General features: G+C 73.8%; 45 protein-coding genes (2 of these 45 cut by a window edge). 24 read left to right on the top strand and 21 right to left on the bottom strand.

Going from position 1 to position 55,998, the window contains the following annotated elements:
- Together aceE and ACFZCF_RS01825 are read left to right on the top strand one after the other, a co-directional pair.
- Positions 1 to 1,269, top strand: partial view of a pyruvate dehydrogenase (acetyl-transferring), homodimeric type gene (aceE, locus tag ACFZCF_RS01820; protein WP_391283931.1) — the final stretch only. Its footprint begins 1,434 nt before the window's first position; only the last 1,269 of its 2,703 coding nucleotides appear in the window; its start codon lies beyond the left edge, outside the window; the stop codon is at positions 1,267 to 1,269.
- A gap of 37 nt (positions 1,270 to 1,306) precedes the next feature.
- Positions 1,307 to 2,272: a WYL domain-containing protein gene (locus ACFZCF_RS01825; RefSeq protein WP_391283933.1), complete on the top strand. Its 966-nt coding sequence runs from the start codon at positions 1,307 to 1,309 to the stop codon at positions 2,270 to 2,272.
- Here ACFZCF_RS01825 and ACFZCF_RS01830 read toward each other — a convergent pair.
- Complete coding sequence (locus ACFZCF_RS01830; protein WP_391283935.1) at positions 2,263 to 3,192, bottom strand: SDR family oxidoreductase; 930 nt, start codon at positions 3,190 to 3,192, stop codon at positions 2,263 to 2,265. The two genes, ACFZCF_RS01825 and ACFZCF_RS01830, sit on opposite strands and share 10 nt — an antisense overlap.
- A gap of 98 nt (positions 3,193 to 3,290) precedes the next feature.
- Here ACFZCF_RS01830 and ACFZCF_RS01835 point away from each other — a divergent pair, with 98 nt between their 5' ends.
- The gene (locus ACFZCF_RS01835; protein WP_388441736.1) at positions 3,291 to 3,815 is read left to right on the top strand and encodes a DUF4240 domain-containing protein; all 525 of its coding nucleotides are present in this window, start codon (positions 3,291 to 3,293) and stop codon (positions 3,813 to 3,815) included.
- A 33-nt stretch (positions 3,816 to 3,848) separates the two neighbouring features.
- On the opposite strand, the gene ACFZCF_RS01840 is transcribed toward ACFZCF_RS01835, so the two are convergent.
- Positions 3,849 to 4,643, bottom strand: a complete 795-nt coding sequence (locus ACFZCF_RS01840) for an SDR family NAD(P)-dependent oxidoreductase (RefSeq protein ID WP_388439953.1) — start codon at positions 4,641 to 4,643, stop codon at positions 3,849 to 3,851.
- An 81-nt stretch (positions 4,644 to 4,724) separates the two neighbouring features.
- Between ACFZCF_RS01840 and ACFZCF_RS01845 the strand changes: the two genes are divergently transcribed.
- On the top strand, positions 4,725 to 5,408 hold the full coding sequence (locus ACFZCF_RS01845) for a TetR/AcrR family transcriptional regulator (protein WP_388439956.1): 684 nt from the start codon (positions 4,725 to 4,727) through the stop codon (positions 5,406 to 5,408).
- On the opposite strand, the gene ACFZCF_RS01850 is transcribed toward ACFZCF_RS01845, so the two are convergent.
- Positions 5,405 to 5,905, bottom strand: a complete 501-nt coding sequence (locus tag ACFZCF_RS01850; protein WP_391283937.1) for a GNAT family N-acetyltransferase — start codon at positions 5,903 to 5,905, stop codon at positions 5,405 to 5,407. The genes ACFZCF_RS01845 and ACFZCF_RS01850 overlap by 4 nt on opposite strands.
- A 39-nt stretch (positions 5,906 to 5,944) precedes the next feature.
- On the opposite strand from ACFZCF_RS01850, the gene ACFZCF_RS01855 reads away from it, so the two are divergent.
- Positions 5,945 to 6,868, top strand: a complete 924-nt coding sequence (locus ACFZCF_RS01855) for a TIGR01777 family oxidoreductase (protein WP_391283939.1) — start codon at positions 5,945 to 5,947, stop codon at positions 6,866 to 6,868.
- A gap of 231 nt (positions 6,869 to 7,099) precedes the next feature.
- On the top strand, positions 7,100 to 8,404 hold the full coding sequence (locus tag ACFZCF_RS01860) for an NAD(P)/FAD-dependent oxidoreductase (protein ID WP_388441739.1): 1,305 nt from the start codon (positions 7,100 to 7,102) through the stop codon (positions 8,402 to 8,404).
- Positions 8,405 to 8,435: 31 nt separating this feature from the next.
- On the opposite strand, the gene ACFZCF_RS01865 is transcribed toward ACFZCF_RS01860, so the two are convergent.
- Positions 8,436 to 9,932, bottom strand: a complete 1,497-nt coding sequence (locus ACFZCF_RS01865) for a regulator (RefSeq protein ID WP_391283941.1) — start codon at positions 9,930 to 9,932, stop codon at positions 8,436 to 8,438.
- A gap of 319 nt (positions 9,933 to 10,251) precedes the next feature.
- On the opposite strand from ACFZCF_RS01865, the gene lipB reads away from it, so the two are divergent.
- The 4 genes from lipB to ACFZCF_RS01885 all read left to right on the top strand — a co-directional run bounded on the left by lipB (position 10,252) and on the right by ACFZCF_RS01885 (position 13,423).
- Complete coding sequence (lipB, locus tag ACFZCF_RS01870) at positions 10,252 to 11,061, top strand: lipoyl(octanoyl) transferase LipB (RefSeq protein ID WP_388439966.1); 810 nt, start codon at positions 10,252 to 10,254, stop codon at positions 11,059 to 11,061.
- Positions 11,062 to 11,163: 102 nt separating this feature from the next.
- Positions 11,164 to 12,117: a lipoyl synthase gene (gene lipA / locus ACFZCF_RS01875; RefSeq protein ID WP_388439969.1), complete on the top strand. Its 954-nt coding sequence runs from the start codon at positions 11,164 to 11,166 to the stop codon at positions 12,115 to 12,117.
- Positions 12,118 to 12,486: 369 nt separating this feature from the next.
- Positions 12,487 to 12,702: a hypothetical protein gene (locus ACFZCF_RS01880; protein WP_382812766.1), complete on the top strand. Its 216-nt coding sequence runs from the start codon at positions 12,487 to 12,489 to the stop codon at positions 12,700 to 12,702.
- 10 nt (positions 12,703 to 12,712) lie between these two features.
- Positions 12,713 to 13,423: a DUF4191 domain-containing protein gene (locus ACFZCF_RS01885; RefSeq protein WP_388439972.1), complete on the top strand. Its 711-nt coding sequence runs from the start codon at positions 12,713 to 12,715 to the stop codon at positions 13,421 to 13,423.
- Between the two features lie 122 nt (positions 13,424 to 13,545).
- On the opposite strand, the gene ACFZCF_RS01890 is transcribed toward ACFZCF_RS01885, so the two are convergent.
- A complete protein-coding gene (locus tag ACFZCF_RS01890) occupies positions 13,546 to 14,013 on the bottom strand; it encodes an RDD family protein (protein WP_391283945.1) in 468 nt (155 codons plus the stop codon).
- Positions 14,014 to 14,234: 221 nt separating this feature from the next.
- Between ACFZCF_RS01890 and glnA the strand changes: the two genes are divergently transcribed.
- The gene (gene glnA / locus ACFZCF_RS01895; protein WP_359522404.1) at positions 14,235 to 15,656 is read left to right on the top strand and encodes a type I glutamate--ammonia ligase; all 1,422 of its coding nucleotides are present in this window, start codon (positions 14,235 to 14,237) and stop codon (positions 15,654 to 15,656) included.
- 100 nt (positions 15,657 to 15,756) lie between these two features.
- Here the strand turns inward: glnA and ACFZCF_RS01900 are convergent, their stop codons facing one another.
- Positions 15,757 to 16,035 carry a hypothetical protein gene (locus ACFZCF_RS01900; protein WP_391283947.1) on the bottom strand — a complete coding sequence of 93 codons (279 nt, stop codon included), beginning with the start codon at positions 16,033 to 16,035 and terminating at the stop codon, positions 15,757 to 15,759.
- A 122-nt stretch (positions 16,036 to 16,157) separates the two neighbouring features.
- On the opposite strand from ACFZCF_RS01900, the gene ACFZCF_RS01905 reads away from it, so the two are divergent.
- Positions 16,158 to 16,520 carry an arsenate reductase family protein gene (locus ACFZCF_RS01905; protein WP_388439981.1) on the top strand — a complete coding sequence of 121 codons (363 nt, stop codon included), beginning with the start codon at positions 16,158 to 16,160 and terminating at the stop codon, positions 16,518 to 16,520.
- A gap of 151 nt (positions 16,521 to 16,671) precedes the next feature.
- Here the strand turns inward: ACFZCF_RS01905 and ACFZCF_RS01910 are convergent, their stop codons facing one another.
- On the bottom strand, positions 16,672 to 17,592 hold the full coding sequence (locus tag ACFZCF_RS01910; protein WP_391283949.1) for a Gfo/Idh/MocA family oxidoreductase: 921 nt from the start codon (positions 17,590 to 17,592) through the stop codon (positions 16,672 to 16,674).
- A 423-nt stretch (positions 17,593 to 18,015) separates the two neighbouring features.
- On the opposite strand from ACFZCF_RS01910, the gene ACFZCF_RS01915 reads away from it, so the two are divergent.
- The 4 genes from ACFZCF_RS01915 to ACFZCF_RS01930 all read left to right on the top strand — a co-directional run bounded on the left by ACFZCF_RS01915 (position 18,016) and on the right by ACFZCF_RS01930 (position 22,694).
- A complete protein-coding gene (locus ACFZCF_RS01915; RefSeq protein ID WP_391283951.1) occupies positions 18,016 to 19,431 on the top strand; it encodes a hypothetical protein in 1,416 nt (471 codons plus the stop codon).
- Positions 19,428 to 20,600 (top strand): hypothetical protein, encoded by a 1,173-nt coding sequence (locus tag ACFZCF_RS01920; protein WP_391283953.1) that lies wholly within the window; start codon positions 19,428 to 19,430, stop codon positions 20,598 to 20,600. Before ACFZCF_RS01915 ends, ACFZCF_RS01920 begins: the two co-directional genes overlap by 4 nt.
- A 191-nt stretch (positions 20,601 to 20,791) precedes the next feature.
- A complete protein-coding gene (gene glnII / locus ACFZCF_RS01925) occupies positions 20,792 to 21,823 on the top strand; it encodes a glutamine synthetase (RefSeq protein ID WP_391283955.1) in 1,032 nt (343 codons plus the stop codon).
- Between the two features lie 349 nt (positions 21,824 to 22,172).
- The gene (locus tag ACFZCF_RS01930) at positions 22,173 to 22,694 is read left to right on the top strand and encodes a winged helix-turn-helix domain-containing protein (protein WP_388439996.1); all 522 of its coding nucleotides are present in this window, start codon (positions 22,173 to 22,175) and stop codon (positions 22,692 to 22,694) included.
- 7 nt (positions 22,695 to 22,701) lie between these two features.
- Here the strand turns inward: ACFZCF_RS01930 and ACFZCF_RS01935 are convergent, their stop codons facing one another.
- Both ACFZCF_RS01935 and ACFZCF_RS01940 read right to left on the bottom strand, forming a co-directional pair.
- Positions 22,702 to 24,129, bottom strand: coding sequence for a PepSY domain-containing protein (locus tag ACFZCF_RS01935; protein WP_391283958.1), 1,428 nt, complete (start codon positions 24,127 to 24,129; stop codon positions 22,702 to 22,704).
- A gap of 74 nt (positions 24,130 to 24,203) precedes the next feature.
- Entirely contained in the window at positions 24,204 to 24,938 is a 735-nt protein-coding gene (locus ACFZCF_RS01940; RefSeq protein ID WP_391283960.1) for a hypothetical protein, read from the bottom strand.
- Between the two features lie 146 nt (positions 24,939 to 25,084).
- Here ACFZCF_RS01940 and ACFZCF_RS01945 point away from each other — a divergent pair, with 146 nt between their 5' ends.
- The 4 genes from ACFZCF_RS01945 (at position 25,085) to ACFZCF_RS01960 (ending at position 30,077) form a co-directional block, all read left to right on the top strand.
- Positions 25,085 to 25,885: a tyrosine-protein phosphatase gene (locus ACFZCF_RS01945; RefSeq protein ID WP_391283962.1), complete on the top strand. Its 801-nt coding sequence runs from the start codon at positions 25,085 to 25,087 to the stop codon at positions 25,883 to 25,885.
- Between the two features lie 73 nt (positions 25,886 to 25,958).
- The gene (locus ACFZCF_RS01950; protein ID WP_391283964.1) at positions 25,959 to 28,058 is read left to right on the top strand and encodes a hypothetical protein; all 2,100 of its coding nucleotides are present in this window, start codon (positions 25,959 to 25,961) and stop codon (positions 28,056 to 28,058) included.
- Positions 28,059 to 28,128: 70 nt separating this feature from the next.
- A complete protein-coding gene (locus ACFZCF_RS01955; protein ID WP_388440011.1) occupies positions 28,129 to 29,013 on the top strand; it encodes a metal-dependent hydrolase in 885 nt (294 codons plus the stop codon).
- The gene (locus ACFZCF_RS01960; protein ID WP_391283967.1) at positions 29,013 to 30,077 is read left to right on the top strand and encodes a 2Fe-2S iron-sulfur cluster-binding protein; all 1,065 of its coding nucleotides are present in this window, start codon (positions 29,013 to 29,015) and stop codon (positions 30,075 to 30,077) included. The genes ACFZCF_RS01955 and ACFZCF_RS01960 overlap by 1 nt, the downstream gene beginning before the upstream one ends.
- Before the next feature lie 4 nt (positions 30,078 to 30,081).
- Here ACFZCF_RS01960 and ACFZCF_RS01965 read toward each other — a convergent pair whose 3' ends face one another.
- Complete coding sequence (locus ACFZCF_RS01965; protein WP_388440017.1) at positions 30,082 to 30,447, bottom strand: hypothetical protein; 366 nt, start codon at positions 30,445 to 30,447, stop codon at positions 30,082 to 30,084.
- Between the two features lie 37 nt (positions 30,448 to 30,484).
- Here ACFZCF_RS01965 and ACFZCF_RS01970 point away from each other — a divergent pair, with 37 nt between their 5' ends.
- Entirely contained in the window at positions 30,485 to 31,210 is a 726-nt protein-coding gene (locus ACFZCF_RS01970) for a TetR/AcrR family transcriptional regulator (RefSeq protein ID WP_388440019.1), read from the top strand.
- Here the strand turns inward: ACFZCF_RS01970 and ACFZCF_RS01975 are convergent.
- The 8 genes from ACFZCF_RS01975 to ACFZCF_RS02010 form a co-directional block, all read right to left on the bottom strand.
- A complete protein-coding gene (locus ACFZCF_RS01975; RefSeq protein WP_391283969.1) occupies positions 31,195 to 31,527 on the bottom strand; it encodes a 5-carboxymethyl-2-hydroxymuconate Delta-isomerase in 333 nt (110 codons plus the stop codon). The two genes, ACFZCF_RS01970 and ACFZCF_RS01975, sit on opposite strands and share 16 nt — an antisense overlap.
- Before the next feature lie 95 nt (positions 31,528 to 31,622).
- On the bottom strand, positions 31,623 to 36,920 hold the full coding sequence (gene pulA, locus ACFZCF_RS01980) for a pullulanase-type alpha-1,6-glucosidase (RefSeq protein ID WP_391283971.1): 5,298 nt from the start codon (positions 36,918 to 36,920) through the stop codon (positions 31,623 to 31,625).
- Between the two features lie 68 nt (positions 36,921 to 36,988).
- The gene (locus tag ACFZCF_RS01985) at positions 36,989 to 38,695 is read right to left on the bottom strand and encodes a carbohydrate-binding module family 20 domain-containing protein (protein ID WP_391283973.1); all 1,707 of its coding nucleotides are present in this window, start codon (positions 38,693 to 38,695) and stop codon (positions 36,989 to 36,991) included.
- Between the two features lie 152 nt (positions 38,696 to 38,847).
- Positions 38,848 to 39,912, bottom strand: a complete 1,065-nt coding sequence (locus ACFZCF_RS01990; protein WP_388440030.1) for a LacI family DNA-binding transcriptional regulator — start codon at positions 39,910 to 39,912, stop codon at positions 38,848 to 38,850.
- Positions 39,900 to 41,558, bottom strand: coding sequence for a glycoside hydrolase family 13 protein (locus tag ACFZCF_RS01995; protein ID WP_388440033.1), 1,659 nt, complete (start codon positions 41,556 to 41,558; stop codon positions 39,900 to 39,902). The genes ACFZCF_RS01990 and ACFZCF_RS01995 overlap by 13 nt, the downstream gene beginning before the upstream one ends.
- A gap of 50 nt (positions 41,559 to 41,608) precedes the next feature.
- Positions 41,609 to 42,493 (bottom strand): sugar ABC transporter permease, encoded by an 885-nt coding sequence (locus ACFZCF_RS02000; protein WP_388440036.1) that lies wholly within the window; start codon positions 42,491 to 42,493, stop codon positions 41,609 to 41,611.
- Positions 42,490 to 43,503 (bottom strand): carbohydrate ABC transporter permease, encoded by a 1,014-nt coding sequence (locus tag ACFZCF_RS02005; RefSeq protein WP_388440039.1) that lies wholly within the window; start codon positions 43,501 to 43,503, stop codon positions 42,490 to 42,492. Before ACFZCF_RS02005 ends, ACFZCF_RS02000 begins: the two co-directional genes overlap by 4 nt.
- Before the next feature lie 21 nt (positions 43,504 to 43,524).
- On the bottom strand, positions 43,525 to 44,802 hold the full coding sequence (locus ACFZCF_RS02010) for an extracellular solute-binding protein (protein WP_388440041.1): 1,278 nt from the start codon (positions 44,800 to 44,802) through the stop codon (positions 43,525 to 43,527).
- A gap of 415 nt (positions 44,803 to 45,217) precedes the next feature.
- Here ACFZCF_RS02010 and ACFZCF_RS02015 point away from each other — a divergent pair, with 415 nt between their 5' ends.
- Positions 45,218 to 46,240 (top strand): LacI family DNA-binding transcriptional regulator, encoded by a 1,023-nt coding sequence (locus ACFZCF_RS02015; RefSeq protein ID WP_388440044.1) that lies wholly within the window; start codon positions 45,218 to 45,220, stop codon positions 46,238 to 46,240.
- 244 nt (positions 46,241 to 46,484) lie between these two features.
- Positions 46,485 to 47,408, top strand: coding sequence for a phosphatase PAP2 family protein (locus ACFZCF_RS02020; protein WP_388440048.1), 924 nt, complete (start codon positions 46,485 to 46,487; stop codon positions 47,406 to 47,408).
- Between the two features lie 101 nt (positions 47,409 to 47,509).
- On the opposite strand, the gene ACFZCF_RS02025 is transcribed toward ACFZCF_RS02020, so the two are convergent.
- The 3 genes from ACFZCF_RS02025 to ACFZCF_RS02035 form a co-directional block, all read right to left on the bottom strand.
- Positions 47,510 to 48,706, bottom strand: a complete 1,197-nt coding sequence (locus ACFZCF_RS02025; RefSeq protein ID WP_391283978.1) for an FAD-dependent oxidoreductase — start codon at positions 48,704 to 48,706, stop codon at positions 47,510 to 47,512.
- Between the two features lie 126 nt (positions 48,707 to 48,832).
- Positions 48,833 to 49,777: an RNA polymerase sigma factor SigJ gene (sigJ, locus tag ACFZCF_RS02030; RefSeq protein ID WP_388440054.1), complete on the bottom strand. Its 945-nt coding sequence runs from the start codon at positions 49,775 to 49,777 to the stop codon at positions 48,833 to 48,835.
- 50 nt (positions 49,778 to 49,827) lie between these two features.
- Positions 49,828 to 52,815, bottom strand: coding sequence for a bifunctional [glutamine synthetase] adenylyltransferase/[glutamine synthetase]-adenylyl-L-tyrosine phosphorylase (locus ACFZCF_RS02035; RefSeq protein ID WP_391283980.1), 2,988 nt, complete (start codon positions 52,813 to 52,815; stop codon positions 49,828 to 49,830).
- Positions 52,816 to 54,032: 1,217 nt separating this feature from the next.
- On the opposite strand from ACFZCF_RS02035, the gene ACFZCF_RS02040 reads away from it, so the two are divergent.
- Positions 54,033 to 55,998, top strand: partial view of a PIG-L family deacetylase gene (locus ACFZCF_RS02040; RefSeq protein WP_391283982.1) — the 5' portion only. 11 nt of this gene lie beyond the right edge of the window; only the first 1,966 of its 1,977 coding nucleotides appear in the window; its start codon is at positions 54,033 to 54,035; its stop codon lies off the right edge, out of view.

Raw genomic sequence — 55,998 nt, forward strand, 5'->3', positions numbered from 1 at the left:
GTCCACCCGGTCGCGCCGCTCCCGGCCCCGTCCGAGAAGGCCTTCGCCTCCTTCGACAAGGGCTCCGGCTCGCAGTCGGTCGCCACCACGATGGCCTTCGTCCGCCTGGTGAAGGACCTGGTCCGCGACAAGGAGACCGGCAAGCGCTGGGTCCCGATCGTCCCGGACGAGGCCCGCACCTTCGGCATGGAGTCCCTCTTCCCCTCGCTCGGCATCTACTCGCCGAAGGGGCAGACGTACGAGCCGGTCGACCGCGACCAGCTGATGTACTACAAGGAGGCCGTCAACGGCCAGATCCTGAACGAGGGCATCACCGAGGCCGGCTCGATGGCCGACTTCATCGCCGCGTCGACCGCGTACTCCACGCACGGCGAGACGATGATCCCGTTCTACATCTTCTACTCGATGTTCGGCTGGCAGCGGACCGCCGACCAGATGTGGCAGCTCGGCGACCAGCTCGGCCGCGGCTTCCTCGTCGGCGCGACCGCCGGCCGTACGACGCTGACCGGTGAGGGCCTCCAGCACGCCGACGGCCACTCCCCCGTCATCGCGGCCACCAACCCGGCCGCCCTGACCTACGACCCGGCGTTCGCCTACGAGGTCGCGGCCATCGTCAAGGAGGGTCTGCGCCGGATGTACGGCGAGGCCGCGCCGGGCGAGGACCAGGACGTCTTCTACTACCTGACGGTCTACAACGAGCCGATGCCGCAGCCGGCCAAGCCGGGTCACGCGGGCGTCGACGAGGGCATCGTCAAGGGCCTGTACCGCTTCAACACGGCGGAGTCGGCCGGTCTGACGCTGCCCGCCAACGCCCCCCGGATCCAGCTGCTCGGTTCGGGCACCGCGATCCACTGGGCCCTGGAGGCGCAGAAGCTGCTCGCCGAGGAGTGGGGCGTGGGCGCCGACGTGTGGTCCGCCACCTCCTGGACCGAGCTGCGCCGCGACGCCCTGGAGGCGGACGCCGCCCTCCTGCGCGGTGAGGAGCGCGTGCCGTACGTGCGCCAGGCCCTCGCGGGCGTCGAGTCGCCGGTCCTGGCGGTCTCCGACTACATGCGCCAGGTCCCGGACCAGATCGCGCAGTGGGTCGAGCAGGACTACTCGTCGCTGGGCGCCGACGGCTTCGGCCTCTCGGACACCCGCGCCGCGGCCCGCCGCCACTTCGGTGTCGACGCCCAGTCGATCGTGGCCGCGTCGCTGGCCCAGCTCGCCCGCCGCGGCGAGGTCCCGGCCTCCGCCGTGAAGGAGGCGCGCGAGCGCTACGGCCTGTAGGACCCGTGTGTCGGTGGCGGCGCGCATGATGTGAGTCATGCGCGCCGCCCGACTCATCAAGATGGTCCTGCTCCTCCAGAACCGCCCGTCCATGACGGCGGCCGAGCTCGCCGCCGAGCTGGAGGTGTCGGAGCGGACCGTCACCCGTGATGCCCTCGCCCTCTCCGAGGCGGGGGTTCCGGTGTTTTCGGAGCGGGGCAGGACGGGCGGGTACCGGCTGGTCGGCGGGTACCGGACGCGGCTGACCGGGCTGGCGAAGGACGAGGCGGAGGCGCTGTTCCTCTCCGGCCTTCCGGGGGCGCTGCGGGACATGGGGCTCCAGGACGCGGCCTCGGCGGCCCGGCTGAAGGTGTCGGCGGCGCTGCTGCCCTCGGTGGCGGACGCGCCGGTCTCGGCGGCCCGCCGCTTCCACCTGGACGCGCCGGCCTGGTACCGGGAGTCGGCGACGCCGGAGCTGCTGCCCGAGGTGGCGCGGGCGGTCTGGGACGACCGGTGGCTGTCCGCGCGCTACCGGCGGCGGGACGGCGAGGAGGTGGAGCGGCGGCTGGCGCCGTACGGGCTCGTGCTGAAGGCGGGGGTCTGGTACGTGTGCGCCCGGGCGGGGAGCGGATACCGCACCTACCGGGTGGACCGGTTCACGGCGGTGGCGGTGGACGGGGAGCGCTTCGCGCGCGACCCGGACTTCGACCTGGCCGTCTTCTGGGCGGAGCGCGCGGCCGAGTTCGCGCGCTCGCTGCTGCGGGCCGAGGTGGTGGTGCGGCTGACGGCGGAGGGGGCGCGCCGGCTGCCGCACGTGACGGACCGGGCGGCGGCCGAGGAGGCGCTGGCGGGGGCCGTGCCGGGCGGGGACGGCCGGGTGACGGCGACGCTCCGGGTGGAGAGCGAGGAGGTCGCCTTCGGACAGCTCTTCGGGCTCGGCCCGGAGGTGGAGCTGGTGGCCCCCGACTCGTTGCGCGCGCGGTTCGCCGAGGCGGCGCGGGCGGCGGCGGAGCGCTACCGGTAGTCCTCGACCCGGGTGTCCAGGTCGGTCTCCTTGGCGAGGATGAAGCCCCAGGAGTCGGGGCGGGAGCCGTCCGCGTCGGTGAAGCCGTACGTGCGGGCGAGCAGGCCGCTGTCGAGCGACCGGCCGTTCCAGCGGGCGCGGTCGGGGTCGGCGGCGAGGGCGGCGACGCCCCGGGCGACGTAGACGGGGGACTCGGAGACGGCGAAGTCAGGAAGCTGCTCGGTGGCGTCCCGCCAGGTCTCCTCGGTGACGCCGAAGTGGGAGAGCATCTGCTCGGAGCGGAGCCAGCCGGGGCTGACGGAGACGGCGGTGCCGCCGCTGTCGGCGAGTTCCTTCGCGAGGCCGAAGGCCATCCGGATGGGCGCGTTCTTGGCGAGGTCGTAGAAGAGGTTCTCGCGGTAGTGGGTGCCGTTGTAGTCGGCGGTGCCGTCGGTGACCTCGACGACGAGGCCGCCGGGGTGGCGGATGAGCAGCGGCAGGGCGGCGTGCGAGGTGACGAGGTGGGTGCGGACGCCGAGTTCGAGCATCCGCAGGCCGTCGGCGAGGTCGATGTCCCAGGTCTGCTTGCCGAAGGTGTCGACGAGGAGGTGTTCGCCGCCCCAGACGTCGTTGACGAGGACGTCGAGCCGGCCGTGCTCGCGGTCGATCCGGTCGACGAGGGCGCGGACCTGGGCGGGGTCGAGGTGGTCGGTGGGGACGGCGACGCCCTCGCCGCCGGCGGCGGTCACCAGTTCGGCGGTCTCCTCGATGGTCTCGGTGGCGCGGCCGACCTCGCTGAGCTTCTCGCGGGTGGTGCGGCCGGTGACGTAGACGGTGGCTCCGGCGGCGCCGAGCTGGACGGCGATGGCCCGTCCGGCGCCCCGGGTGGCCCCGGCGACGAGGCAGATCCGTCCGTGCAGCGGCGTGGTTTCGGTGGTCATGGTTCCAGGCTGGCAGGAATACCCGACATCTTCTGTCCGGATGGAATCCTGGCTTTCCGGGTGCGTCGCCGACGGGGAACCAGGATGCTGGTGCCGTGATGGACGAGACCGAGTTCTGGGAGATCGTCGACGCCACCCGGGCGGACGCCGAGGGGGACGCCGAGGAGCAGGCGGATCTGCTCGTGGAGCGGCTGACCCGGCTGGATCCGGAGACGGTGCTCGACTACGCGCGCCACTTCGAGGCCCGGTTCAACCGCGCGTACCACTGGGACGTGTGGGGTGCGGCGGCGGTGCTGCTGGACGGTGCCGGGGCGGGCGAGGAGGGTTTCGACGCCTTCCGCTGCTGGCTGATCGGGCAGGGCAGGGAGGTGTACGAGGGCGGGGTGGCCGATCCGGACGAGCTGGCGGAGCTGCTCGACTCCTTCGACCCGGAGCTGGACGGGGACGGCGAGGAGCTCGGTTTCGCGGCGGACGAGGCGTACGAGACGCTGACCGGGACGGAGACGCCGGACCTGGGGATCGCGATGCCGGAGGGCGAGCCGGAGGGCGTGCCGCTGGACCTGGCGGACGAAGAGGCCCTGGCGGCCCGGCTGCCCCGGCTGTGGGAGCGGTTCAGGCCCTGACCGCGCGGCGGGGCCCGAACCGGGGGGCGGCGCTCAGAAGTGGGTGCCGCCGTCGACGCGGACCTCGGTGCCGGTGATGAAGCGGCCGTCGTCGGAGGCGAGCATGGCGACGACGCCCGCGACGGTCTCGGGGCCGGCGAAGCCCTGGCCGAGGGCGGGGGCGAGCTTCGCGAAGAGCGACATGTCGGCGTCGGCGGGGAGGCCGGGGCCCAGGGACTGCCTGCTGGCGCCGGAGCCGTCGGTCATGCCGGAGGAGATGGAGCCGGGCTGGACGGCGGTGAAGCGGATGCCCTGCTTGGCGTACTCGGCGGCGAGCGCGTGGGTCATGGACTGGATGCCGCCCTTGCTGGCCGCGTAGGCCGCCATGTAGGGGTGGGCGAACATCGCGGACGTGGAGGAGAAGTTGACGACGGCGGGGCCGTCGCCCTCCAGGAGCGCGGGTACGGCCTCGCGGATCATGAGGAAGGTGCCGGTCAGGTTGATCCGGAGCACCTGCTCGAAGGAGTCGAGGGTGGTCTCGTGGGTGTGCGAGGAGCGGAGCACGCCGGCCGCGTTGACCAGTACGTCGAGGCCGCCGAGGGCGGTGACGGCGGCGGCGACGCCGGCGCGCACGGACTCCTCGTCGGCGACGTCCACGACGACCGTGGTGAGGCGGTCGGCGGCGTCGCCGGCCTTGGCGACGGTGTCCTTCAGGCCGTCCTCGCTGATGTCGGCGGCGACGACGCGGCCGCCCTCGGCGAGCATGCGCAGGACGGTGGCCTGGCCGATGCCGGAGCCGCCGCCGGTGACGAGTGCGCGGCGTCCTTCGTAACGGGTGAGCTGGTTCATGGCGGCGGCCTCTCGATGTCAACTTCGGTGTTCGTCGTCCACCGTACGCCCGAGTGGCACGATTTGCCATCTCTGCATTTCATGCACCAAGAGGGACGGGGGGCGTACCCTCGTACGGTGAACCGACCCGAGCCGACGGCCGCGCCGCCCTCCCTGACCGAGCGCCGCAAGGCGGCCACCCAGCTGGACATCGCCCGCGCGGCGGCCGAGCTGTTCAGCGAGGTCGGGCCCGACGGCACCACCGCGGAATCCATCGCCCAGCGGGCCGGCGTCGCGCTGCGCACCTTCTACCGCTACTTCCGCTCCAAGCAGGACGCCGTCGCTCCGCTCCTCGCGGGCGGCGCCGACCGCTGGCGGGAGTCGCTCGCCGCCACCGCCCCCGGCACGCCCCTGGCGGCCGCCCTGGAGGGCTCGATCACCGCCTCCCTCACCCCGGCCGACGAGGCCGCGGCCGAGGGCCTGCGCTGGACCCGGGGGCTGCTGCGCGCCTCCGCCGAGGACCCGGCGCTGCGCGCGGTCTGGTACCGGGTCAACCAGGAGTCGGAGGAACGGCTCCGCGAGGTCCTGGCCGCCCTCGCCGGCCCGGAGGCCGACCCGCTGGAGGTGCGGCTCGCCGCGGCGGCGGCCACCGACGCCATCCGGATCGCCCTGGAGAGCTGGTCCGAGTCCGACGCCCCCGCCGACGGCCCCGGCTCCCCCGCCGCCCTGGCCCTGCGCTGCCTGCGCGAGCTGATGGGCGGGGTGGCGCTCTGGAGCCGGCGCTAAGGGAGCGAGCGGCCCATGTGGACGTCGTCGGCGGGCTCGCCGTCGAAGACGAACTCGCCGGGGAGGACGCCCTCGACGGCGAAGCCCTCGGCCTCGTAGAGGGCGCGGGCCGGCCCGTTGTGGCCGAGGACCCGCAGCGTGATCCGGGTGGCGCCGTCGGCGGCCGCCTTCGCGAGGGCCGCCCGCAGCAGCGCCCGGCCCACCCCCCGGCCCCGGGCGGTGTCGGCGACGGCGAGGCCCTGGATCTGGCGGACGTGGGCGTTGGAGGGGAACGGGGTGGGGCGTCCCACCCGCACGTACCCGAGCAGGACGCCGTCGAGCTCGGCGACCAGATAGTCCTCCGGCAGGTGGCGCTCGTCGAAGAACGGCGGGTACGGCTCCGCGGGCGCGGGCGTCACCGCGTGCAGCGGCGACCAGGTCGCCCGGTCCAGCAGAGCCAGCGGCTCGGCGTCGCCCGGCAGGGCGGGGCGGATCACGAGGCTCTCCGGCGCGGTCATGGCGGCCACTCTGCCACGCCCCTCCCCCCACCGGGCAGGATGGGGGCCATGCAGCCTTCCGTCCCCCGCAAGCGCGTCGCCGTCACCGGAGCCTCCGGGCTCATCGGCGCCGCCCTCGTCCGCTCCCTGCGCGCCGACGGGCACGAGGTCCTGCGGCTCGTCCGCCGCCCCGCCAGGACCGCCGACGAGGTCGAGTGGGACCCGAAGCGGCTGTACGTGGACGGGGCCGGGCTCGTCGGCGTCGACGCGGTCGTGCACCTCGCGGGCGCCGGCGTCGGCGAACGCCGGTGGAACGAGGCGTACAAGAAGGAGATCCGGGACAGCCGGGTGCTCGGCACCACCGCGATCGCCCGGACCCTCGCCGGACTCGCCGAGCCGCCCGAGGCGCTGGTCTGCGGCACCGCCCTCGGCTGGTACGGCGACACCGGAAGCAGCGCGGTGGACGAGAGCGCCCCGGCCGGCACCGGCTTCCTGCCCTCGGTGTGCGTGGAGTGGGAGGCCGCCGCGGCGCCCGCCGAGGACGCCGGGATCCGGGTGACGTACGCCCGCACCGGACTGGTGGTGGCCCGTCAGGGCGGCGCCTGGGGGCGGCTCTTCCCGGTCTTCCGGGCCGGGCTCGGCGGACGGATGGGCGACGGCCGGCAGTACTGGTCCTTCATCTCGCTCCACGACGAGGTCGCCGCCCTGCGGCACCTGATGGACACGCCGACGCTCTCCGGGCCGGTGAACCTCACCGCGCCGGAGCCCGTCACCAACCGCGAGGTGACCGCCGCGATGGGCCGCGTCCTGCGCCGCCCGACGCCCTTCCCGGTCCCCGCCGCCGCCCTGAAACTGGTCCTCGGGGACTTCGCCGCCGACGTCCTCGGCAGCCAGCGGGTGCTGCCCCGGCGCCTGCTCTCCTCCGGCTTCTCCTTCGCCTTCCCCACCATCGACGCGTCGATCCGGGCCGCCGCGCCCCGCTGAGCCGCGCCCGAGCGCTCCCTGCGCTCCCCCGTGCTCCGGCAAGCCCGCCGCGCGCGGGCCCGGTGCCGTGGGAGCGCTGCCTACCCTCGGTGGCCACCAGTCGACATGGATCGCGAACTCGGGCATTCCGGGGGCCGGTTGGGGGCATAGGCCACCAACAGGCGGCGCAGACCTGGGGAGGGGCACGTGCTCAGTACCGCACGCAGCGCACAGCAGGCACGACAGGAGGACATCGCCGGCGTCGAGGACGTCGACGTCGTGGTGGTGGGCGCGGGGGTCGCCGGACTCTCGGCGGCCCGACGGCTCACCGGGGCGGGGCTCTCGGTCGCCGTCCTGGAGGCCGAGCCGCACATCGGCGGCCGCCACGCCACCGGGGAGACCGACGGCTTCCGCCTCGACCGGGTGGGCCGGCTGCTCACCCTCGCCCCGGAGGAGCTGCGGGCCCTGTCCGGGCTCGGCGGCGTCGTGCCGCGGCCCTTCGCGCCCGGGGTGCTGCTCCACACCGACGGGCGGTACGCGCGCTGGGGCGCCCCGCACCCGAGGGCCCGCAGGGGCGCGTTCACCGTGGCGCGCGCCCTCGCGAGCGCCCCCCGGCATCCGGCGGCCTCCCTGGACCAGGCGCGGCTCGGCGCCTCGCTGGTGCGACTCGCGGCGACGCCGACGCAGCGGCTGCTCGCCCGGCCCGAACGGACCGCGCGGGAGGCGCTGGCCGGCCGGCTGCCGGCCAGGACCGTGCAGACGGTGCTGCGGCCGCTGCTCGCGGCGCTCCTCGCCGATCCCGACCTGGCGGTGTCGAGCCGGCGGGCGGACCTGGCCCTGCGGGCCTTCGCGCGGGGCCGGGTGTCGGTGCCGGAGGGCGGCTCGGCCGCGGTCCCGGAGCGGCTGGCGGCGCTGCTGCCGGCGGGCACGGTGCGTACCGGGGTCCGGGTCTCCGCGGTGTCGGTGGCCCGGGTCGACACGGCGGAGCACGGGACGGTCGGCTGCCGGGCGGTGGTCCTGGCGACGGGGGCGCGGAGCGCGGCGGGACTCCTGCCGGGCCTGCGGGTCCCGGCGTACCACCCGGTGACGGTGGTGCACCACACGGCCCCGGTGGCGCCGACGGCGGATCCGACGCTGCTCCTGGAGTCGGACCCGGGCGGTCCGGTGGCGCACACGGCGGTGATGAGCGCGGTGGACCCGACGCGGGCTCCGGTGGGCCGGCCGCTGATCACCTCGACGGTGCTCGGGACGCCCCCGGACGACGCCGAGCGGCGGGTCCGCAAGCACCTGGCGGCGCTGTACGGGACGTCCACGGACGACTGGGAGCTGCTGGCCCTGCACCACACCCGGGACGCGGTCCTGGCGACTCCCCCGGGGCACGACCCGTGCCGCTCGGTGCGGCTGCTCGCGGGCCTCTACGTCTGCGGCGACCACCGGGCCGCGGGCACCCTTCGGTCCACGCTGGCCTCCGGCGAGCGCGCCGCGGACGCCGTCCTCGCCGACCTGGGCCTCCGCCCCGCGCTCCCGGAGGAGGCGGAGGAGGAGACGGCGGCCTGACCCGCCGGGCGCGGGTCCGGGGACCGGCGGGTCAGCCGAGGGTGGAGACCCGGTCGCGGTAGGTGCGGACGGGTGGGGCGTCGCGGTAGGGCTCCAGGCGGCGCTCGAAGTCGCGGACGTACTCGATCGCGCGGGCCGAGCGCATGTCGGCGGCCTGCTGGGCGGCCTCGGCACCGAGCGCGCAGGCCTGGTCCAGCTCGCCGAGGGCGAGCCGGGCGGTGGCGAGGACGACCCGGCAGAAGAGCCGGCTGCGGGCGTAGCCGGGGGCGCGGAGCTGGAGGGCGCGCTCGGCGTGCTGGGCGGCGGGGCGGTACTGCTGGAGGTCGCGGTGGCAGTGGCCGAGCTCGTCGGCGAGCTGGCCCTCGTCGAAGGAGCGCGCCCAGTGGGGCACCTCGTCGCCGGGCCGGGCGGACTCCAGGGCCCGCTCGGCCCGCACGAGGGAGGCACTGCACGCCCGGGCCTCGGAGAGGACGGCGTGACCCCGGGCCTCGATGGCGTGCAGCATCGCCTGGACGACCGGGGGCGCGGCGGAGCCGACGCCCTGCTGGGCGACCCGGGCGAGCTGGACGGCCTCGCGGCCGTGGCCGAGGTAGACGGCCTGGCAGCTCATGGTGAGCAGGACGTAGGAGCCGTAGGACCGGTCGCCGGCGGCCTGCGCGAGGCGGAGCGCCTGGACGAAGTAGCGCTGGGCGAGGCCGTGGGCGGCGATGTCGTACGAGGTCCAGCCGGCGAGCCGGGTGAGGTCGGCGGCGGCGGCGAAGAGGCGCCGGCCGGTGGTCTCGCCGTAGCTGCCGCGGAGCATGGGTTCGGCCTCGTGCTCCAGGTAGCGGACGAGGGCCTGGCGGGCGTGGCCGCCGCCGTAGGCGTGGTCGAGGGTGCGGAAGAGGTCGCCGACGGAGCGGAGGGCGGCGATGTCGCCGGCGCTGACGCGCTGGCCGGGGCCGCGTTCCGTGCCGCGCTGGCGGGGGACGTGGTGGCGGCCCTGCTGGGGCACCCGCGGGTCCTGGGTCCCGAGGGGGCGGGCCGGCCCGCCGGGGGCGGCCGGGCGGACCGGCGGCGGGGGCGCCTGCTCGTGGCGGGCGACGCGGTCGTCGGCGCGGCCGATGAGCCAGTCGCGGCTGGGCACGACGAGCCCGGCCGGGGTGAAGGCGATCTTGCGGAGTTCGGCGTGACTGCCGGAGTCCTTGCGCCACAGGCCGCTGACGATGTCGACGGCCTCCTCGGGGGTGGCGGCGAACTCCAGGCCGGCGTAGACCGGCGCGCAGGCGTCGAGGCCGAGGTCCTGGGCGGTGAGGCGGCGGCCGAGGCGGCGGGTGAAGACCTCGGCGATGAGGGCGGGGGTGGTGCCGCGCGGCTGCTGCCCGCGCAGCCAGCGGGTCACGGAGGTCTTGTCGTACCGCAGATCGAGCCCGTGCTCCAGGCCGAGCTGGTCCACCCTTCGGGCGAGCCCGGCGTTGGAGAACCCGGCCTCGGCGATGAGCGCGGCGAGCTGTCGGTTCGGGACGCGCTGCGGTGGTCGTTCCGTCATCGGCTGTGCGGTCTCCTGCCTTCGGGCGCAGGTGGCAGCCCGTTTTCGACCCTCATGGAACGGCGTGAATGTAGCGGTCATCCCGGCCCGTACCGCCAGCTTCGCCCCACATTCATCCGATCGTGTGAGGAACCGGAACCGACGTTGCCACTTCGTGCTGACGACGGTCCGGGGCTCCGCCCCCCTCCACCTGCCCGTCGGGATCGCGGCGCGCCGCCGTACAGTGGCATGGGCGCGAAAGACGCAGGGTGCCGGGCCGGCTCCCACCCCGGGACGATCCCCGGAACCCGGCCGCGGGCACCCAGGAGGAGGCATGGCCGTGAGTGAGCTGCAATTCGTCCGCCTGGGCTTCGGCACGGAAGCCGTCGAGTACCGGACGGCCTGGGACAAGCAGCGCGAGGTGCACGCAGCGCGGTTCGCCGACGAGATCGGCGACACCTGTCTGCTCCTGGAACACCCGCCGGTCTACACCGCGGGCCGGCGCACGCAGGACGGCGAGCGCCCGCTCGACGGGACCCCCGTCGTCGACGTCGACCGCGGCGGCAAGATCACCTGGCACGGGCCCGGCCAGCTCGTCGGCTACCCGATCCTCAAGCTGCCCCGCCCGGTGGACGTCGTCGCGCACGTACGCCGCCTGGAGGAGGCGCTGATCAGGACCGCCGCCGAGTTCGGCGTGGCGACCACCCGCATCGAGGGGCGCAGCGGGGTCTGGGTCCTCGGCGACCCGGTGGAGCAGCGGCCCTCCCTCGGCGGACTCTCGCTGGACTTCGACCCGCGCCTTACGGACGAGGAGTTCGACCCGCGGCTGCACGGCCCCGAGTACGCCCCCTCCAACGCCGGCCAGCGCCGCGAGGACCGCAAGCTGGCCGCCATCGGCATCCGCGTCGCCAAGGGCGTCACGATGCACGGCTTCGCCCTCAACGTGAACCCGGACAACGCCTGGTTCGACCGGATCATCCCGTGCGGCATCCGCGACGCGGGCGTCGCCTCGCTCGCCAACGAGCTGGGCCGCGACATCACCGTCGAGGAGGTCCTCCCCGTGGTGGAGAAGCACCTCCGGGACGTGCTGGAGAACGCGGAGCTCAAGCCGCGCGAGATCGAGCGGCCGGTGGAGACGGCGTCCGCCTGAGGAATGCGCAGCTCTGGCCACGGGTTGGCCAGACGTAGCAAGGCACGGAAGCAACGGGCGTACCCTGGTGTGCGCCGAAGAATCGAAGCTACAGGAGCCGATGTGTCCGCAGTCGCCCCCGACGGACGCAAGATGCTGCGCCTGGAGGTCCGGAACGCCCAGACCCCCATCGAGCGCAAGCCCGAGTGGATCAAGACCCGCGCGAAGATGGGTCCGGAGTACACGAAGATGCAGAGCCTCGTGAAGAGCGAGGGCCTGCACACGGTCTGCCAGGAGGCGGGCTGTCCCAACATCTTCGAGTGCTGGGAGGACCGCGAGGCGACCTTCCTCATCGGCGGTGACCAGTGCACCCGGCGCTGCGACTTCTGCCAGATCGACACCGGCAAGCCGGAGGCCCTCGACCGCGACGAGCCCCGCCGCGTGGGCGAGTCGGTCGTCACGATGGACCTGAACTACGCCACCATCACCGGCGTCGCCCGCGACGACCTGGAGGACGGCGGCGCCTGGCTGTACGCCGAGACCGTGCGCCAGATCCACCAGCAGACCGCCGAGCGCGCCGCGGGCCGCACCAAGGTCGAGCTGCTCGCCCCCGACTTCAACGCGGTGCCGGAGCTCCTCAAGGAGGTCTTCGACTCCCGCCCCGAGGTCTTCGCGCACAACGTCGAGACCGTCCCGCGGATCTTCAAGCGGATCCGCCCCGGCTTCCGCTACGAGCGCTCCCTGGACGTCATCACCCAGGCCCGCGACTACGGCCTGGTCACGAAGTCCAACCTGATCCTCGGCATGGGCGAGACCCGCGAGGAGGTCAGCGAGGCGCTGCGCCAGCTGCACGACGCGGGCTGCGAGCTCATCACGATCACGCAGTACCTGCGCCCCTCCGTCCGGCACCACCCCGTGGAGCGCTGGGTGAAGCCGCACGAGTTCGTGGAGCTCAAGGAGGAGGCCGACGCGATCGGCTTCTCCGGCGTGATGTCGGGCCCGCTGGTGCGGTCCTCGTACCGGGCGGGCCGCCTCTACCAGCAGGCCATGGAGCAGCGCAGCCGAGCCGGAGTGTAGGTCGCGGGTCCGTCCGAGGAACGAGGGCGGGCACGCGGCCGGAACGGTGGCGAGGCGGAGCGCGACCATGTACCGAGCAGCGCAGCCGAGCCGGAGTGTAGGTGCCGGTATCGGTCTCCGGTGTGAGTCCCCGCACACGGTGTCGCCTGCCGGTGCGAGCGTCGGGGAGAGCGGCCCGTGGGGCCCCGCAGTTCAGCGGGGCCCCACGGGCCGTTCCGCCGTCCGGGGGTCGCTCATCGGCGTTTCATCAGGGTTTGACCGCCGGGTCATGCCCTGGTAACACCGTTCTGTGAGCATGGTTCCACGCACCGCCACCATCGCTCGCTCCCCCCCCACCTCGTCTCACCCGCTCCCGAGAGAGGACCGCACATGCCGGCCGCGTCGACGCATGTCCGCGTCAGTGCCCTCCCGTCCGTCACCGGCGCCCTCCGGGCCGTCGAGGCCCTGGTCCTCGGCGCCGGCCAGCGCACCGCCCGGCGCAACGCCTGGACCTCCGTCCTGGAGGACCGCCGCCGCGCCAAGGACCGCATGGAGGCCCAGCACGTGCTGGAGGCCGCGTCGGGCCGGACGTCCCGGGCCACGTAGACTTCAAGGCATGGCGAGGAAGGCAAACACGGGCGGCGCTGACGCCGCGAACCCCGGGCGACTGAAGCAGATCGCCCTCACGTACAAGATGACCCGGAAGGCCGACCCCAAGGTCGGGCTCGTCGTGGCCGGCGTGGGCATCGTCGTACTCGGTGTCCTCCTCGGTATCGGCTTCCTGATCGGGCACCCGGTCTACCTGGGCATTCTGGGCTTCGTCCTGGCGCTCCTGGCGATGGCGATCGTCTTCGGCCGGCGTGCCGAGCGGGCGGCCTTCGGGCAGATGGAGGGCCAGCCGGGCGCGGCCGCGGCGGTGCTGCAGAACATCGGGCGCGGCTGGACGGTCACCCCGGCGGTCGCGATGAACCGCAACCAGGACGTGGTGCACCGGGCCGTCGCCCGCCAGGGCATCGTCCTGGTCGGCGAGGGCAACCCGAACCGGCTGAAGCCGCTCCTCGTGGCCGAGAAGAAGAAGATGGCCCGGATCCTGGTCGACGTGCCGGTGACGGACATCATCGTCGGCAACGACGAGGAGCAGGGCCAGGTCCCGCTCAAGAAGGTCCGCACCAAGATGCTGAAGCTGCCCCGGCTGCTCAGCGGCCCCCAGGTGACGGCGGCCAACGACCGGCTGCGGGCGATGGGCGACCTCATGAGCAACATGCCCCTGCCGAAGGGCCCGATGCCCAAGGGCATGAAGATGCCGCGCGGCGGAAAGATGCGCTGACGCGCTCCAAGAAGCGGAAAAGGCGGTGCCCCGGACCTCCCAGAGGTCCGGGGCACCGCCTTTCGTCCGTGTTCCGGCGGCCCGTGTCGCGCGGCGGGCCCCGTGTTCCGGCGTCCGCCGGGTCAGACCCGCACCTGGACGGCGCCGGAGAAGCGGTCGTGGAGGCCGCGGCCGTCCCGGTCCCAGACCAGGGCGGGGATCGCCAGGCAGGTGAGGGCCGCGCGGAGCACGGCGCGGGGCAGCGAGAGCCGGCCGCCCGCCACCGAGACGACCCGCAGCCGGAACAGGAGTTTGCCGGGGGTGGCGCCGACGGTACCGACGGTGAGGGCGTTCATCGCGAAGAGGATGAGCAGGGCCCAGTTACTCGTCGCCTGCCCGTAGCCGTCGGTGAGGAGACCGTATGCGATCAGCAGGCACAGGCCCCAGTCGACCGCGAGCGCACCGAGCCGGGCGCCCGGGCGGGCGATGGAGCCGGGCCCCTCTTCGGGGAGTCCCAGCTGCTGCCCCCGGTAGCCGAAGTCCACGCCTGCTTGCTCCGCCGCGGCACGGGGGCCGGAGAGCCACGATCCGAGTGCTTGCCTGTTGTCCACCCGACCACGGTACTGCGCCCGTTTTCGATCACTTCGGTCCGGGTGCGGAGGGGACGCGACACGGAGGGGCGCCACCCGCCCCGGTTAACTTCGACGAAACAAATGGGTCATGCTTGAGAAATCCCGACTGCCTAGGGTCGGGTCCGAGCGTGCGCCACCGCACTGGTGCATCACCGAGCTGCAACCCCGCCCCTCCCCGGGCCGGGAGTAGGAGGAGTTGGATGTCCAAGCACGGGTTCCAGAACGCCGAGGAAGTCGCGAAGTTCATCAGGGACGAAGACGTCAAGATGGTCGACGTCCGTTTCTGCGACCTTCCCGGCGTGATGCAGCACTTCTCGATCCCGGCGACGGCCTTCGACCCGTCCGAGGAGCTGGCCTTCGACGGCTCGTCGATCCGCGGCTTCCAGGCCATCCACGAGTCCGACATGTCGCTGCGCGCCGACCTGTCGACGGCCCGCCTGGACCCGTTCCGCCGCGACAAGACGCTCAACATCAACTTCTTCATCCACGACCCGATCACGGGCGAGCAGTACAGCCGTGACCCGCGGAACATCGCGAAGAAGGCCGAGGCGTACCTCGCCTCCACCGGCATCGCCGACACCGCGTACTTCGGCCCCGAGGCCGAGTTCTACGTCTTCGACTCGGTCCGCTTCGAGACCTCCGCGAACCAGGGCTTCTACCACATCGACTCCGAGGCCGGCGCCTGGAACACCGGTGCGGAGGAGAACAACCGCGGCTACAAGGTCCGCTACAAGGGCGGCTACTTCCCGGCCCCGCCGGTCGACCACTTCGCCGACCTGCGCGCCGAGATGTCCCTGGAGCTGGAGAAGGTCGGCCTCCAGGTCGAGCGCCAGCACCACGAGGTGGGCACCGCCGGCCAGGCCGAGATCAACTACAAGTTCAACACGCTGCTCGCCGCGGCCGACGACCTGATGCTGTTCAAGTACATCATCAAGAACGTCGCCTGGCGGAACGGCAAGTCCGCGACCTTCATGCCGAAGCCGATCTTCGGTGACAACGGCTCGGGCATGCACGTCCACCAGTCCCTGTGGTCCAACGGCGACCCGCTGTTCTACGACGAGGCCGGCTACGCGGGCCTGTCGGACACCGCCCGCTACTACATCGGCGGCATCCTCAAGCACGCCCCGTCGCTGCTCGCCTTCACCAACCCGACGGTGAACTCCTACCACCGCCTGGTCCCGGGCTTCGAGGCGCCGGTCAACCTGGTCTACTCGCAGCGCAACCGCTCCGCCGCCATGCGCATCCCGATCACGGGCTCGAACCCGAAGGCCAAGCGCGTCGAGTTCCGCGCGCCGGACCCGTCCTCGAACCCGTACCTCGCCTTCTCCGCCCTCCTCCTCGCGGGCCTCGACGGCGTCAAGAACAAGATCGAGCCCATGGAGCCGATCGACAAGGACCTGTACGAGCTCGCCCCCGAGGAGCACGCGGGCGTCCCGCAGGTCCCGACCAACCTGGAGGCCGTGCTGAAGGCCCTGGAGGAGGACAACGAGTACCTCCAGGCCGGCGGCGTCTTCACCTCCGACCTGATCGAGACCTGGATCGACTACAAGCGCACCCACGAGATCGCGCCGATCCAGCTCCGCCCGCACCCGCACGAGTTCGAGCTCTACTACGACCTCTAAACCGCGAGGCACCCCGCATACCGCGAAGGCCGCCGCCCCCGTATCCCGGGGCGGCGGCCTTCGCCGCGTCTGGCGGCCGGGGCGCAGTGGGAATCAGGGGTCAGTGGGCCTTGTCGCGGATGAGGGTGCGGACCATGCGGCAGGTGAGGTTGGAGGGCGGGTGGATGCCTATGCGCTCGGCCATGGTGCGGATCGCCGCGTTCGTCGCCTTCCTCGGGACGTAGACGCCGGAGTCGAGGAGCGCGATCGCGAGGCGCATGGCCTTCAGGCGGCGGTTGTGCGTGACGTACCACTCGCGGGGGCGGCCGGCCGGAAGGGCCTTCTTCTCGACGGGCGTGAAGGGTTCGATGGACGGCCTGCGGATCACGGCGACTGCCATGGGCTACCTCCTGGCGAACGGTGGCGGGGGCCCTCCCCGGGGCCCTTGCTTCGACTCCCATTCTAGTGCGGGGCACTGACAATCGGGCCTGGTCGGACGGGGTTTGGGGGTAACTTGGGGGGATGGAGATCTGGATCAATCCCGCCTGTTCCAAGTGCCGCGGAGCCCTCACCCTGCTCGACGCGGAGGGGGCCGAGTACACCGTCCGCAGGTACCTGGAGGACGTGCCCTCCGCCGACGAGATCCGGGACGTGCTCGGGCGGCTCGGGCTCGAACCGTGGGACATCACGCGGACCGGCGAGGCCGTCGCCAAGGAGCTCGGCGTGAAGGAGTGGGGGCGCGAGCCGGGTGACCGGGAGCGGTGGATCGAGGCGCTCTCCGCCCACCCGAAGCTCATCCAGCGCCCGATCATCACGGCCGACGACGGCACCGCCGTCGTCGGCCGCACCGAGGAGGCCGTCCGGGACGCCCTCGGACGGAGCTGACCGCCGGGACGGCCGCCGTCGGAGGGCCGAAAAGTCGGCGGGCCCGCCGACTGTGGTTCGTCGCTAGAGGGCCCGCCGTCAGTGGTTCGTCGTCGGAGGGCCCGTCGTCGGAGGGCTGTCGCCGGAAGGGCCCGCCGTCATTGGGCCGTCCTCAGAGGGTCGTCGCCCGGGTCTCCGCCTCCGTGAGGAGTTCCGTGAGGCGGAGACCGAAGTGGGCGTCGCACGGGTGGGGGGTGCCCGTGCGGGCCGCCGTGAGGAGGGCGGTGATCGCCTCGGTGTAGGCGGGCCCGGCGCCGTTCCAGGACGGGAGGGTGACGCTGCCCGCCGTACCGTGGAGCGTGAGGGACGCGCCCGCCGCCGCCGGCGGCGCGCTCAGGGTGAGCGTGGCCGTGCTGCTCGCGCCCGTCGCGTGGCCGAGGATCAGGTGGTGGGTGTCGTCCGGGCCCTTCGCCGCCCGCACCCCGGTGACGTCGCCGAGGATCGGGACGAGGACCGAGAGGACGTGGGGGCCCACGTCCCAGAGGCCGCCCTTCTCGCGGCGCCAGGGGCTCGCCGCGTACGGGCTGTCGGCGCCGGGGGCGTACAGGGAGCCGAGCCAGCGGGCCTCGGCCACGTACCAGCCGCCCGTCGCCCGCTGTTCCTCGATCCAGCGGGCCGTCTCCGGGGCGAAGCGCAGGGTGCAGAAGACGATCGAGGCGACGCCCGTCTCCGCCACCGCCTCCGTGACCTCGCGGGCCGCCTCGACCGTGGTCGCCAGCGGCTTGTCGAGGAGGAGGTGGCAGCCGGCCCGGGCGGCACGGGCCGCGAGCGGCGCCTGGACGTCCGGCGGGAGGGCGAACGCGACGGCGTCGCAGGCGTCGAGGAGGGCGTCCAGGTCGTCGTACGCGCGCGTGCCGTGGGCCGCGGCCAGCTCGGCGGCGGCCTCCGGTCGGCGGCCCCACACCCCGTGGAACTCGCTCCCCTCGTGGGCGGCGAGCGCCGGGGCGTGGGTGCGGGCGGCCCAGGGGCCGGTGCCGAGGAGGCCGATGCGAGGACGGTCCGGGAGGGCGGGGAGGATGCTGTGCGTGGCCATGGGGGCAGTCTGCCGTGCGGAGGCGGCGCGGGGGAAAGCGGGTGTCACGGGGCTCGGGTGCGGTGGCGAGGGGCCGGGAGAGTACGGGGGAACGCGGGTGACGCGGGGCCGGGGCGCGGTGACACGGGCTCCGGGCGCGGTGGCGGCGAGGGCACGGGGGAAACGCGGGCGGGGCGCGGTGGCGCGGAGGGCGCTGGGGAAAGCGGTCGCGGCCGGACCCGGAGCGGGGAGGACGTGGGGGCGGGGCCCAGAGGGCGCGGGGGAATGCGGTGGCGGTGACGGGCGGCGGCGTCTAGCGTGCTCGGGGTGCCGGCCGCGGGACTTCGGTACGACTTCCGATACCTGCCTGGTAAAGCAACGTCTTCGCTGTTCGTGCTTCCTCTCCCCGGCCGGCACTCCGACACGCGAGAGACAGGGGGCGTCGTGTCCGAGCTCGTCGCCGCGGAGGACGTGCTGCTGTTCGTCAACGCGGCCGTGACCGCGACCGGGCAGCGGGAGTTCAGGTCCTCCGCCGCCGAGCAGCGGCTGTCGCTCGCCTTCCTGCACGAGTACGTACGGGTCAACTACCGGCCGCTGTACGCCGCGTGCCTCGCGCTCGACATCAACGACCACAACGCCGCGCTCGTCGTCGAGCAGCTGCTGCGGACGCCGCGCGAGGCCGGGGACGGGGAGGGGCGCCTGGTCGCGGCCCGGCTGGCGCGGATGGCGCCGCAGCGGGTCTACCGGCTGTTCCGGACGCTCCGGAAGGCCGGGGTGAACAACCGGCGCACGCGCGCGATCGTGCGGGAGTGGCTGGCCGCCCGGCCGGATCCGGCGCTCGACGCCGTGAAGTACCGGCCCGGGGTCAAGGCCGCCCTCAAGCACGCCCACCTGCCGCCCGCCGACGCCGAGACCGGCGACTTCCTCTTCGCGCCGGGGCGCCGGGTGCGGTACGCGAACCGGACCCTGGAGGCGTACCGGCGGGCCCACTTCGCCGAGGAGGCGCTGTACGAGCTGCCGTTCACGGTCGCCGAGGGGTTCGCGGCGCGGCACGGGGTGGACCGGGCGGTGTTCCTGGAGCGGATCGCGCCCCGGATGACCCGGCTCGAACGGCTGCGCGGCGAGCGGGCCGCCGGGCGGCCCGCGGGCGCCCCGGACCTGGCGGGGATGCCGCTGACCCGGCTCGCGCTGTACGTGCTCGCGCTGCCGTTCGCGGAGCGGGCGGCGCGGCGGGCCGAGCTGACGGGGGCGCTGCGGGCGGCGGCACGGCGGGCGGCGGGGCCGTACGCGGGGAGCTGGGGGCGGGTCGCGGCCGTCCTCGACGACAGCTTCTCCTCGTCGGGTTCGGGCGTGAAGCGGCGCCGGCCGCTGGCGGTGGCGCTCGGCTGCCACTTCCTCCTGGAGGCGCTGGCGGCCCCGGGGGCGTACACCGGCCTGTGGACCTCGGGTGGTACGGATCCCCTGCTGGTCAGGCCGTACGGGCCCACTCCGCTGGGGATGCGGATCCTCGACGCGCTCGACGGCCGGCCCGAGCGGCTCGTGGTCGTCTCGGACGGCTGGGACAACGCGCCGCCGGGACTCGCGGGAGAGGTGCTGCGGGTGTGGCGGTCGCGGCTGGATCCGGAGCGGCGGACGGCGGCCGTGCACGTGAACCCCGTATACGACGCGGGGGTGTTCGACGTGCGCCGGCTGGGTCCTTCGGTGCCGGCCGTCGGGATCCGGGACGCGGAGGACCTGCCGGCGCTCGTGGAGATCGCCGGGTTCGCCGAGGGGCGGACCGGCCTGACGGAGCTGCGCGCCTATCTGGACCGGCGGGTGGCGGACTACCTCGCGGAGCACGGGAAGGCGGTGGGGCGGTGACCCGGATCGATCTGACGGGGCTCGACGTGCGGGCCGCGCAGGTGTGGGGCGGGATCCGGCTGGTGCCGCTGGTGCGGGAGGAGCCGGTCGACGGACTGCGGCTGCGCCGGGAGGTGTACGCCGCGCCGGGCGCGGTCGTGGACGGGTCCGGGGACGACGCCGTGGACGTGGGCGACGGCACCGTCTACACCTCGTACGTCCCGCACGGCTTCGTCGCCGACTGGTCCGGAACGGGCCGCGAGGAGGCGGCGTACGGGACGCGGCTCGGGGACGGGCCGGCCGCCGTCGTGCCCGTGCGCGCCCCGCACCACCGGCTGGCGAAGCGGCGGCGCGGGGAGCGCCGGCTGCGGTTCCTGCCGCTGCACCTCGCCCTGGACGGTTATCTGTCGCTGCACTTCGGCGGGCCGACGGTGCTGTGGGAGGAGTGGTCGCGGCAGGCGCTGCGGCGGGGCCTCTCGCCCCGGGCGGAGGCGGCGTACGCGGGCGTGGACGTGCCGGGTCTGGCGGAGGCGCTGCGGGTCTTCGAGGTGCACCCGGGCCAGTGCGGGGTGCTGGTGTACGCGGCGGACGCGCTGGCCGCGGCCTTCGTCGTGCCGCGTCCGGAGGACTACCGGCTGCTGCATCCGACGCTGGTGGAGGACCTGTACGGCGAGCTGGTCCACCAGTACGCGCACTACGGTGCGCCGGTGCCCGAGTTCACGGCCCGGATCCGGGACGGCGCCGGCGGTGTCCGGGACCTCGCCGGCCTGCGGGCGGCGGCCCGGGAGCAGGAGCGGCGCTGGGCGGTGGCGCACGACGGGCTGATGGCGCGGGACCTCCTGGAGACGCCGTACGCCTTCGAGCGGGTGTACCGGATGGGCTCCTTCTCGCTGTACCGCTTCCTGCCGCCGTTCCTGCGGGACGGGCGGGGGCAGCACATCGGCGAGCTGATCACCGACCACAAGGGGCGGACGGCCTACCTGAAGACGTTCCGCCTCTCGGACGCGCAGGTCAGACGGGGTTATCTGCTGCGCAGGCTGGCGTCGTGCGACTGGCATCCGGGGCGGACGGCGGAGGCGCTGGGCATCTCCGGCGAGGAGCTGGTCCGGCGGATCCGGGCGGCCGGTTTCGGTCCGCTGCTCGACGCCCACGGCCTCGCACGGGCGGCGCGCGCCTCGCGGGAAGGCTGAGTAACACGGGGTTCACAAACGGGCAACCACCGGGAAATCCCGTGTTGCGAAGCTGCGGTCACACGAAGGCGCCACGCGCGGCGGGCCGGGTCACCGGCCGGACGTTGGGCGCCGCCCCGCAGCTTCTCGCAGCGCCGCGAGCCGCCGCGGACGACACCCGCAGCAGCACGCCACGCCCTAAGGATGACCCCGTGACCTTCAAGGCTGAGTACATCTGGATCGACGGCACCGAGCCGACCGCGAAGCTTCGCTCCAAGACGAAGATCATCGCGGGCGAGGGGCTGCCGCTGGCGGAGCTGCCGATCTGGGGCTTCGACGGTTCCAGCACCAACCAGGCCAAGGGCCACGCCTCGGACCGCGTGCTCAAGCCGGTCTTCTCCTGCCCGGACCCGATCCGCGGCGGCAACGACGTGCTGGTGCTGTGCGAGGTCCTCAACACGGACATGACGCCGCACGAGTCCAACACGCGTGCCGCGCTCGCCGAGGTCGCCGCGAAGTACGCCTCCCAGGAGCCGATCTTCGGCATCGAGCAGGAGTACACCTTCTTCGAGGGCACCCGTCCGCTCGGCTTCCCGGTCAACGGCTTCCCGGCCCCGCAGGGCGGCTACTACTGCGGCGTCGGCGTGGACGAGATCCACGGCCGTCCGATCGTCGAGGCGCACCTGGAGAACTGCCTGAAGGCCGGTCTCGGCATCTCCGGCATCAACGCCGAGGTCATGCCCGGCCAATGGGAGTTCCAGGTCGGCCCGCTGGCGCCGCTGGAGGTCTCCGACCAGCTGTGGGTCGCCCGCTGGCTGCTGTACCGCACGGCCGAGGACTTCGACGTCGCCGCGACGCTCGACCCGAAGCCGGTGAAGGGCGACTGGAACGGCGCCGGCGCGCACACCAACTTCTCCACGAAGGCGATGCGCGAGGGCTACGACGCGATCATCACCGCCTGCGAGTCGCTGGGCGAGGGCTCGAAGCCGCTCGACCACGTCAAGAACTACGGCGCCGGCATCGACGAGCGCCTGACCGGTCTGCACGAGACCGCCCCGTGGGACGAGTACTCCTACGGCGTCTCCGACCGCGGTGCCTCGGTCCGCATCCCGTGGCAGGTCGAGCAGGACCGGAAGGGCTACATCGAGGACCGTCGCCCGAACGCGAACGTCGACCCGTACGTGGTGACCCGCCTCCTGGTGGACACCTGCTGCGAGGCGCTCGCCAAGGCCGGCCAGGTCTGATCGCCCGCCAGTTCCCCGAAGGTGCCCGCCGGTTCGCCGGCGGGCACCTTCGCGTGTGGCGGGCGTCTCGTCCCGTGGGCACCTCTTCGCTCCGGCGTTCCCTCCTGGTTTAATAGGGATATGGCCAGCATGGAGCGGAACGACAGCGCGCGGGGTCGCCACGACCTCGAGCCGTTCTGGCCTTCCCGTCAGCACCACGACTACGACCGGTGCTGTCGGCGCGTGAGGAACGCGTCGGCCCTCTAAAACCCCGACCGGAGCCCTGTCCGGTCCACGGCCTTCGGCCGACGCGCAGTGACGTACGACACCTGTCCGTCCGTTTCTTCCCGCGAGAAAGCCGAGACCTCCCATGGCCCAGATCCAGGCCGCCGCCCCGCTCGCCCCCGCCGCCCGCCCCCGCCTGCGCGCCGTCGCCCCCGACGAGGTCGCCGGGCTCGCCCGGGTCGCCGACTTCCTGCCGCCGGGCGCGACGCTGCTGCCCGCCCCTCCGCACGCCCTGCCCACGCTGCCCGGCCGGCCGCCGATGGTCGGCTACCTGGTGCTGCTGCCCGCCGAGCAGGAACCGCCCGCACCGGTGCCGGCCGGGTCCGAGGGGCCGGTCGCCATCGACGACGAGCGGCGGATCGCCTCCGTCGACGGGCGGGCGCTGGACCTGACGTACCTGGAGTTCGAACTCCTCGCCCACCTCGTCGCCCACCCGTACCGGGTGCACACCCGCGACCAGCTGGTGCAGACGGTGTGGGGGTACGGGCACGTGGGCGACGGGCGGACGGTCGACGTCCACGTGGCCCGGCTGCGCCGCAAGCTGGGCGCCGAGCACCGCCACACGATCCAGACCGTGCGGCGGGTCGGCTACAAGTACCTGCCCTGACCGCCGGCTAGCGCGTCCTCGCCCTCCGACCGGCCAGGGCGAGGACGAACTCGGCGCCGAGCAGCACCAGCAGGCTGAGGCCGAGCAGCGGGACGAACCAGCCGAGGAGCGCGGCCGTCGCGGCGAGCGGCAGCAGCAGCGTCACCGGCAGCCTCCGCCACGCGCCCCGGCCGACCGGGCGGCGGGGCCGGCGCAGCCACCACATGCGGTAGCCCCAGACGGTCATCAGGATCAGCGCGAGGGCGAGGGCGGCGAGCGCCAGCTGGTTGAACAGGCCCAGGAAGACGCCGGTGTGGGCGTCGATGCCGATCCGGGTGAGCTTAGCGAGCAGCGGGTACTCGGCGAAGGCGAGCCGGTCGAGGACGGTGCCGTCGGCGGGGTCCACGGCGACTTGGTCCAGCTCGACGGGGAACTGCTTGTCGGTCTCCTTGACCACGTAACCGCTGCCGTCGGCGGGCAGGGTGACGGCTATGGAGGCGCTGTCGATGCCGGCGGCGCGGGCGGCGGCGACGGCCCGGTCGACGCCGATGTCGGCGGTGGGCGCCGGGGCGGGGTCGGCCGGCGGGTGGCCGGGGCCGTGGCCCGCGTGCTCGCCGCCCGCGCCGGCCGTGCCGCCGGCGACACCGGCGGAGAGGGTGGGGGTGGCGCCGCCGAGCCGGTCCTGGAGGGCGCCGATGTTCTCGCCCGCGTACCGGGACCAGGTCAGGCCGGTCGCGGAGAGCAGCAGCAGGCCGAGGGCGGCCCAGAGGCCGACCGAGCCGTGCCAGGAGAGGGTGCGGCGGCGGGACGCGGGGCCGCGCTCCGGCACCAGCAGGGCCCGCCGCTTCGCGCGGCGCCGGGCGATCCAGAGGGCGAGGCCGCCGAGGACCAGCACGAAGAGCCAGCTCGCGGCGAGTTCGCTGTAGATCCGCCCGGGTTCGCCGAGGTGCAGGTCGCGGTGGAGGCCGTCGATCCAGGTGCGCAGCGGCAGGGCGCCGCTGCTGCCGTAGCTGGGCAGCTGCCCGCGCACCTCGCCCGTGTACGGGTCGACGAAGACGGCGAGCGAGGTGCCCTCGGGGGCGTCGGGGTCGGCCATCAGGACGCGGGTGGTCGCGCCCGGTTCCGCGCCGGGCCAGACGGCGGTGACGGTGCCGTCCGGGTTCGCCGCGCGGGCGAGGTCCGTCTGGCGGTCCAGCGGGAGGACGGCGTCGCCGACCGGTACGGAGAGCTCGTGCGCGTACACGGCCTTCTCGGCCTGGAAGGAGAGCGCGTAGAGCAGCCCGCTGAGGGCGGCGACGAGCAGGAACGGGGCGGTGAGGAGACCGGCGGTGAAGTGGAGTCGGAGGAGAAGGGGCCGGAGGGCGGTCCAGGCGCCGGCGCGGGACGGCGGGGCGGCCGGCTTCTCGGCTGTCGCGGCGTCTGCCGCGTCGGGGCGTGCGGGATCGTCGATGGTCATGACTGTCCTCGGAGTCTCGTGAGGGTTCCGGTGGGGGCCTGCCGTCGGGCAGGGGGAAGCGGCCCCCGGCGGCGTCAGACGAGCGGACCGAGGACCGTGGCGCGGGTGAGGGGCCGGCGGGGCGGCCCCCTCCGGGAGAGGACGGACGCGAGGACGACGACGTGCGGCCGCCGGGCGCCCCGGCGCGGCCGGCGCACCGGGCGGCGCGGGTCACAGGGGACGGCGACGGGCCCGAGGGGTGCGGCGAAGAGCCGTCGGAGCGGCCGGGACGCCCCTTCCGCCAGCGCGAAGAACGCGGCCTCGCCGCGCGCCAGCCACAGCCCGCAGACCAGCGCGGCCAGCAGGTGCGCGGCGAGCATTCCTCCTCCCCCGTCGAGGACGGAGGAGAACGAGGAGAGGGAGGGGAAGGAGGAGGGGAGGGCGACGGTCGACGAGGAGTCGAGCAGCCCTTCGGGAGCGGTGCCGCCATGGACACCGTGCGTCCCGTGCGCCCCCGGCGTCCCGTACGAGCCGTGGGCTCCGTGGTCCGTCGCCGTCGCCGGTGCGGTCCCGTGGGCGCCCGTCAGCGAGAAGGTCAGGTGGAGGACGGCCTGGGCGGCCAGGGTGCCGGCCGCGCAGGCGACCGGGCCGCGCCGGCGGCCGGCCGCGCACCAGGCGCCGGCGGCCGTGACGGCGAAGGCGGCGAGGAGCGCGGACGGGTCGAGCACATGGGCAGACAGGGACGAATGCCCCACCGCTGCCAGAACGACGCACACGACCGCGAACAGGGCGGCTCTCAGGGCGCGCAGCGGCGAGAGGGGATGCGTCATCGGGGACATGCTGTCACCCGCCGCAGGAGTCCGGCAGACCGCCTCCGGGTGGTACGGAACGGACTACTTCGGCTGCTGGTGCCGAGTGGGGTCCCGGCCGTTACGGTCGGGTGAGAGCGACCCGTCCCCTCGGAGGAGTACCGCCCATGCCCGCGATCGCCGCCGCCTCCGTCGCCAACCTCCGGGACCTCGGCGGGGTGCCGCTGGGCCGCGGGCGGTCGGTGCGCGACGGCCTCGTCCTGCGGTCGGCGCAGCTGGACCGTCTCGAACCGGACGAGGCGGCGGTGGCGGCGCTGAAGCTGCGGACCGTCGTCGACCTGCGGACCGCGGCCGAGCGCGCCGACCGGCCCGACCGGCTGCCGGACGGCGCCCGGCTGCTCGTCGCGGACGTGCTCGCCGACCACCTGGCGGCCAGCGGGCTGCCTCCGGCCGCGCGGCTGAAGACGCTGCTCACCGATCCGGCGCTCGCCGAACGTCACCTCGGCGGCGGACGGATCATCGAGGCGATGCGGGGGACCTACCGAGCCTTCGTCGGCAGCCCCTCGGCCCGCGCCTCCTACCGTGCCCTGCTCGTCGAGCTGGCGACGCCGGGGGCCGGGCCGCTGCTCTTCCACTGCACGGCCGGGAAGGACCGCACGGGCTGGGCGGCGACGGTGGTGCTCACCCTGCTGGGCGCGGACGAGGCGACGGTGCGGGAGGAGTACCTGGCCGTGAACCCGGCGGTGCGGCAGGCGTTCGCGCCGATGATCGAGGGGTTCGTCACCCAGGGCGGCGACCCGGACCTGGCACTGGCGATGATCGGAGTGCTGCCGGAGTACCTGGACGCGGGGTTCGAGGAGGTCGCGGCGCGGCACGGTTCGATGGAGGCGTACGTACGGGACGGGCTCGGGGTGCCGGACGGGACGATCGCGCTGCTCCGGGAGCGGTTGACGGTCCACGCGGCCTGAGGCGGTCCGGCGGCCCGGGCGGCGCGCGGCCCGCCCGGGGTGACCATCGCAAGAATCGCTCGTTCTGCTGAACGTGAGCACCCAGGATCTCGTCCCCTCGCCCGTGGGCCCCGTCGACGTCGAGCAGGCCGAGGCCGCCCTCGTCGAGCGCTATCCGCGGCTCGTACGCATCGCCTACCTGGTCCTGCCGCCCGCCATGCCCCGCACGCGCCGGGTGCTGACCGCGCACGCGCTGGTCCAGCGGGCGCTGCCGCGCCGGCGGGTTCCGGGGCCCGCCGTGCCGGAGGCCCGGCGGCCCGAGGACGCGGTGGACCCGGGGTACGCGTACGTGCGGGGCGAGGTGCTGCGGCAGGCCCTGGTCGCCGGGCTGCCGCTGCGGCGGTTCGCCCTGCCGCGCCGGGCGCAGCTGCCGCCGCTGCTGCCGCAGGTGTGGGGGCTGCGGCTGTTTCCCCGGGCGGGCGGGGCGGACGAACTCGCCCTGGACCAGCTGCTCGCCGGGCTCTCCGCCCCGGCCCGCGCCGCGTACGTGCTGCGCGGTCTGGAGCGGCAGGGCGACGCGGAGGTCCTCCGGGTACTGGCCGCGGCGGGTGCCGCGGATCCGAGGGCCGCGCTGGAGGAGCTGGCCGCGCTGGAGGAGGACGAGGAGGCTCCGGGCCCCGCCGGGCGGGTGGCCGAACAGGCCGGACCCGGGCGGGTGGCCGAGCAGGCCGGGCCCGGGCGCGTGGCCGAACAGGCCGGACCAGGGCGGGTGGCCGAACAGGCCGGACCAAGGCGGGCGTCGGTCTCTCCCGCCGCTCCCTCCCCCGCCGCCGCGACCCGGCTCGGCGGGGCCTCGTTGCTGGAGTCGCCGGAGTTCGACCCGTGCGCCCTCCAGGCGCGGCCCGGGGACCTGCTGCGGCGGCGGCAGCACGGGCGGGCGGTGCTGGTCGGGGCGGTGGCGCTGCTCGTGTGCGGGGCGCTCCTCGGGCTGCCGGGCGACGGCTGGGGCAGAAACGGTGCTGCGGCGCCCAGTTACGCCCGCAACCCCGCCGCCGAGGCCGCGCTCGACCCGGCGAACGTGCGGCGGGTCGCGCCGGCCGTCTGGCCCGGGGCCGTACGGCGGGACTTCTCGGTGTGGCCGGCGCGCGGGGAGCTCGCCGGGGACGCGCCGCTGCTGCGGCGGGCGCTCGCGGTGTGGGCGCGGCCCGGCGGCGCGGTGGAGTCCTCGGCGACGCCGGGCACACCGGTCGGGCCGCCGATGGGGCCGCCCCAGCTGCTGTTCGCGGGGCGGGTGGACGCGGCCCGGGTGGTGCTCTTCCACGACGGGTTGCGGATCGTGCGGTACGCCGAGCCGGTGGAGGGGACGGCGGGCGCCGCCCTCGACTTCGCCCGCGCGGACGGCGCGGAGGGGCCGGGGGCGAGCGCGGTCGTGGTGACGCGGGCGGCGGGCAACGTGCGGTACCTGACCGCGCCCTGGGTGACCGGGACGGCCGTGCGGGACCTGCTGATGCCGGGCAAGGAGCCGTGGGCGCTGCGGCGGGACGCGCGCGGGGTGACCGACGCGGTGCCGAGCCCGGCGCTCGCGAAGGAGTGCGCGCGGTGGAACACGCTTCAGGTGGCGGACGGTTCCGGCGGCCGGCTGCTCGGTGACCTCGGCGAGCTGGTGCCGGCCCGGCTGCTGTGGGGGCCGCCCGGCGCGCCGGTGGACGCGACGGGCCGGGAGGCGCGGGCGGTGTGGGCGCGGACGGCGTGTCAGCTGACGACGGTGCTCGGGCAGGGGGTGGGCTCGGTGCGGGCCTGGCGGTTCGCCCGGCAGTCGCTGCCGGAGGGCGCGGGGCGGGCGGCCTGGGTGTGCACGCGGGCGGAGACCTGGCGGGGCACCGGCAGTCGGGTCCTGGCGCAGTTCCTGCCGCCGGACCCGAAGGTCCCGGCCGCGCTCGCCGCCCGCGCGCAGGACGCGCCCGCCTGCGGGGTTCGGGAGCCGAGGGTGCTGGCCGGGGCGCTGTGGCAGGCGCCGGCCGGTGGCTGGTACGTGCTGGCCGCGGGCGGCCCGGACGTGGCGTCGGTGCGGGTCGAGGGCGGGGTGACGGCCCGCGCGGAGGGACCGGTCCTGGCGGCGGAGGCGGAGGCGGGTGCCCGCGCGGAGCTGAGCGCCGCCCTGGAGGACGGCCGCCGCCTGCCCGCCCTGGGCTGAGCGGGCCCGGGCCCCAAAAAGCCGCCGCACGACTCTGTTCCCCGTGCTTACCCCTCAGTACATTGACGACATGTCTAATACGCAGCCTGCACCGGTGGCGTCGGAACACGTCGAGCTCAAGGCCCGCAAGGTCGCCTTCGACTGGCAGGAGACACCTCTCCACTGGGTTCCCGGCGACCCCTTCACCACGCACACGATCAACGTGCTGCACCTGCTCCTCCCGGCCGGGGAGCGGTGGTTCGTGCACGTCTACCAGCAGGCGCTGCCGTACATCACCGACGACCGGCTCCGCGAGGACGTCATCGGCTTCATCGGGCAGGAGGCCGTGCACGCGCAGGCGCACGACGACGTGCTGCCGCACCTGCGCCGGCAGGGGCTCGACCCGACGCCGTACACCGCGCAGGTCGACTGGTTCTTCGAGAAGCTGCTCGGCGACCGGACGCTGCCGCCGGGCCGCGCCCGCCGATGGTGGCTGATGGAGCGGGTCGCGCTGATCGCCGCGATCGAGCACTACACCGCCTTCCTCGGCGACTGGGTGCTGGGCGCCGAGGAGCTGGACCGGCGCGGCGCCGACCCCATGATGCTGGACCTGCTGCGTTGGCACGGCGCGGAGGAGGTCGAGCACCGGGCGGTCGCCTTCGACCTCTTCATGCACCTCGACGGCGGCTACCGGCGCCGCGCCCGCACCTGGGCGCTCGCCTTCTCCGCGCTCGTCTTCCTCTGGCAGCGCGGGGTCCGCTTCTTCATGGAGAACGACCCGAGCCTGCTCGACCCGAAGGTCGCCTGGGCCGACTTCTACCGCAAGGGCCGCCAGGGCGTGCTGCCGTCCACCCCGGACATGCTGCGCTCGATCCCCCGTTACCTGAGCCGCGCCTACCACCCCTCCCAGGAGGGCGACACCGCGCGGGCCGTCGCCTACCTCGCCTCCTCCCCCGGCGCCAACGGAGGCCGCTGATGCCCCGGTCCACCACCGTCGCCCTCGTCGTCGGCGCCGCGCTCCTCGTCCGCCGGGCGGTCCGCTCGCGGATGAGGACCGCGCCGCTGTGGCCGATGCCGTCCCTGGAGACGCCGGTCTCCGGGTACGGGCGCGGGGCGACCGTCCCCCGCCGGGTGCTCGTCACCGGGCGGGCCGTCCCCGCCGAGGGCGTCGTCGAACTGCGTCTGGAGGGCGAGCGGCTGCCGTCCTGGGAGCCGGGCGCCCACATCGACGTCGTGCTCCCGTCGGGACGGGTGCGGCAGTACTCGCTCTGCGGCGACCCGGCCCAGGCGGACGTCTACCGGATCGCGACCCGGCTCGTCGACGAGGAGCGGGGCGGCCGGGGCGGCTCCCGCGAGGTGCACGAACAGCTGCACGAGGGCGTCGAGTTGGAGATCCGGGGACCCCGCAACCGCTTCCCGCTGGCCCACTCCCCCGCGTACGTCTTCGTCGCCGGCGGCATCGGGATCACCCCGGTCCTGCCGATGGCCAGGGCCGCCGAGGCGGCGGGCGCGGACTGGCGGCTCGTGTACTGCGGCCGGTCCCGTGCCACCATGCCGTACCTGGCCGAGCTGGTCCGGCTCGGCGGCGACCGCGTCACGGTGGTCGCGGAGGACGAGGAGGGGTATCCGGACCTGTCCTTCCTGGCGCAGGTGCCGGCCGAGACGCAGGTCTACTGCTGCGGCCCCGACGGACTGATGGACGCCGTCTCCGCCGCGCTGCCGACGGGCCGCACCCCGTGCCTGGAGCGCTTCTCGGCCCTCGCCGCCCCCGCCGGCGGGACCGCCTTCGAGGTCGAACTCCGGCGCTCCGGGCGGACGGTGGCCGTCGCCGCCGACCAGTCGGTGCTCGCCGCCGTGCGGGAGGAGGTGCCGGGCCTCATGTACTCGTGCACGCAGGGCTTCTGCGGCACCTGCCGGCAGACCGTCCTGGAGGGCGAGGTCGACCACCGGGACGAGCTGCTCACCGACGCGGAGCGGGCGGACTCGATGCTGATCTGCGTCTCGCGCTGCGCCGGCGGGAAGCTCGTCCTGGACCTCTGACCCCTCAGGGCAGGATCAGCCAGTCGAAGGCGAGGGCGGCCGCGAGGCCGCCCACGAGCAGCCAGGTCCCGAGCCGGGTGCGGCCGTTGCGGGCCAGCTCGATGACGACCCCGCAGAGGATCATCGCGAGGCCGTAGACACCGACGACCAGCACGGAGGTCCGGCTCGCGAGGCGGATCACCAGGATGACGCCCATCGCCACCAGCAGGACCGAGGCGGCGGCCACGCGCAGCCGTCTCGCCTGCTTGGGGCTCATGCCCCCGCCGGGCGTCCCCTCGCCCTCCAGCGCCTCCTGCGCCTCGTCGGGCTCGTCCGGCCCGGCGGTCTCGGGGTTCTCGGCGGCCGGGGTGTCCTGGTCGGAAGCTGTCATGGACGAGGAGCGTAACGGACCCCGATAGGCTGTTCGTATGACGACCGGTGTGCGGCGCAGGATGGGCGTCGAGGAGCGCAAGCAGCAGCTGATCGGGGTGGCCCTCGAACTCTTCAGCAGCCGCTCCCCCGACGAGGTCTCCATCGACGAGATCGCCGCCGCCGCGGGCATCTCCCGGCCGTTGGTCTACCACTACTTCCCCGGCAAGCAGAGCCTGTACGAGGCGGCGCTGCGGCGCGCGGCCGACGAGCTCGCGGCGCGTTTCCTGGAGCCGCCGCAGGGCCCGCTGGGGGCGCGGCTGCTGCGGGTGATGGGCCGGTTCTTCGACTTCGTCGACGACCACGGCCCGGGGTTCGCGGCGCTGATGCGGGGCGGTCCCGCGGTGGGTTCGTCGACGACCAACGCGATGATCGACGAGGTGCGGCAGGCCGCGTACGAGCAGATCGTGGCGCATCTCGGGGTCGCGGACCCGTCGCCGCGGCTCGAACTGGTCGTGCGGTCCTGGGTGTCGCTGGCGGAGTCGACGGCGCTGCTGTGGCTGGACGGGCGGCGGGTGCCGCGCGCGGAGCTGGAGCGGAAGCTGGTGCACGACTTCGCGGCGCTGACGGCGGTGAGCGCGGTCCACGACGAGCAGGCGGCGGCGGTGCTGACGGCGGTCCTGGCCGACGAGCCGGCGGACGGCCCGTTCGCGGAGCTGGTGGGCCGGCTGCTCGCGCTGGCGCCGGCCCCCCTGCCCGCGGTGCCGGATCAGGCCTTGCGGTAGGCGCTTTCGAGGTCGCGGACCTCGACGGCGAGGCGGACGCCCTCGGCCCCCGCGAGGTGTCGTGTCAGCAGCCCGAGCACGAGCTTGGCGAGCTGGCCCTTGAGGGCGTCGTGCCGCCCCCACGCCAGGGCGATCTCGACGTTGACCATGGCGGCGTCGGTGCTGCCGTCGCCGACGACGGTCTCCGCGACCTCGCGGAAGCGGGTCTTGCAGTTGCCGACGGAGGTGTTGACGGTCTCCGCCACGAGGCCGTGGAGGTCGAGGGCGAAGGCCCGCCGGTCGAAGGGGACGGAATGGTCGACGGTGATCTGCGGCATGACGGCCTCTCGTGCGGGTGCGGGGTGTCCGGCCACAGCCTCACCACGGAGGTCCCGGCCGCACAAGGACGGCCGGGACCTCCGCGACGACTTGGTCAGGTCGTGGCGGCCTTGAAGACCGCGACCGTGCGGGCCGGGACCGTGAAGGTGCCCGAACCGGCCTCGTAGGAGGCGGACCTGGTCACCGCGTCGGAGCCGTCGGCCTGGACGGGGTGCAGGCCGTAGGCCGTGCCGGCCAGGGCCGCGACCGTCTGCTTCCGCTCGCCCGGCGTCGCGTTGAAGACGACGACGAGGTCGCCGAGGCGCATGGTGATCACGCCCGGGGTCTCGTCGGTGCCGGAGAGCGGGAAGGAGAGCCGCTCCTGGACCTGCCCGGCCGTGGCCAGGGAGAAGCCGGGCTCGGTGGCCCGGATCCGCTGGAGGTCCCGGTAGGCGGCCGAGGCGCCGTCGATCTCGTCGCAGCCGACCGTCAGATTCGGGTGGGTGAGGAGCGGCTTGCCGTAGCCCCACTTGGCCTTGTTGTCGGCGGCCGGCGGGAGGCCGATGCCGAAGCCGTTGCCGTCGCGGCAGTCCCAGTGGATCGAGTTGAACCAGTCGCCGCTGTCGTAGGAGTTGCGGTCGAGGGACTTGGAGCGGAGCAGGTCGGTGCCGGCCTGGGAGAGCGACGGGCCCTGGGACAGGGTGGCGGTGGCCATGGCGACGACCTGCATGCGGGCCCGGTCGGCGGCGGAGGTGCCGGCCGGCAGCTTGAACGCGAGGGCGTCGTAGAGGGTCTCGTTGTCGTGGGCGTCGGCGTAGGCGAGGGCGTCGCCGGGGGCGGCGGCGTAGCCGGCCGGGGCGCCGTTGTAGTCGACCTCGGAGCCCTTGACCGTGCGCCCGGAGGTGTCGGTGAAGGAGTAGGAGGCGAGGTTGCCGCTGAGGCCGACCTTGATGAGGTCCTGGTAGTGCAGGAGGCGGGCCTTCTGCTGCTCCGGGGTGCCGTTGGCGGTGGAGGCGTTGGGGTCGGTGTAGAGGCCGGAGGCGAAGCCCTGGACGCCGGGGTCCTCGTCGAAGGGGCCGCCGCCGCGGACGGCGTCGCGGGCCCGGTCGGAGAAGGTGGCGATGCCGGTGCCGGCCATGTTCTTCTGGGTGGCCTGGACGAAGCGGGCGTCGTCGGCGATCTCGCCGAAGTTCCAGCCCTCGCCGTAGAGGACGATCGCCTTGCCGTCGACGCCGTCCTTCTCGACGGTCAGGGCGTCGAGCGCCTTGCGGACGGCGAGGATGTTCTCCTTCGGGTGGTGGCCCATGAGGTCGAAGCGGAAGCCGTCGACCTTGTACTGCTTCGCCCAGGTGACGACCGAGTCCACGACGAGCTTGCCCATCATGGCGTTCTCGGGCGCGGTGTTGGCGCAGCAGGTGGAGGTGGCGACGGTGCCGTCGGCCTGGAGGCGCTGGTAGTAGCCGGGGACGATCCGGTCGAGGACGGACTTGTCGGACTGTCCGGCGGCGACGGTGTGGTTGTAGACGACGTCCATGACGGTGCGCAGGCCCTGGCCGTTGAGGGCCTGGACCATCTGCCGGAACTCGACCGTGCGGCGGGTGCCGTCGGGGTCGGTGGAGTAGGAGCCCTCGGGGACGGTGTAGTGCAGCGGGTCGTAGCCCCAGTTGTAGGCGTCCTTCGCGGCGGCCTCGGCGACGCAGGCCTGCTGCTCCTCGGAGTCGGGGGCGTAGACCTTCAGGTCGCAGGCGGGTTCCTTCTGGTCGGACTTCTTCTCGGGGATGGTGCCGATGTCGAAGGCCGGGAGGAGGTGGACGTAGTTGGTGCCGGAGTCGGCGAGGGCCTTGAGGTGCCGCGAGCCCTTGCTGTCCTTGTCGGTGAAGGCGAGGAAGGTGCCCTTGTGGGCGGCCTCGGCGGTGGGGTCGGCGATGGAGAAGTCGCGGACGTGGAGTTCCTGGATGCGGGCGTCGCGCAGCGGCACGGCGGCCGGCTTCGCCAGGCTCTTCCAGCCGGCCGGGGCGAGCTTCGGGTCGGCGAGGTCGACGACGAGGCTGCGGGCGGAGTCGGCGGTGAGGGCGGTCGCGTACGGGTCGGTGACGCGGTTCTCGACGAGCTTGCCGACGGTGGGCGCCCAGACCTTGACGACGTACCGGTAGGGCTTGCCGTTCCAGGAGCGGTCGCCGGTGACGGACCAGACGCCGCTGGTGTCGTCGCGCCGCATGCGGACGGTCCTGCCGTCGAGCTCCAGGGCGACGGACTGGGCGGTCGGGGCCCACACGGAGAGGGTGGGGCGGCCGCCGCGGAAGACGGGGCCGAGGGCCCGGGAGGTGGCCTCGGCCGCGTACAGGTCGTCGAGGACACCGGCGGTCTGCACGCCGGTGGCGGCGAGCAGGGCGCCGTTGGCGGCCCGCTGGGTGGCGAGCAGCTGGCCGCGCAGGGAGGCGCGGACGCGGTCGGCGTCGCGGGGGTCGACGGTGAAGGCGGGGTAGTCCTTGAGGTGCGGGAACTTCGCCTTCTGGGCGTCGGTGAGGCTGCCCGCGTTGAGCCGGAGCCACCGGCCCTCACCGCTGAGGGCGCCGTCGGTGACGGTGATGCCGCCGTCGGGGGCGTGGACGAGCTGCTGGCTGGTGGAGTCGTTCGCCTTCACCTTCCACACGACGGTGTTCCGGTCGATCCACTGGGCCTCGGCCTTGCCGAGGTCGAGGGCGGGGGCGCCGCCGGAGGTCGGCAGGAGGTGCTTCGGCTGTCCGGCGAGGAGCCACACCTCGTGGCCGGTGGCGGCCAGGTCGAGGGACTGGTCGGTGGGGAGGTCCTTCTCGTCGCCCTTGTGGAGGATGTACGAGAGGGAGGTGGCGCCTTCGGCGAGCGGCACCTCGTAGACGGCTCCGTAGGCGTCGACGCGGGTGGGAAGCAGGGGCTTGGACCAGTCGGTGGGCTGGGCGGCGCCGGTCCACAGGTGGAGGCCCCAGCCGTCGTAGTTCCCGTCGGCGCGCTGGTAGTGGATGACGGCCTTGGTCTTGTCCGGCGCGGTGGGGGCCGGGTTGGTGTCGGACTGGCCGGCCTGCCCCTGGGTGATCCAGACCTCGCCGGTGCGGCCGAGGTCGATGGTGCGCTGCGGGCCGTCGGCGGCGCCGTCCTTCTCGACGGTGTACGGGACGGAGGAGGCGCCCTCGGGGAGCTTGACCCAGGCGAAGGCGCCGTGGGCGTCGCGGCCGGTGAAGGCGGCCTTCTGGCCGGCGGCGTTCAGGGTCCAGCCGTCGTAGTTCCCGTCCTCGCGCCGGTAGTGGACGATCGCGTAGGGGCGCTCGACGGCGATGGGCTTCTCGGGGGCCGGGGGCGCGCCCGCGGTGGTGGCGGCGGTGGTGCTCGCGGTGTGTCCGGCGGCGTCGACGACGACGGCCTTGTAGCGGAGCGGGGTGCCGGCGGGGGCGGTCACGTGCTGGGTGACCTTGTAGGGGGCGTGGTCGGCGGTGCCGAGGGTCTGCCAGCGGCCGTTGCCGACCTGGGCGGCGAAGACGACGCGGCTGAGGGCGTCGCCGGTGACGTCGGCGGTGAGTTCGACGGTGCCGGTGGAGCCGGCGGCGGGGGCCTTCAGGGCGACGGACGGCTTCGCGGTGACGGCCGGGAGGGGCCGGTCGGCCTTGAGGACGAGGGTGGAGAGGGCGGGGACGGTGACGGTGACCTTGCCGTCCTTCGCGGTGACGGCGCCCCGGCCGCCGTACAGGGTGCGGAAGGAGGCGGAGTCGACGGGGATGTCGACGGTCTTCGGCTCGGTGGCGCCGTTGGCGGCGACCAGGTACTCGACGCGCTGCCGCGCGTCGGTGCGGGAGGCGGCGTAGACGGAGCCTTCGGCGAGGCGTTCGCGCTGGACGCCGTCGCGGAGGGCGGGGTGTTCGCGGGTGAGCTTCGACAGGCCGGCGATCGACCGGTAGAGCGGGTGGCCGGTGTCGTAGGCGTCGGTGTCGTGGCCGCGGTCGGTGCCGAGCCGGTCGTCGTCGAGGTAGTCGGCGACCCGGGTGGCGAAGAGCGGCTGGCGGGCGTCCTTGTCGCCGCCGGCGCCGGTGAAGCCCTGCTCGTCGCCGGAGTAGACCACCGGGTTGCCGCGGGAGAGGAACATCAGCTCGTTGGCGAGGGTGGCGCGGCGGAGGAGTTCGGCGTCGGAGGCGTTCGGGTTGTCCTGCTCGAGGAAGGTGCCGAAGCGGCCCATGTCGTGGTTGCCGAGGAAGGTGACCTGCTCGTAGGCGTTGGCCTTGTCGGTGGTGTAGCGGTAGTCCTCGGCGAAGACCTTGGCGAGGCGGTCTGCGCCGGATCCCTGGGAGGCGAAGGCGCGGGCGGCGTCCTGGAAGGGGAAGTCGAGGGTGGCGTCGAGCCGGCCGCGGGTGACGTAGGGCGCGGTGACGGTGGTGTCGGCGGAGTACACCTCGCCGAACATGAAGAAGTCCTCGCGGCCCCGCTTCTTGGCGTAGGCGTCGAGGGCGGTGGCCCACTGGGTCCAGAAGTCGAGGTCGACGTGCTTGACGGTGTCGATGCGGAAGCCGTCGATGTCGAAGTCGCGGACCCATGTCTCGTAGATCCGCTTCATGCCCTCGACGACCTCGGGGCGTTCGGTCCACAGGTCGTCGAGGCCGACGAAGTCGCCGTACTCGGCGGATTCGCCCTGCCAGGTCGAGTCGCCGCGGTTGTGGTACATCGTGGGGTCGTTGAGCCAGGCGGGGACCTTGTCGCCGGTCCGCTCGACGGGGGTGTACGGGAAGGAGTCGGCGTCGACCTTCCCGATCGCGGCGCGGTCGTCGAAGGGGCGGCCGTCCTTGTCGAGGTACGGGTAGGCGCCCTTGGGGCGGTAGCCGTACTTCTTCTCGGCGTAGTCGACGGTGTCGGCGGTGTGGTTGGTGATGACGTCGAAGAAGACCTTCATGCCCTTGGCGTGGGCGGCGGCGATGAGCTTCTTGAGGTCGTCGTTGGTGCCGAAGTGCGGGTCGACCTGGGTGAAGTCGGTGATCCAGTAGCCGTGGTAGCCGGCCGAGGCGTCCTTGCCCTCGCCCTGCACGGGCCGGTTCTTGAAGATCGGCGCCATCCAGATGGCGGTGGTGCCGAGGCCCTTGATGTAGTCCAGGCGCCGGGTGAGCCCCTTGAGGTCGCCGCCCTGGTAGAAGCCCTTGTCGGTGGGGTCGAAGCCGGTGGCGGTGCGGCTGCCGGTGAGGCCGCCCTTGTCGTTGGAGGTGTCGCCGTTGGCGAACCGGTCGGGCAGCACGAAGTAGAACTGCTCGCGGGTGAGGTCCTGGCGGGCCGGTTCGGCGGCGAGGGTCCGGTCGGACGGCGGGGCCGGCGGGCGGGGCGCGGCGGTCGCGGGCAGGGCCGGGACGAGCGCGGCGACGAGGGCGGCGGCGAGCGCCGCTGCCGTTCGCTTGGGTATCACGGGGGCTCCCTGGAGGTACGGGAAGAGGGGGCCGCCCCGGTCGGGGCGGCCCTGCGGAGGGAGGGGGCTCAGTTGCGGAAGGTGTCGTTCAGGACGACCTGGCCGGAGGCGGGGACGGTCGCGGTGCGGTTGGCGCCGGACTCCCAGGTGACGTTCCCGGCCGCGTCCTTGCGGACGTACTTGTACTCGAAGGCCGTGCCGGCGGGGAGGTTCACCGTCAGCTTCCACACCGGGTAGGCGGCGGGGTCGAGCTTGGGGGCGGCGGCCGGGGCCCAGTTGCCGAGCTCGGGGCGGTTGCCGACCACGTGGATGTTCTGGCCCGGGGCGGTGGTGGCCGTGACGTTGAAGGAGGCGCCGGCGGTGGCGGGCGGCGTGGTCGGCGGGGTGGTGCCCGTGCCGCAGTTCATCGCGCCGGTGTGGAGCGCGAGGGCGGTGTTCGCGGCGAGGGTGGCCGTGAACTGGCCGGAGGCGTTGACGGTGACGGCGGTGTTCGACTGCACGTCGCAGTAGGTGCCGGCCGGGAGGGAGGTCTGGAAGGTGCGGGTGAGGGCGGAGGACTCGTGGTTGATGGCCACGTAGGCCTTGGAGCCGCGGCCGAACGCGATCGCGTTGTTGCCGTTGTCCCACCAGCCGGTGACGGCCTCGCCGCGGGCGGTGTTGCGGAAGGCGACCATGGAGGAGATCTCGCGCCAGGCGTGCTGGCACTTCCAGCCGTCGCTGTAACAGGCGTTCATCTGACCGCCGTTGGGCGGGCCGGCGTCCTTGTCGGTCCACTCGTAGCCGGAGTGGACGTCGGGGGAGCCGTAGGGCCAGGCGAGCATGAAGACGGAGGCGAGGGTGTAGTTCGCGCCGTCCTTGTAGCTGAGGGTGTCACCGCCGCGCTCGGTGTCGTGGTTGTCGACGAAGACGCCGGACTGGCCGGAGGGCATGTGGCCCCAGGCCTCGCCGAAGTTCTTGAGGTAGGCGAGCTTCTCGTTCTGGAGGACCCGCTTGAGGTCGCGGGCGTAGCGGAACTCCTGGACGTCGCCGCTGCCGAGGTATTCGCTCGGGGAGACGGCCTCGCCGGCGCCGTGGATGGCCTCCAGCTTCCAGTAGACGCCGGGGTTCGTCAGCTTGGCCTTGATGGCGGCGAGGTCGGCGGCCGGCATGTGCTTGGCGGCGTCGACGCGGAAGCCGTCGACGCCCAGCGAGAGGAGGTCGTTGAGGTAGCCGGCGATCTTCCCGCGGACGTACTCCTCGCCCGTGTCGAGGTCGGGGAGGCCGACGAGTTCGCAGTTCTGGACGTTGGCCCGGTCCTGGTAGTTCGCGATGGTGGACCGGCAGTCGTCCATGTCGGCGCCGGAGTAGAGGCCCGGGTAGTCGTACTTGGAGAACGGGGTCCCGCCCGTTCCGGTGCCGGAGCCGTTGGCCATGTGGTTGATCACCGAGTCCGCGATCACTTTGACGCCGGCGGCGTGGCAGGTGTTCACCATGTTCGCGAAGGCGGTGCGGTCCCCGAGCCGTCCGGCGATCTTGTAGCTGACGGGCTGGTACGAGGTCCACCACTGGCTGCCCTTGAGGTGCTCCTGGGGCGGGGAGACCTGGACGTAGCCGTAGCCGGCGGGGCCGAGGCGGTCGGTGCACTCCCGGGCGACGGAGGCGAAGTTCCACTCGAACATCACCGCGGTGACGTCCTTGGTGCCCGGCGGGGTGGCCTGGGCCGGGGCGTTCGCCGTGACGGCCGCAGCGGCTCCCGCCACGAGGGCGAGTGCAGCGGCCACGGTCTTTCTTGCCATGCTTCCTCCTGTACGACGACCCTGTCGTGTCGAGAGCTGTTCGCAAGAAGTTGCCGAAATTCTCAGCAACTGTTTTCAGCCGCGACCGTAGGGGCGTACAGGCGTGCGGTCAATACTTCGCGCACGCCCACCGCAAGGGATTGCGCAAGGAGTTACGCCGCGTGCGGCGGCTGCGCGGTGGACCCGCGCACGACCAGCTCCGGCTGGAAGACGAACTCGGTGCGCTGCACCGGACTGCCCTCGATCTCCTCCAGGAGCGCGCCGACCGCCGCCGTCGCCATGGCCTGCACGGGCTGGCGCACGGTGGTCAGGGGCGGATCGGTGAAGGCGATCAGCGGGGAGTCGTCGAAGCCGACGACGGAGACGTCCCGGGGGACGTCGAGGCCCCGGGCGCGGGCCGCCCGGACCACGCCGAGCGCCATCAGGTCGGAGCCGCAGACGATGCCCGTGCACCCCTCGTCCAGCAGGCTCTCGGCGGCCGCGTGCCCGCCCTCGACGCCGAACAGGGTGGACCGCACGAAGCGTTCGGCGTCTCCCCGCTCCACGCCGAGGGACTCGTACAGCTCGGCGGCGAAGCCCTCGGCCTTGCGGCGCGAGGGCACGTAGCGGGTGGGGCCGATGGCGAGGCCGATCCGCTCGTGCCCGAGCTCGGCCAGGTGCCGCACGGCCATCCGGGCCGCGGCCCGGTCGTCAGGGGAGACGAAGGTGGCGTCGATCCGTTCGTGGTAGCCGTTGATGAGGACGTACGGCACGCCCCGCTCGGTCAGCCGGCCGTACCGCGCCGGGTCGGCGGAGGCGTCCGCGTGCAGCCCGGAGAGGAAGACGATGCCGGCCACTCCGCGCTCGACCAGTTGATCGACCAACTCGTCCTCGGTGGCGCCGCCGGGCATCTGGGTGCAGAGCACCGGCGTGTAGCCGTGCCCGGCCAGGACCTGCTCGACGACCTGCGCGAAGGCCGGGAAGATCGGGTTGGTCAGCTCGGGCACCACGAGCCCGACGAGGCCCGCGCTGCGGCGTTTGAGCCGTACGGGACGCTCATAGCCGAGCACGTCGAGCGCCGCGAGCACCTTGTGCCGGGTCGCGCCGGCCACCCCCGCCTTGCCGTTGAGGACGCGGCTGACGGTGGCCTCGCTCACCCCGGACTGGGCCGCGATGTCCGCGAGCCGCGGGGCGCCGTTGCCGGTGCCCCGCGGCGGGGGGATCGTCACACCGCCCACCAGACGGTGGTGTCGGCGGGGATCACCACGGTGTCCTCGTCGGCGGCGACGCGGACTTCCTCGTTGGAGAGGAGATACCGGCCGGGCAGCGGGACGGTGATGGCCCGGCCGGTGGTGTTGGCGGTGCAGACGAAGCCGTCGCGGCGGAAGGAGAGCACACCCTCGGGTGCCTCCAGCCACTCCACGGCCTCGCCCGCACCGAGTTCGGGGCGCTCGCGTCGCACGGCGAGCGCGCTGCGGTACAGCTCCAGGGTGGAACCGGGGTCGCCGGTCTGCGCCTCGACGCTCAGGCCACCCCAGGCCGCCGGCTGCGGCAGCCAGGAGCCGCCGTCGCCGAAGCCGTACGAGGAGCCCTCGACGGTCCACGGGATCGGCACCCGGCAGCCGTCGCGGAAGCCGTCCTGGCCGGTGGCCCGGAAGAAGGACGGGTCCTGGCGCACCTCGTCGGGCAGGTCGGTGACGTCCGGCAGGCCGAGCTCCTCGCCCTGGTACACGTACGCGGAGCCGGGCAGTGCCAGCATCAGCAGGGTCGCGGCGCGGGCCCGGCGCAGGCCGAGCTCACGGTCGCCGGGGGTGCGCAGCTGGGTGCCGAGGCCCGCCGGGTTGGCGAAGCGGGTGGCGTGCCGGGTGACGTCGTGGTTGGACAGCACCCAGGTGGTGGGGGCGCCGACCGGGCGCATCGCGGCGAGCGAGGCGTCGATGACGGTGCGGAGCTCGGTCGCGTCCCAGTGGGTGCCCAGGTACTGGAAGTTGAAGGCCTGGTGCATCTCGTCGGGGCGCACGTAGTTGGCGGTGCGCTCGACGGTCGGGGTCCAGGCCTCGGCGACGAGGATGCGCTGCCCGTCGTACTCGGCGAGGATCCGGCGCCAGGAGCGGTAGATCTCGTGGACGCCGTCCTGGTCGAAGAAGGGCATGACGTCGTTGCCGAGCAGCTTCAGCTGGTCGTGGGCGCCGATGTCCGGCAGGCCCGCCGCCTTGACCAGGCCGTGGGCGACGTCGACGCGGAAGCCGTCGACGCCCATGTCGAGCCAGAAGCGCAGGATCGAGCGGAACTCGTCGCGGACGGCCGGGTGCTCCCAGTTGAAGTCCGGCTGCTCGGGGGCGAAGAGGTGGAGGTACCACTCGCCGTCGGCGACCCGGGTCCAGGCGGGGCCGCCGAAGATGGACTCCCAGTCGTTGGGCGGGAGTTCGCCGTTCGCGCCCTGGCCGGGGCGGAAGTGGTAGCGCTCGCGCAGCGGGGAGCCGGGGCCCTCGCGTAGCGCGCGCTGGAACCACTCGTGCTGGTCGGAGGAGTGGTTGGGGACCAGGTCGACGATGATGCGCAGGCCCAGGTCGTGGGCCTCGCGGATCAGGGCGTCGGCGTCGAGCAGCGAGCCGAACATCGGGTCGATGGCCCGGTAGTCGGCGACGTCGTACCCGGCGTCGGCCTGGGGGGAGGCGTAGAAGGGGGAGAGCCACACGGCGTCGACGCCGAGCTCCTTGAGGTACGGCAGCCGGCTGCGGATGCCCTCCAGGTCGCCCATGCCGTCGCCGTTGCCGTCGGCGAAGCTGCGCGGGTAGACCTGGTAGATCACCGCGTCTCTCCACCAGCCGGTGTCGGTGCCGGTGGTGGGGGCGTCGGCGGCGGTGGCGAGGTGCTGGGTCATGTCTTCCCTGAGAGGTAAGGAGGGGCGTACGGGATCGGCGTTCAGGGCCGTCAGCCCTTGACGGCACCGGCGGACATGCCGGTGACGAGGTGGCGCTGGGCGAAGAGGAACACCAGGGCCGCGGGGATGGCGATGAGGACGGAGGCCGCCGTCATCGGACCCCACTGGGCCCCGTACTGGTTGACGAACTTCTGCAGGCCGCCGGCGAGCGTCAGGTTCTCGTCGCCGACCATGAAGGCGGAGGCGTAGGCGACCTCGCCCCAGGCGGTGATGAACGAGTAGAAGGCGGTCACCGCGATGCCCGGCTTGGCGAGCGGCAGGATCAGCCGCCAGAAGGTGCCGAAGGGGGTGAGCCCGTCGACGTACCCCGACTCGTCGATCTCGCGCGGGATGCCGTCGAAGAAGCCCTTCATCATCCAGGCGCAGAAGGGGACGGCGATGGTCAGGTAGGTGATGACCAGGCCGGCCGACTGGTTGAGCAGCCCCAGCGACGCCATGATGTTGTAGATCGGCACGATGAGGACGGCGACCGGGAACATCTGCGTGATGAGCAGGGTCCACATCAGGCCGCGCTTGCCGGGGAACCGGAAGCGGCTGACGGCGTAGCCGGTGGTGGCGGAGATGAACACGCCGACGACGGTGGTGAGTCCGGCGACGAGGAGCGAGTTCCCGAACCAGGTGAGGAACGGGGTGTCCCTCAGCAGGTTCGTGTAGTTCTCGAACGTCGTCTCCTTGAAGAAGTCCGTCGTGGTGGCGTACTTCGCGGGCTTGAGCGAGGTCAGCAGGACCCACAGCACCGGGAAGACGGCGACCACGGAGGCGACGATCAGGGTGGCGTGCAGCGCCACCGAGGCGAGCGGCGAACGGCGGCCGCGGAGCGGGGCGTTCACGGTCGGGGCCGCGGCGTCGCGGGCCGTGGGGGTCGTGGTGGTCACCAGACTTCTCCCTGCTTGCGGAGGACGCGCTGGTAGATCGCGGCGAAGATCATCAGGAGCACCAGGATGAGGACGCCCCACGTGGACGACTGGGCGAAGTCGCGCGGGCTGATCTCGAAGGAGAACTTGTACGCCTGGGTGACGAGGATCTGGGTGGCCTCGCCGGGCCCGCCCCGGGTGAGCAGGAAGATCACCGGGAACATGTTGAAGGTCCAGATGGTGGAGAGCAGCAGGACCGTGGTGGAGACGGAGCGCAGGCCCGGCAGGGTGATGTTGCGGAAGCGCTGCCAGGCGTTGGCGCCGTCCATCTCGGCGGCCTCGTAGAGCTCGCCGGGGATGGACTGGAGGCCGCCCAGGAGGGCCACCATCATGAAGGGGACGCCGAGCCAGACGTTGACGGCGATGACGGCGAACTTGGCCATCAGCGGGTCGTTCAGCCACGGCACGGCGTCGAGGCCGATTCCGGAGAGGACCTGGTTGAGCAGGCCGCGGCGCTCGTCGTAGAGGAAGCGCCAGGCGAAGACCGAGACGAAGCCGGGGACCGCCCAGGGCAGGATGATCATCATCCGGTAGGCGGAGCGGCCGGCGATCCTCCGGTTGAGGATGTTGGCGAGGGCCAGGCCGAGGGCGAAGGTGATCGCCACACAGGAGACGGTCCAGACGACCGTCCAGCCGAGGGTGCCGAGGAACTGGCCGCCCGTGATCGCGTCGGTGTAGTTGTCCAGGCCGATGAACTCGTAGGTGGCCGGGATCTCGTTGACGCCGATGGTCCGCGCGACGTTGCGCTCGTTGGCGTCGGTGAACGACAGGTAGATGCCGCGGACCAGCGGATAACCGATGATCACGCCGATCACGACCACCACCGGGGCGACCATCGCCCAGGCGTACCAGTGGGTGGCGAGGGAGCGCTTCGCCGCCCGTCGCGGGTTACCAGTTCCGCGGCTCCGGCCGCGGGCGACGTGCGCGCCCGCGGCCTTCGCCACCGACTGGCTGGGAGTGTCCACAGCCATCAGCCGGCCTGCCCTTCCTTCTTACTTCCAGTCCTTCAGGAGCTTGCGGTAGGCGTCGCCGACGGCCTTGGCGCCGGCTTCCGGGGTGGTCTGGCCGGTGAGGACCTTGGTGTACTCGACCTTGACCGGCTCGAAGAGGCTGCCGCCCTCGGGGATCCACGGGCGCTCGACGGCCTTCTCGACGACCGGCTTGAAGAACGCGATCATCTCGTTCTTGGCCACCTCCTTCTGCAGGTAGGAGGACTGGCGGGTCGGGAGGAGGCTGAGCTCCTGGGCGACCTTGGCCTGGCTCTCGGCCGAGGTCATGTACTCGGCGAAGGCGTAGGAGGCGTCGAGGTTCTTGGAGCCGGCGTAGACGGCGAGGTTGTGGCCGCCCTGCGGGGCGCCCTGGCCGGCGGAGCCCGCCGGGACGGGGGCGATGCCGAGGTTCGCCTTGTCGGCGAACTCCTTGCCCGCGTAGGTGTCGGCGACGGCCCACGGGCCGTTGATCATCATGGCGACCTTGCCGTCCTTGAAGGCGGCCTGCATGTTGTCCCAGCCGTTGGTCGCGTCGGTGATCGCGGCCTTGGAGTCGACGAGGTCCTTGACGGTCTTGAAGGCGCTGACGCCCGCCGGGTCGTCGAAGGTGACCTTCTTGTTGGCGGCGTCGACCATGTCGCCGCCCTCGCCGTACAGGAAGGAGAGGAACCAGTACGGGTCGTCGCCGCGGAGGTACAGGCCGGTCTTGCCGGTCTTCTCCTTGATGGCGGCGGAGACGGTCTTCAGCTCGGCGATGGTCTTCGGGACCGCGACGCCGGCCTCCTTGAAGATCTTCTTGTTGTAGAAGATGCCCATGGAGTCGATGACCTGGGGCACGGCGTAGGTCTTGCCGTTGTACTTGGTGGAGGCGGCGGCCTGCTCCAGGAAGTCGTCCTGGTCCTTCAGCGCGGCGGTGCCGTCCAGCGGGGCGAGGTAGCCGAGGTCGGCGAACTCGGGGGTCCAGGCGACCTCGGAGCGGATCACGTCGGGGGCCCCGGAGCCGGACTGCGCGGCGTTCTTGAACTTGTTCTGGGCCTCGCCGAAGGGCACGTTCACGTACTTGACGGTGACCTTCGGGTGCTTCTTGGTGAAGTCCTCGGCCAGCTTCTTGAAGACCTTGTCCTCGGAGCCGACCGTGGAGGTGTCCCACCACGTCACGGTGCCGGAGAGCTCGCCCGAGCCCTTCGAGCCGCCGTTGGAACCGCTGTCGCTCCCGCCGCACGCCGCCAGGGTGACGCCCAGGGCCGCGACCAGCGCGGTGGCCGCTATGCCACGCCGCATGTGAACTCCTTCAACATGATCCCGGGGAGACGAGGGGCTGGAACCTTCCTCATTGCGACCGCTCCCTCGCGGCGCTCCGGGTTGCCAGGAACGTAACAGGGATGAAAACGAGCCGAAAGACCTTGCGTGGAATTTCTGCAAGGACCGGCGATCGTTACATCGACGTGTCCCGAAGGTTGCCATAGGACCGCTTGACAGCGGCGCGGAAGGGCCACTTCCGCCCCTTCGCCCCGATATGATCCGTCCCTCGTGTCCTTCCGGCGGACTCGGAACGATACGTTCCACCTCCCTCACGGTCCGTGCCGCCCCGCAAGAACTGCAAGACCTTGCGGAGCGGCCTTGCAGCAGCCGGAGGCCCGGCGGCCTCGGCCCCACTGGTGGGCAATACGCGCTGTGACCGGTACAGTCCACTCTCATGACCGCGCGGCTTGCCGACATCGCAGCCCAGGCGGGGGTCAGTGAAGCCACAGTCAGCCGCGTGCTCAACGGCAAGCCCGGTGTGGCCACCGCCACCCGCGAGTCCGTCCTTGCCGCGCTCGACGTGCTCGGCTACGAGCGTCCGGTACGGCTGCGCCAGCGCAGCGCCGGCCTCGTCGGGCTGATCACCCCCGAACTGGACAACCCCATCTTCCCGGCGCTCGCGCAGGTCATCGGCCAGGCCCTGACCCGCCAGGGGTACACCCCGGTGCTCGCCACCCAGACCCCCGGCGGCTCCACCGAGGACGAGCTCACCGACATGCTGGTGGAGCGCGGCGTCGCCGGCATCATCTTCGTCTCCGGGCTGCACGCGGACACCACCGCGGACACCTCCCGGTACGACCAGCTGCGCGGCAAGGGCGTGCCGTACGTCCTCATCAACGGCTTCTCCCCCAAGGTGCAGGCGCCCTTCGTCTCCCCCGACGACCGGGCCGCGATGCAGCTGGCGGTCACGCACCTCGCCGCCCTCGGCCACACCCGGATCGGGCTCGCCGTCGGACCGAAGCGCTTCGTGCCGGTGCTCCGCAAGATAGAGGGCTTCCAGAAGGGGATGCAGGACCGGCTCGGCCTCACCCCGGAGGAGTCCGAGGACCTGATCCAGCACTCCCTCTACACCCTGGAGGGCGGTCAGGCGGCCACGGCGGCCCTGATCGCCAAGGGATGCACGGCGGTGGTCTGCGCCTCCGACATGATGGCGCTCGGCGCCATCCGCGCCGCCCGCCAGCAGGGGCTGCAGGTGCCCCGGGACGTCTCCGTCGTCGGCTTCGACGACTCGCCCCTCATAGCCTTCACCGATCCGCCGCTCACCACCATCCGGCAGCCGGTGCAGGCGATGGGGCAGGCGGCCGTCCGCGCCCTCCTGGAGGAGGTCGGCGGCACCCCGGCCCCGCACTCGGAGTTCGTCTTCATGCCGGAGCTGGTCGTCCGCGGCTCCACCGCCTCGGGCCCTCCCGCGTCCTAGGGCGTGTCTTTCGGATCAGGCCGGATCAGGGAGCGGCGTCTGGTGCGTGCGCTCGCAAGGCGGAGGAGGGAGTCCATGCGGAGCATCGGCGACCGACGACAACGCGGCGAGCGTGCGTGCCAGGCGTCGCGAGCCCGGCATGATCCGAAAGACACGCCCTAGTCCCTGAGGGGGAGAGGGTGCGGCGCACACCCGACCGAGGGATGATCGGTCGGGGGGCGTGGATCTGGCAAACTCTCTGCCTATGGGTGAAACGACCGTGAAGAGTTTGGACGACCGGACGACCCCGTCGTCACCCATCGTGGCCGACGGCCGGTGGGCGTGGCTGCGCGCGCGTACGCCGCGACGCCCCCGCATCTGGTTCGAGCTGCTGCTGATCGGCCTCAGTTACTGGGTGTACTCGCTGATCCGCAACGCGGTGCCGGAGCAGAAGGCCGAGGCCCTGCGGAACGCGGACTGGATCTGGCGGACCGAGGAGTCCCTCGGCCTCGCCTTCGAGCACGCCGTCAACCACGCCGTGAACTCGGTGACGTGGCTGATCGTGACGATGAACTACTACTACGCGACGCTGCACTTCATCGTCACCATCGGTGTGCTGGTGTGGCTGTACCGATGGCAGCCGGGCCGTTACGCGGCGTTCCGCACCGTCCTGTTCGCCACCACCGCCGTCGCGCTGGTCGGCTACTACCTGTATCCGCTCGCGCCGCCCCGGCTGATGGAGAGCAAGGACTTCGTCGACACGGTCCTGGTGCACCACACCTGGGGTTCGATGGCCTCGGGCGACCTCAAGCACATGTCGAACCAGTACGCGGCGATGCCGTCGATGCACATCGGCTGGTCGCTGTGGTGCGGGCTGACCCTCTTCTTCCTGGCGAAGGCGCCGTGGGCCCGGATCCTGGGCCTGGTCTACCCGGCGGCCACGCTGGTCGTGATCGTCGCGACCGCCAACCACTTCTGGCTGGACGCCGTCGGCGGCATGGTCTGCCTCGCCTTCGGCTTCCTCGTCGCCTACTTCTGGTACGGCACCTGGCCGCACCGCCTCTCGAAGCGGGTGGAGCCCCTGACGGTGACGGCACCGGCGGCGTCCACGCCGGCCCGGGGTCCCGCCGCGGGCACGGAGGTGCCGGAGACCGCGGACCGGGAGGAGCCGGTCGGCTCCGGCAGATGATCCGCCGCCGCTCGTGAGGCCGCTCACGAGCCGGACCGGGGCCCCCGCCGTTCACTGCGGCGGGGGCCCTGGTCGTACCCGGCCCGTTCAGGCCCGGCCCTTCAGGCGCCGACCTCCGCCGGGACCGCGTCCCGGAGGCCCTGCCGGGCCAGGGGGCGGCGGCGGGAGGGGAGGCCGCCCGTCGGGTGGGCGACGCCCCAGGCGGCTCCCTTGCAGATGAGCTCCTTGTAGAGGACGGCTGCGCGGCCGGTGAGGGCCTTCTCCTTGGCGCGGTCGTCGGCGGTGACGAACTGGATCAGCCCGTCCTCGCGGCCGAGCGAGACGCACTGCTGGAAGTAGCGGACGGAGACGGTGGGCACCTTGGCGCCCGTGAGCCGGGCGGCGAGGGCGTCGGCCGCCTGCCAGGCCATCGGGACGCCCGAGGCGCAGGACATCCGCAGCGGCTTGCCCTCCGGGCCGAGGGCGAGGGCCGCGTCGCCGACCGCGTAGACGTCGGGGTGGGAGACCGAGCGCATGGTCGCGTCGACCCTGATGCGGCCGTCCTCGGCGAGCTCCAGGCCGGTGGCCGCGGTGATCGGGTGGACGGCGAAGCCGGTGGTCCAGACGGTGACGTCGGCGGGGAGGTCGGCGCCGTCGGCGGTGGCCACCCGGTCCGCGGCGACGGCGGCGACCGCCGTGTGCTCGTGGACGGTGATGCCGAGCCGCCGGGCGACCTTCCACAGGTGGCCGCGGCCCTTCTCGGAGAGCCAGTCGCCGAGCGCGCCGCGGGCGACCAGGGCCACGTCGAGGTCGGGCCGGGACTCGGCGATCTCGGTCGCGGCCTCCAGGCCGGTCAGGCCGCCGCCGACCACCACCACGGACCGGCCGGCCTCCAGGGCGGCGAGCCGCTCGCGGAGCCGGAGGGCGCCGGGGCGGGAGGCCAGCTCGTGGGCGTGCTCGGCGACGCCGGGGACCCCACCGTGGTTCCAGCCGCTGCCCAGGGCGTAGACGAGGCTGTCGTACCCGAGCTCCTCGGTCCCGGCGGCGCCGTCCACCCGGACCGTCCGGCGGTCGACGTCGACGGCGGCGACCTTGCCGAGCTTCAGCTCGACGCCGGTGCCGGCGAACATCTCGGCGAAGGGGCGGGGGGTGAGGTCCTGGCCGGCCGCGAGCTGGTGCAGCCGGACGCGCTCGACGAAGTCGGGCTCGGCGTTGACGAGGGTGAGGGTGACGTCCTCGCGGCGCAGCCTGCGGGCGAGGCGGCCGGCGGTGACGGCGCCGGTGTAGCCGGCTCCGAGGACGACGATGCGGTGCTGCATGACCGTGCTCCTGTCTGCGCGGGGTCCGCGCCGTTTCTCCGGCGTGGTTCGCACCTTGAACCGGGCGGCCCCGCGTTTCCTGACAGGATTCTGATGTGACCCGCATCACACCCTCTGGGAGGGGTGTCAGAAGGCGAACAGCGGGGCCTCCGCGGGCGCCTCGGCGGCCCACCGCCGACCGGCGCGGACCAGCTTGTCCGGGTTGACCTGGCTGCGGACGGCGACGATGCCGTCCGGGGTGACCTCCAGGCAGGTGATGCCGACGACCCTGGTGCCGACGACGGTGACGATCGCCGGCTCGCCGTTGGCGGTGGAGGCGTAGAAGGAGGGCGAGCCGCCGACCAGGGCCCGCTTGGCGTCGCTCGGCCTGAAGAGGCCGCGCAGGAAGGTGGCGACCGCGCGGGCGCCCTCGAAGGCGCTCGCCCGTGCGGGCACCTTGCCGCCGCCGTCCCCGAGGGCCGCGGCGTCCTCGGTGAGCAGCCGGACGAGGGGTTCGGTACGGCCGCTGGTGGCGGCGGCCAGGAACTCCTCGACGATCCTGCGGGCGGCGGCCTCGTCGATCTCGGTGCGGGCCCTGCCGTCCGCGAGGTGCTTCTTGGCGCGGTGGAAGAGCTGCTGGGCGGCGCTCTCGCCGATGTCGAGGATCTCCGCGATCTCCCTGTGCGCGTAACCGAAGGCCTCGCGCAGCACGTACACGGCGCGCTCGTTCGGGGTCAGCCGCTCCAGGAGGACGAGGACGGCGTACGAGACGGATTCGCGCTGCTCGGCGGTGTCGGCGGGGCCGAGCATCGGGTCGCCGGCGAGCAGCGGCTCGGGGAGCCACTGGCCGACGTACGTCTCGCGGCGGGCGCGGGCGGAGGTGAGCTGGTTGAGGCAGTAGTTGGTGAGGACCTTGGTGAGCCAGGCCTCGGGCACCTCGATGCGCCCGGTGTCGGCGGCCTGCCAGCGCAGGTACGTCTCCTGCACGGCGTCCTCGGCCTCGCCCGACGAGCCGAGCATCCGGTAGGCGATGGCCTCCAGTCGGGGGCGCGCCTTCTCGAACCGGTCCACATCACTCATGAGCAGGGCCATGCCGGGATCGTAACGGCCGGACCGGGGCGCTGCAGCCCCGGCCCGAACGGTCAGGAGCCGTAGAAGAGTTCGTCGACGACGGCGCGGGCGCGGCGGGTGACCCGGCGGTAGTCGTCGACGAGTTCGCCGACATGACCGGGGGCGTACCCCAAATAGCGTCCCACGGCGGCCAGTTCGCGCGGGTCGGTGGGGAAGGTGTCGCCGGGGCGGCCGCGGACGAGCATGACCGCGTTGCGCACCCGGGTGGCGAGCACCCAGGCCTCGTCGAGGGTCTGCGCCTCCTCGGTGGGGATCAACCCGGCGTCGTGGGCGGCGGAGAGCGCGGCCCGGGTGCGGGTGGTGCGCAGTCCCGGCACGGCCCGGGCGTGCCGCATCTGGAGGAGCTGGACGGTCCACTCGACGTCGCTGAGGCCGCCGCGGCCCAGTTTGGCGTGGAGGGTGGGGTCGGCGCCGCGCGGCAGCCGCTCGGACTCCATGCGGGCCTTGAGCCGGCGGATCTCGCGGACGGCGTCCTCGTCGAGGCCGTCGGCGGGGTAGCGGAGCGGGTCGATCAGCTCGACGAACCGCCGGCCGAGGTCGGCGTCGCCCGCCATCGGCGCGGCGCGGAGCAGCGCCTGCGACTCCCAGACGAGCGACCAGCGGCGGTAGTACGCCCCGTAGGAGGCGAGGGTGCGGACCATGGGGCCGCTCCTGCCTTCCGGGCGCAGATCGGCGTCGATCAGCAACGGCGGGTCGGTCGTGGGCAGTTGGAGCAGGCGGCGCATCTCGGTGACGACGCGGTTGGCTGCCTTGGCGGCCTCCTGCTCGTCGACGCCCTCGCGCGGCTCGTGGACGAAGAGGACGTCGGCGTCGGAGCCGTAGCCCAGCTCGTGGCCGCCGAAGCGACCCATGCCGATGACCGCGAAACGGGTGGGGAGTTCGTCGCCCCACTCGGCACGGACGGCGGCGCGCAGGGCGCCGGCGAGGGTGGCGGCGTTGAGGTCGGTGACGGCCTGGCCGACCCGGTCGACGAGGGTGCCCGGGTCGGAGGTGCGGGGGCTGTCCTCGGTGCCGTACGAGTCGATGAGGTCGGCGGCGGCGGTGCGGAACAACTCGCGGCGGCGCACCCCGCGGGCGGCGGCGACGGCCTGCTCGGCGTCGTCCGCACGGTTCACGGCGGCCAGGACCTCCTGCTCCAGGTGGGCCCGGCCGCGCGGACCGAGGCCCTCGGGGTCGCCGAGTATGGCCACCGCCTCGGGGGCGCGCAGCAGCAGGTCGGGAGCGAGGCGGCCGGCGGACAGGACCCGGGCGAGGTTCTCTGCGGCGGCGCCCTCGTCGCGCAGCAGCCGCAGGTACCAGGGGGTCTTGCCGAGGGCGTCGGAGACCTTCCGGAAGCCGAGCAGACCGGCGTCCGGGTCGGCCGAGTCCGCGAACCAGCCCAGCAGCACCGGGAGCAGCGTCCGCTGGATGGCCGCCTTGCGGCTGACGCCGGAGGCCAGCGCCTCCAGGTGGCGCAGGGCGGCGGCCGGGTCGGCGTAACCGAGGGCTTCGAGGCGCTGGCCGGCCGCCTTGGGGCTGAGCCGGGTCTCGCCCGGGGCGAGCTGGGCGACGGCGTCGAGCAGCGGCCGGTAGAAGAGCTTCTCGTGGAGGCGGCGGACGACGGAGGCGTGCCGCTTCCACTCCTTGTTCAGCGCGGCGACCGGATCGGTGCGCAGGCCGAGCGAGCGGCCGAGGCGGCGCAGGTCCTCCTCGCCCTCCGGGACGAGGTGGGTGCGGCGCAGCCGGTACAGCTGGATGCGGTGCTCCATCGCCCGCAGGAAGCGGTACGCCTCGTCCAGCTGGGCCGCGTCGGCGCGGCCGACGTAGCCGCCGGCGGCGAGGGCGGCGAGCGCGCCGAGGGTGGAGCCGCTGTGCAGGGTGGCGTCGCTGCGGCCGTGCACCAGCTGGAGCAGCTGGACCGCGAACTCGACGTCCCGCAGGCCGCCGGGGCCGAGCTTCAGCTCGCGGTCGATCCGGTCGACCGGGATGTTCTCGACGACGCGGCGGCGCATGGCCTGCACGTCGGTGACGAAGTTCTCCCGCTCGGCGGCCTGCCAGACCATCGGGGAGAGGGCGTCGACGTACGCGCTCCCCAGCTCCGCGTCGCCGGCCACCGGGCGTGCCTTGAGCAGGGCCTGGAACTCCCAGGTCTTGGCCCAGCGCTGGTAGTAGGCGACGTGGGAGGAGAGGGTGCGCACCAGCGGGCCGTTGCGGCCCTCGGGGCGGAGGTTGGCGTCGACCGGCCAGATGGTGCCCTCGACGGTGGTCTCGGAGCAGATCCGCATCAGGTGGGAGGCGAGCCGGGTCGCGGCCTGCAGCGCCTTGGCCTCGTCGGCGCCCTCGACCGGCTCGCCGACGAAGATCACGTCGACGTCGGAGACGTAGTTCAGCTCGTGGCCGCCGCACTTGCCCATGGCGATCACGGCGAGCCGGCACTGGGCGGCGTCGGCGGGGGCGGCCGCCCGGGCGAGGGCGAGCGCGGCCCGCAGGGTGGCGGTGGCCAGGTCGGCCAGCTCCGCGGCGGTCTCGGCGACGTCGATGGTGCCGCAGACGTCCCTGGCCGCTATCCCGAGGAGGCAGCGGCGGTAGGCGACCCGCAGGGTCACCGGGTCCGTCGCCCCGGCGAGCCCCTGTTCGAACTCGGTGATCCCCGGGTGCAGGTCGGCCGCCTCGTAGGTGACCAGGGCCTCCCAGTCCTTCGGGTGCCGGGCCAGGTGGTCGGCGAGCGCCTCCGAGGCGCCGAGGACCCCGAGCAGCCGGTCCCGGAAGGGCTTGGCGGAGAGCAGGGTGGTGGTGAGGGTCCGGCGCTCCGCCTCGGGCTGCGCCTCGACCAGCCGGACCAGGCCGCGCAGGGCGAGGTCGGGGTCGGCGGTGGCCCCCAGCGCGTCGAGCAGGACCGGGTCCCCGCGGAGCCCGGCGAGCTCGGGCAGGTCGAGCAGCCGCTCCGCCCCGGACGGATCGGTGAACCCGTGCCGCAGCAGCCGAGAGAACGTACTGCTCCTGCGCCCCGGCACCGTCATCTCCGCCGCTCCCTCCAGCCCGCCAGCTCGTCAGCCCGTCTGCCCGTCAGCTCGCTGGATCGAGCCTATCCGGAGGGAAGGGGCGGGGGCGTGCGGGACGGGGGCCGGGGGGAGGGCGAGCCGTCCGGGGTGGGGTGGGGTGGGGGCGGGGTGGGGGCGGGGGTCTGGGGCGGGGACGGGGCGGTGGCGGGCTGAGGGGGGCGGGGCGGTGGTGGGGTGGCGCGGGCGGGACGGTCTCGGGTCGGGGGGTGGGACCTCGCGTTGGGGGCGGCGCGGTGGCGCGGACGGGGCGCCTCGGGTCGGGGGCGGGACCTCGCGTCGGGGGCGGCTCGGTGGCCCGGGCGGGGCGCTTCGGGGAGGAGGCGGCCCTCACGCCGGGGGCGGCCTCCCGGCTGGGCGGCCCCCCGCCGGGGCGCCACGGGTCGGGGGGCAGGACCTCGCGTCGGGGGCGGCGCGGTGGCCCCGGCGGGGCGCCTCGGGGCGGAGGCGGCCTCACGCCGGGGGGCTCGGGTCGGGGGGCTCGGGTCGGGGGGCAGGACCTCGCGTCGAGGTCCTCACGCGGCTCGGTTGCGGGGGCGGGGGCCTCAGGCCGGGACCCGGGCGGCGTGGCCCTCGGGCCGCGGGCGGCCTCGGCAGGAGCGGCGCGGTGGCGGTGGGCCTCGGGCCGGGGGCGGGGCCCGGGCGAGTGGGGCCAGGTGGCCCCGGGGCGGGACGGCACACGGGCCGGACCGGGACGCCACGGCGGACCGGGGCAGCTCCTCGCGGGGCGCGGGGACGGGGCGCGGCACGGCTCCGGGCCGACCAACCGCCCTCCCCCGCCGGAGGGGGCGGCCGCCGGGCGGCTTCCGTCCCCTCCGGCCGTCCCCGGACGGCGCGCGTCGCCGGTTCGAGGGCGGGGCCTCGGGCGAGCGGAATCGGTCCGTCCCACCCGCGCGGAATCGGCCCCTCCTACCCGGGTCCGGCACGGATCACACGTGACCTCAGGCACATCGGGCCGTTTTCGGAACCCCTCCGCGGCTCCGGCCCTGTAGCCATGTGAGTCGACCGTCCCGTCGCCGCGGTCCCTCGACCGCCGCCGGAGGCTCGCGCACCGCCGCCGCCACCGCCGACGCGCACCCGTCCCCCAGCCAGAGAGCCCTTCCGCGCCCATGTCCGTCCGCCGTCCCACCCGCCTCATACGCCCCTTCCGTCACCGACGGTCCGTCGTGGTCGCCGGGATGGCGACCCTGCTGGCCGCGGGCACGCTCGCGGGCGTACTCACGGCGACGGCGGCGCAGGAGGAGCCGGCGGCCGGCGGACCGGCGGCGCCGATATCGGCGGCGCCCCGGGCGGCGGGGGCCGCCCCGGTCTCCGTGGTGCAGTTCGTGTCGCACCCGGACGACGACCTGTACTTCATGAACCCGGACACCGCGCAGTCGCTCGCCGACCGGACCCCGCTGACCACCGTGTACCTGACGGCGGGCGAGGCGAACGGCGTCAACGCCCGCGCCGCGCGGGCCGCCGCGACGGCGCCGGACAAGCCCGCGTACGCCGAGGCCCGGCAGAACGGCATCCGCGCCGCGTACGCCGAGCTCGTCACCGGCGACCGCACCAGCCCCTGGGACCGGACGGCGATCCGCACGGCCGGCGGGGGCGCGGCCGAGCTGGACACCCTGCGGGCCCGACCCGGCGTGCGGCTGGTCTGGCTCCAGCTCCGCGAGGCGGGATCGCCGTCCGGCGACCGTCCGCACAGCCTGCGCGGCCTGTGGCACGGCCGGATCCCCGCGCTCGGCTCGCTGCGCTCCTCGGGGACGCCGGTCACCGCCGACTTCGCGTACTCGAAGGAGCAGGTCGTGGCCACCCTGACGGGGCTGCTCGACCGCTTCCGCCCCACCTATGTCCGCACCCTCGACCCGACGCCCGGCACGAACGCGGCGACGGGGCGGCTGCGGGACCACCAGGACCACGCGTACGGGGCGCGGTTCGCGCAGGCCGCGCTGGACCGGTACGCACGGCGGCCGGGGCATCCACGGGTCGGCGTGCAGAGCTACCTGGGCTACCCCAACACCGAGCTGCCGCCCGCCCTCGACGGCCGCACCGCCGAGGAGAAGCTGCGCAGCCTGCGGACGTACGCCTGGCTGGACGGGACCGACCACTGCGGCAGCCCGGCGGGGTGCGGCGACCTGAAGATGGCGGACCGGCCGCAGGGCCGCGGCTGGACGAGCACGGTGCGGTACGCGCGGGGCACCTCGACCGGTTGGCTCCAGGCGGACGCGAACGGCGGGCTGCTCGCCTTCGGCGTCCAGGACGGGCGCCTCGCGACTTGGCGCCGGGCGGCCGGCGGCGGCGCCTGGAAGGGTCCGGAGCTGCTGCCCGGCGGCGGGCTCGACGGCGGCGTCGACACCGTACGGCTGCCGGACGGGCGGATCGCGGTCTTCGCCACCCGCACCACGTTCGCCGGCCCGGCCGGCTACCGGCGCGAGGTCGTCGCCCTCGAACAGACCGCACCCGGCGGGCGGTTCGGGGCCTGGCGTTCGCTCGGCACGCCCGGGAAGCGGGACGAGGCCGACCGGACGCCGGACATCAGCGCGCCCGCCGTGACCGTGGACGGCTCGGGGCGGGTCCGGCTCTTCCTGCGCGACGGCGACCACCGGCTCGCCGGCCGGGAGCGGACGCCCGGCGGCGGCTGGGGCCCGTGGCGCTCCCTCGGCGGGGCCGGGCTGCACGGCGACCCGGTGGCGGCGACGGACGCCGCCGGGCGTCCGTACGTCTTCGCGGGCACCCGGACCTCGGTCCTCCTGTGGACGGGCGGTCCCGGCGGACGGATCGAAGGGCCGCGGCCGACCGGTCTGCCGGCGACCACGCTCGCGCTGAGCGCGGGCCCCTCACCGGCCGGCGGCGGCGTCCGCCTCTGGTCCCGCGAGCCGGGCACCGGCGCGCCCCGGGCCGCCGACTTCGCGGGCACCGCCCGGCTCGCCCCGGTCGCCCCGCCGTCCGGCGGCGTCGCCGGCTTCGGCCCGGTGAGCGCGGCGGACGGCGTGGTCGCCGCCCGTTCCAGGACCGGCCGCCTGGCCGTCGCCCCGCTGGCGGACGGCGGCGCCTGGCGCCTGTCCGACTTCCCGCTCGCGGGCGCTCCCGCGGCGGGCCCGGGCGGCGTGGCCGCCCTCGGCCAGGACGGCCACCTGCACTGGGTCCCGACGCCCG

The organism is Streptomyces sp. NPDC007945 (assembly GCF_042958885.1).
In the GTDB taxonomy this organism is placed as follows: Bacteria; Actinomycetota; Actinomycetes; order Streptomycetales; family Streptomycetaceae; genus Streptomyces.

What these genes read in the sequence shown, in the direction of transcription:
- ACFZCF_RS01825 (WP_391283933.1), top strand. Translation starts at nt 1,307, where the DNA reads ATGCGCGCCGCCCGACTCATCAAGATGGTCCTGCTCCTCCAGAACCGC.
- ACFZCF_RS01830 (WP_391283935.1), bottom strand. Translation starts at nt 3,192, where the DNA reads ATGACCACCGAAACCACGCCGCTGCACGGACGGATCTGCCTCGTCGCC.
- ACFZCF_RS01835 (WP_388441736.1), top strand. Translation starts at nt 3,291, where the DNA reads ATGGACGAGACCGAGTTCTGGGAGATCGTCGACGCCACCCGGGCGGAC.
- ACFZCF_RS01840 (WP_388439953.1), bottom strand. Translation starts at nt 4,643, where the DNA reads ATGAACCAGCTCACCCGTTACGAAGGACGCCGCGCACTCGTCACCGGC.
- ACFZCF_RS01845 (WP_388439956.1), top strand. Translation starts at nt 4,725, where the DNA reads ATGCACCAAGAGGGACGGGGGGCGTACCCTCGTACGGTGAACCGACCC.
- ACFZCF_RS01850 (WP_391283937.1), bottom strand. Translation starts at nt 5,905, where the DNA reads ATGACCGCGCCGGAGAGCCTCGTGATCCGCCCCGCCCTGCCGGGCGAC.
- ACFZCF_RS01855 (WP_391283939.1), top strand. Translation starts at nt 5,945, where the DNA reads ATGGGGGCCATGCAGCCTTCCGTCCCCCGCAAGCGCGTCGCCGTCACC.
- ACFZCF_RS01865 (WP_391283941.1), bottom strand. Translation starts at nt 9,932, where the DNA reads ATGACGGAACGACCACCGCAGCGCGTCCCGAACCGACAGCTCGCCGCG.
- ACFZCF_RS01880 (WP_382812766.1), top strand. Translation starts at nt 12,487, where the DNA reads ATGCCGGCCGCGTCGACGCATGTCCGCGTCAGTGCCCTCCCGTCCGTC.
- ACFZCF_RS01885 (WP_388439972.1), top strand. Translation starts at nt 12,713, where the DNA reads ATGGCGAGGAAGGCAAACACGGGCGGCGCTGACGCCGCGAACCCCGGG.
- glnA (WP_359522404.1), top strand. Translation starts at nt 14,235, where the DNA reads ATGTCCAAGCACGGGTTCCAGAACGCCGAGGAAGTCGCGAAGTTCATC.
- ACFZCF_RS01900 (WP_391283947.1), bottom strand. Translation starts at nt 16,035, where the DNA reads ATGGCAGTCGCCGTGATCCGCAGGCCGTCCATCGAACCCTTCACGCCC.
- ACFZCF_RS01905 (WP_388439981.1), top strand. Translation starts at nt 16,158, where the DNA reads ATGGAGATCTGGATCAATCCCGCCTGTTCCAAGTGCCGCGGAGCCCTC.
- ACFZCF_RS01910 (WP_391283949.1), bottom strand. Translation starts at nt 17,592, where the DNA reads ATGGCCACGCACAGCATCCTCCCCGCCCTCCCGGACCGTCCTCGCATC.
- ACFZCF_RS01930 (WP_388439996.1), top strand. Translation starts at nt 22,173, where the DNA reads ATGGCCCAGATCCAGGCCGCCGCCCCGCTCGCCCCCGCCGCCCGCCCC.
- ACFZCF_RS01935 (WP_391283958.1), bottom strand. Translation starts at nt 24,129, where the DNA reads ATGACCATCGACGATCCCGCACGCCCCGACGCGGCAGACGCCGCGACA.
- ACFZCF_RS01940 (WP_391283960.1), bottom strand. Translation starts at nt 24,938, where the DNA reads ATGACGCATCCCCTCTCGCCGCTGCGCGCCCTGAGAGCCGCCCTGTTC.
- ACFZCF_RS01945 (WP_391283962.1), top strand. Translation starts at nt 25,085, where the DNA reads ATGCCCGCGATCGCCGCCGCCTCCGTCGCCAACCTCCGGGACCTCGGC.
- ACFZCF_RS01955 (WP_388440011.1), top strand. Translation starts at nt 28,129, where the DNA reads ATGTCTAATACGCAGCCTGCACCGGTGGCGTCGGAACACGTCGAGCTC.
- ACFZCF_RS01960 (WP_391283967.1), top strand. Translation starts at nt 29,013, where the DNA reads ATGCCCCGGTCCACCACCGTCGCCCTCGTCGTCGGCGCCGCGCTCCTC.
- ACFZCF_RS01965 (WP_388440017.1), bottom strand. Translation starts at nt 30,447, where the DNA reads ATGACAGCTTCCGACCAGGACACCCCGGCCGCCGAGAACCCCGAGACC.
- ACFZCF_RS01970 (WP_388440019.1), top strand. Translation starts at nt 30,485, where the DNA reads ATGACGACCGGTGTGCGGCGCAGGATGGGCGTCGAGGAGCGCAAGCAG.
- ACFZCF_RS01975 (WP_391283969.1), bottom strand. Translation starts at nt 31,527, where the DNA reads ATGCCGCAGATCACCGTCGACCATTCCGTCCCCTTCGACCGGCGGGCC.
- ACFZCF_RS01985 (WP_391283973.1), bottom strand. Translation starts at nt 38,695, where the DNA reads ATGGCAAGAAAGACCGTGGCCGCTGCACTCGCCCTCGTGGCGGGAGCC.
- ACFZCF_RS01995 (WP_388440033.1), bottom strand. Translation starts at nt 41,558, where the DNA reads ATGACCCAGCACCTCGCCACCGCCGCCGACGCCCCCACCACCGGCACC.
- ACFZCF_RS02005 (WP_388440039.1), bottom strand. Translation starts at nt 43,503, where the DNA reads ATGGCTGTGGACACTCCCAGCCAGTCGGTGGCGAAGGCCGCGGGCGCG.
- ACFZCF_RS02010 (WP_388440041.1), bottom strand. Translation starts at nt 44,802, where the DNA reads ATGCGGCGTGGCATAGCGGCCACCGCGCTGGTCGCGGCCCTGGGCGTC.
- ACFZCF_RS02015 (WP_388440044.1), top strand. Translation starts at nt 45,218, where the DNA reads ATGACCGCGCGGCTTGCCGACATCGCAGCCCAGGCGGGGGTCAGTGAA.
- ACFZCF_RS02020 (WP_388440048.1), top strand. Translation starts at nt 46,485, where the DNA reads ATGGGTGAAACGACCGTGAAGAGTTTGGACGACCGGACGACCCCGTCG.
- ACFZCF_RS02025 (WP_391283978.1), bottom strand. Translation starts at nt 48,706, where the DNA reads ATGCAGCACCGCATCGTCGTCCTCGGAGCCGGCTACACCGGCGCCGTC.
- sigJ (WP_388440054.1), bottom strand. Translation starts at nt 49,777, where the DNA reads ATGGCCCTGCTCATGAGTGATGTGGACCGGTTCGAGAAGGCGCGCCCC.
- ACFZCF_RS02035 (WP_391283980.1), bottom strand. Translation starts at nt 52,815, where the DNA reads ATGACGGTGCCGGGGCGCAGGAGCAGTACGTTCTCTCGGCTGCTGCGG.